Annotated in this window: 51 protein-coding genes, 1 tRNA gene and 1 riboswitch (2 of these 53 running past the window's edge); of the genes, 12 read left to right on the forward strand and 40 right to left on the reverse strand. The window is 53.0% G+C overall.

The window, feature by feature from the left end:
* The 23 genes from COMA1_RS12710 to COMA1_RS12825 form a co-directional block, all read right to left on the reverse strand.
* Positions 1-540, reverse strand: partial view of a lipid II:glycine glycyltransferase FemX gene (locus tag COMA1_RS12710; protein WP_090749103.1) — the 5' portion only. 519 nt of this gene lie to the left of the window's left edge; the window shows 540 of its 1,059 coding nt (coding positions 1-540); its start codon is at positions 538-540; its stop codon lies off the left edge, out of view.
* A gap of 55 nt (positions 541-595) precedes the next feature.
* Complete coding sequence (locus tag COMA1_RS12715) at positions 596-1,501, reverse strand: glycosyltransferase family 2 protein (RefSeq protein WP_090749105.1); 906 nt, start codon at positions 1,499-1,501, stop codon at positions 596-598.
* Between the two features lie 12 nt (positions 1,502-1,513).
* Positions 1,514-3,181 (reverse strand): polysaccharide deacetylase family protein, encoded by a 1,668-nt coding sequence (locus COMA1_RS12720; protein WP_090749107.1) that lies wholly within the window; start codon positions 3,179-3,181, stop codon positions 1,514-1,516.
* Between the two features lie 32 nt (positions 3,182-3,213).
* The gene (locus COMA1_RS12725) at positions 3,214-4,443 is read right to left on the reverse strand and encodes a glycoside hydrolase family protein (RefSeq protein WP_090749109.1); all 1,230 of its coding nucleotides are present in this window, start codon (positions 4,441-4,443) and stop codon (positions 3,214-3,216) included.
* Between the two features lie 15 nt (positions 4,444-4,458).
* A complete protein-coding gene (locus COMA1_RS12730) occupies positions 4,459-5,742 on the reverse strand; it encodes a glycosyltransferase family 4 protein (RefSeq protein ID WP_090749112.1) in 1,284 nt (427 codons plus the stop codon).
* A 44-nt stretch (positions 5,743-5,786) separates the two neighbouring features.
* Positions 5,787-6,521: a Rossmann-fold NAD(P)-binding domain-containing protein gene (locus COMA1_RS12735; RefSeq protein WP_090749114.1), complete on the reverse strand. Its 735-nt coding sequence runs from the start codon at positions 6,519-6,521 to the stop codon at positions 5,787-5,789.
* Between the two features lie 661 nt (positions 6,522-7,182).
* Positions 7,183-8,079: a glycosyltransferase family 2 protein gene (locus tag COMA1_RS12745; protein ID WP_090749119.1), complete on the reverse strand. Its 897-nt coding sequence runs from the start codon at positions 8,077-8,079 to the stop codon at positions 7,183-7,185.
* Positions 8,080-8,231: 152 nt separating this feature from the next.
* A complete protein-coding gene (locus COMA1_RS12750; protein ID WP_176698037.1) occupies positions 8,232-9,755 on the reverse strand; it encodes a lipopolysaccharide biosynthesis protein in 1,524 nt (507 codons plus the stop codon).
* 107 nt (positions 9,756-9,862) lie between these two features.
* Positions 9,863-10,969: a hypothetical protein gene (locus tag COMA1_RS12755; protein ID WP_176698038.1), complete on the reverse strand. Its 1,107-nt coding sequence runs from the start codon at positions 10,967-10,969 to the stop codon at positions 9,863-9,865.
* 59 nt (positions 10,970-11,028) lie between these two features.
* Positions 11,029-12,249 (reverse strand): glycosyltransferase family protein, encoded by a 1,221-nt coding sequence (locus COMA1_RS12760; protein ID WP_090749123.1) that lies wholly within the window; start codon positions 12,247-12,249, stop codon positions 11,029-11,031.
* A gap of 229 nt (positions 12,250-12,478) precedes the next feature.
* Complete coding sequence (locus tag COMA1_RS12765; RefSeq protein ID WP_218055379.1) at positions 12,479-13,153, reverse strand: PIG-L deacetylase family protein; 675 nt, start codon at positions 13,151-13,153, stop codon at positions 12,479-12,481.
* A 3-nt stretch (positions 13,154-13,156) separates the two neighbouring features.
* Complete coding sequence (locus COMA1_RS12770; RefSeq protein WP_090749125.1) at positions 13,157-13,984, reverse strand: sugar phosphate nucleotidyltransferase; 828 nt, start codon at positions 13,982-13,984, stop codon at positions 13,157-13,159.
* A gap of 47 nt (positions 13,985-14,031) precedes the next feature.
* A complete protein-coding gene (locus tag COMA1_RS12775; RefSeq protein ID WP_218055380.1) occupies positions 14,032-15,339 on the reverse strand; it encodes a protoporphyrinogen/coproporphyrinogen oxidase in 1,308 nt (435 codons plus the stop codon).
* An 11-nt stretch (positions 15,340-15,350) separates the two neighbouring features.
* Positions 15,351-16,283 carry an NAD-dependent epimerase/dehydratase family protein gene (locus COMA1_RS12780; protein ID WP_090749127.1) on the reverse strand — a complete coding sequence of 311 codons (933 nt, stop codon included), beginning with the start codon at positions 16,281-16,283 and terminating at the stop codon, positions 15,351-15,353.
* On the reverse strand, positions 16,276-16,827 hold the full coding sequence (gene rfbC, locus COMA1_RS12785) for a dTDP-4-dehydrorhamnose 3,5-epimerase (RefSeq protein WP_090749129.1): 552 nt from the start codon (positions 16,825-16,827) through the stop codon (positions 16,276-16,278). Before rfbC ends, COMA1_RS12780 begins: the two co-directional genes overlap by 8 nt.
* Positions 16,824-18,170: a UDP-glucose dehydrogenase family protein gene (locus COMA1_RS12790; RefSeq protein ID WP_090749130.1), complete on the reverse strand. Its 1,347-nt coding sequence runs from the start codon at positions 18,168-18,170 to the stop codon at positions 16,824-16,826. Before COMA1_RS12790 ends, rfbC begins: the two co-directional genes overlap by 4 nt.
* 23 nt (positions 18,171-18,193) lie before the next feature.
* A complete protein-coding gene (locus COMA1_RS12795; protein ID WP_090749132.1) occupies positions 18,194-19,306 on the reverse strand; it encodes an NAD-dependent epimerase/dehydratase family protein in 1,113 nt (370 codons plus the stop codon).
* Between the two features lie 150 nt (positions 19,307-19,456).
* The gene (locus COMA1_RS12800) at positions 19,457-20,665 is read right to left on the reverse strand and encodes a DegT/DnrJ/EryC1/StrS family aminotransferase (protein WP_090749134.1); all 1,209 of its coding nucleotides are present in this window, start codon (positions 20,663-20,665) and stop codon (positions 19,457-19,459) included.
* Positions 20,662-21,192 carry an LbetaH domain-containing protein gene (locus COMA1_RS21865; RefSeq protein ID WP_090749762.1) on the reverse strand — a complete coding sequence of 177 codons (531 nt, stop codon included), beginning with the start codon at positions 21,190-21,192 and terminating at the stop codon, positions 20,662-20,664. Before COMA1_RS21865 ends, COMA1_RS12800 begins: the two co-directional genes overlap by 4 nt.
* 213 nt (positions 21,193-21,405) lie before the next feature.
* Entirely contained in the window at positions 21,406-23,742 is a 2,337-nt protein-coding gene (locus COMA1_RS12810) for a GumC family protein (RefSeq protein WP_090749136.1), read from the reverse strand.
* Positions 23,743-23,756: 14 nt separating this feature from the next.
* Positions 23,757-25,121 carry a porin family protein gene (locus tag COMA1_RS12815; protein WP_141654336.1) on the reverse strand — a complete coding sequence of 455 codons (1,365 nt, stop codon included), beginning with the start codon at positions 25,119-25,121 and terminating at the stop codon, positions 23,757-23,759.
* Positions 25,122-25,760, reverse strand: coding sequence for a polysaccharide biosynthesis/export family protein (locus COMA1_RS12820; protein ID WP_176698040.1), 639 nt, complete (start codon positions 25,758-25,760; stop codon positions 25,122-25,124).
* Between the two features lie 266 nt (positions 25,761-26,026).
* Entirely contained in the window at positions 26,027-26,584 is a 558-nt protein-coding gene (locus tag COMA1_RS12825; protein WP_090749142.1) for a transcription termination/antitermination NusG family protein, read from the reverse strand.
* 1,117 nt (positions 26,585-27,701) lie between these two features.
* Here COMA1_RS12825 and COMA1_RS12835 point away from each other — a divergent pair.
* On the forward strand, positions 27,702-28,079 hold the full coding sequence (locus tag COMA1_RS12835; RefSeq protein WP_141654337.1) for a surface-adhesin E family protein: 378 nt from the start codon (positions 27,702-27,704) through the stop codon (positions 28,077-28,079).
* Positions 28,080-28,127: 48 nt separating this feature from the next.
* On the opposite strand, the gene mtnA is transcribed toward COMA1_RS12835, so the two are convergent.
* From mtnA to COMA1_RS12905, 14 genes are all read right to left on the reverse strand, one after another.
* On the reverse strand, positions 28,128-29,159 hold the full coding sequence (mtnA, locus tag COMA1_RS12840; RefSeq protein WP_090749149.1) for an S-methyl-5-thioribose-1-phosphate isomerase: 1,032 nt from the start codon (positions 29,157-29,159) through the stop codon (positions 28,128-28,130).
* 97 nt (positions 29,160-29,256) lie between these two features.
* On the reverse strand, positions 29,257-31,764 hold the full coding sequence (locus COMA1_RS12845) for a DNA internalization-related competence protein ComEC/Rec2 (RefSeq protein ID WP_090749151.1): 2,508 nt from the start codon (positions 31,762-31,764) through the stop codon (positions 29,257-29,259).
* A 27-nt stretch (positions 31,765-31,791) separates the two neighbouring features.
* Positions 31,792-33,141 carry a phosphoglucosamine mutase gene (gene glmM / locus COMA1_RS12850; protein ID WP_090749764.1) on the reverse strand — a complete coding sequence of 450 codons (1,350 nt, stop codon included), beginning with the start codon at positions 33,139-33,141 and terminating at the stop codon, positions 31,792-31,794.
* Positions 33,134-34,024, reverse strand: coding sequence for a dihydropteroate synthase (folP, locus tag COMA1_RS12855; RefSeq protein WP_090749153.1), 891 nt, complete (start codon positions 34,022-34,024; stop codon positions 33,134-33,136). The genes glmM and folP overlap by 8 nt, the downstream gene beginning before the upstream one ends.
* Positions 34,025-34,169: 145 nt before the next feature.
* Positions 34,170-35,981, reverse strand: a complete 1,812-nt coding sequence (gene ftsH, locus COMA1_RS12860; protein WP_090749155.1) for an ATP-dependent zinc metalloprotease FtsH — start codon at positions 35,979-35,981, stop codon at positions 34,170-34,172.
* A 310-nt stretch (positions 35,982-36,291) separates the two neighbouring features.
* On the reverse strand, positions 36,292-36,834 hold the full coding sequence (gene hpt, locus COMA1_RS12865; protein WP_090749157.1) for a hypoxanthine phosphoribosyltransferase: 543 nt from the start codon (positions 36,832-36,834) through the stop codon (positions 36,292-36,294).
* A gap of 1 nt (position 36,835) precedes the next feature.
* A complete protein-coding gene (gene tilS / locus COMA1_RS12870; protein ID WP_141654338.1) occupies positions 36,836-38,281 on the reverse strand; it encodes a tRNA lysidine(34) synthetase TilS in 1,446 nt (481 codons plus the stop codon).
* A gap of 31 nt (positions 38,282-38,312) precedes the next feature.
* On the reverse strand, positions 38,313-39,257 hold the full coding sequence (locus tag COMA1_RS12875) for a bifunctional riboflavin kinase/FAD synthetase (RefSeq protein ID WP_090749161.1): 945 nt from the start codon (positions 39,255-39,257) through the stop codon (positions 38,313-38,315).
* Entirely contained in the window at positions 39,254-40,234 is a 981-nt protein-coding gene (gene hemB / locus COMA1_RS12880; RefSeq protein WP_090749165.1) for a porphobilinogen synthase, read from the reverse strand. The genes COMA1_RS12875 and hemB overlap by 4 nt, the downstream gene beginning before the upstream one ends.
* Positions 40,235-40,369: 135 nt before the next feature.
* Entirely contained in the window at positions 40,370-40,762 is a 393-nt protein-coding gene (locus COMA1_RS12885) for a CBS domain-containing protein (protein WP_176698041.1), read from the reverse strand.
* Positions 40,763-40,816: 54 nt separating this feature from the next.
* The gene (cobA, locus tag COMA1_RS12890; RefSeq protein ID WP_090749169.1) at positions 40,817-42,385 is read right to left on the reverse strand and encodes a uroporphyrinogen-III C-methyltransferase; all 1,569 of its coding nucleotides are present in this window, start codon (positions 42,383-42,385) and stop codon (positions 40,817-40,819) included.
* Complete coding sequence (gene hemC, locus COMA1_RS12895) at positions 42,382-43,329, reverse strand: hydroxymethylbilane synthase (protein WP_176698014.1); 948 nt, start codon at positions 43,327-43,329, stop codon at positions 42,382-42,384. The genes cobA and hemC overlap by 4 nt, the downstream gene beginning before the upstream one ends.
* A 28-nt stretch (positions 43,330-43,357) precedes the next feature.
* Positions 43,358-44,749: a glutamyl-tRNA reductase gene (hemA, locus tag COMA1_RS12900; protein WP_090749172.1), complete on the reverse strand. Its 1,392-nt coding sequence runs from the start codon at positions 44,747-44,749 to the stop codon at positions 43,358-43,360.
* A 20-nt stretch (positions 44,750-44,769) separates the two neighbouring features.
* Positions 44,770-45,573, reverse strand: a complete 804-nt coding sequence (locus COMA1_RS12905; protein ID WP_090749174.1) for a cytochrome C assembly family protein — start codon at positions 45,571-45,573, stop codon at positions 44,770-44,772.
* A 62-nt stretch (positions 45,574-45,635) separates the two neighbouring features.
* Between COMA1_RS12905 and COMA1_RS12910 the strand changes: the two genes are divergently transcribed.
* On the forward strand, positions 45,636-46,376 hold the full coding sequence (locus COMA1_RS12910) for an SAM-dependent methyltransferase (protein ID WP_090749175.1): 741 nt from the start codon (positions 45,636-45,638) through the stop codon (positions 46,374-46,376).
* A 64-nt stretch (positions 46,377-46,440) separates the two neighbouring features.
* Here the strand turns inward: COMA1_RS12910 and COMA1_RS12915 are convergent, their stop codons facing one another.
* The 3 genes from COMA1_RS12915 to COMA1_RS12925 form a co-directional block, all read right to left on the reverse strand.
* Positions 46,441-46,707 carry a sulfurtransferase TusA family protein gene (locus COMA1_RS12915; RefSeq protein ID WP_090749177.1) on the reverse strand — a complete coding sequence of 89 codons (267 nt, stop codon included), beginning with the start codon at positions 46,705-46,707 and terminating at the stop codon, positions 46,441-46,443.
* 151 nt (positions 46,708-46,858) lie between these two features.
* Positions 46,859-47,635: a hypothetical protein gene (locus COMA1_RS12920; protein WP_090749179.1), complete on the reverse strand. Its 777-nt coding sequence runs from the start codon at positions 47,633-47,635 to the stop codon at positions 46,859-46,861.
* A 289-nt stretch (positions 47,636-47,924) separates the two neighbouring features.
* Positions 47,925-48,011, reverse strand: a tRNA-Leu gene (locus tag COMA1_RS12925).
* Positions 48,012-48,347: 336 nt separating this feature from the next.
* Here COMA1_RS12925 and COMA1_RS12930 point away from each other — a divergent pair.
* The 10 genes from COMA1_RS12930 to rplM form a co-directional block, all read left to right on the forward strand.
* Entirely contained in the window at positions 48,348-48,917 is a 570-nt protein-coding gene (locus COMA1_RS12930) for a 2OG-Fe(II) oxygenase (protein WP_090749767.1), read from the forward strand.
* A gap of 437 nt (positions 48,918-49,354) precedes the next feature.
* A riboswitch (guanidine-I (ykkC/yxkD leader) is annotated at positions 49,355-49,464 on the forward strand.
* Between the two features lie 128 nt (positions 49,465-49,592).
* Positions 49,593-51,059 carry an APC family permease gene (locus COMA1_RS12935; protein WP_090749181.1) on the forward strand — a complete coding sequence of 489 codons (1,467 nt, stop codon included), beginning with the start codon at positions 49,593-49,595 and terminating at the stop codon, positions 51,057-51,059.
* A 90-nt stretch (positions 51,060-51,149) separates the two neighbouring features.
* The gene (locus COMA1_RS12940; protein ID WP_090749183.1) at positions 51,150-52,298 is read left to right on the forward strand and encodes an agmatinase family protein; all 1,149 of its coding nucleotides are present in this window, start codon (positions 51,150-51,152) and stop codon (positions 52,296-52,298) included.
* 162 nt (positions 52,299-52,460) lie between these two features.
* Complete coding sequence (locus tag COMA1_RS12945) at positions 52,461-52,640, forward strand: hypothetical protein (protein ID WP_141654339.1); 180 nt, start codon at positions 52,461-52,463, stop codon at positions 52,638-52,640.
* A protein-coding gene (locus COMA1_RS12950) for an IS3 family transposase (protein ID WP_090744497.1) occupies positions 52,637-53,763 on the forward strand; the annotation gives its coding sequence in 2 pieces (ribosomal slippage) (positions 52,637-52,892 and positions 52,892-53,763; 1,128 coding nt in all). Before COMA1_RS12945 ends, COMA1_RS12950 begins: the two co-directional genes overlap by 4 nt.
* Positions 53,764-53,952: 189 nt before the next feature.
* Complete coding sequence (locus COMA1_RS12955; RefSeq protein WP_090749187.1) at positions 53,953-55,068, forward strand: zinc-dependent alcohol dehydrogenase; 1,116 nt, start codon at positions 53,953-53,955, stop codon at positions 55,066-55,068.
* 856 nt (positions 55,069-55,924) lie between these two features.
* On the forward strand, positions 55,925-56,206 hold the full coding sequence (locus COMA1_RS12960) for a Fe(2+)-trafficking protein (protein WP_090749189.1): 282 nt from the start codon (positions 55,925-55,927) through the stop codon (positions 56,204-56,206).
* 144 nt (positions 56,207-56,350) lie between these two features.
* The gene (locus COMA1_RS12965; protein ID WP_090749191.1) at positions 56,351-56,806 is read left to right on the forward strand and encodes a bifunctional nuclease family protein; all 456 of its coding nucleotides are present in this window, start codon (positions 56,351-56,353) and stop codon (positions 56,804-56,806) included.
* A 50-nt stretch (positions 56,807-56,856) separates the two neighbouring features.
* Positions 56,857-57,312, forward strand: coding sequence for a bifunctional nuclease family protein (locus COMA1_RS12970; RefSeq protein ID WP_176698042.1), 456 nt, complete (start codon positions 56,857-56,859; stop codon positions 57,310-57,312).
* Between the two features lie 42 nt (positions 57,313-57,354).
* Positions 57,355-57,671: the 5' portion of a 50S ribosomal protein L13 gene (gene rplM, locus COMA1_RS12975; RefSeq protein ID WP_090749195.1), read on the forward strand. It continues 115 nt past the right edge of the window; the window shows 317 of its 432 coding nt (coding positions 1-317); its start codon is at positions 57,355-57,357; its stop codon lies beyond the right edge, outside the window.

Consider the following 57,671-nt stretch of genomic DNA (forward strand, 5'->3'; position numbering starts at 1 on the left):
CTTACCCGCTACTTTCAGCTCCCGCCGCCAGTGAGGGAGCAATCTCTCTTGGAGCTCATCGAGTGAAGGCGTCAGGTCCATAAGAATCGTTCGTGTCCGCCTCTCGTTGCTTGCTCGCACAAACCCTTCTTCCTCCAAAATCGGCAGGACCCATCCATCCTTTTCTTCAAACAGTGTCGGATACAAACGGACCAACAGGCCTCTGGTTCTGGCATACTCATTGCGCAAAGCCCGAATCGCCTGACGAAGCACCGCTGGGTCAGAATGCTCGTCCTTCAATTTCCATATGGGCCCCCACATCACATAGGCAATCCCCGCGCCGACCACCGGAGCCTTCGCGATTCGGCTTTGTGCCATCGCAACCACCCGTCCTTGTCGTTTCAGCAGGAGGTGGCTGATATTGCGATGTCCACTCCTAATCAGTCCGTACGCCCACGTCTGATAGATATTCGCGTCATCGAACTGATCGAGCAGTTGATACCACGTCGCTTCATCAACCTCGTCCACCTCGACGCTGTATCTCGCATCTAGTTCAGGCACGTTGTGTCTCCTCCAACCGATGCGTTTTCGCTCAACCGCGTCAGTGCTTGACGACCTACTCAGTTACATAGGGCTCGGCAACCGGGTTGATTCCGACCGCAGCCAGCAACTTCCCGAGATGGTCGCAGAGCCTTACCAGAAGACCCATGAGACGATCCTGCCCTATAAACAATGCAAACGGTATCGCAAGCACGTATAGAGGAATCGCCACGAGAGACTTCGCAATATCGCGTAACCCAAATGTCGGCATCATTCTTTCACTTGCGCCGCGCAGCAGTGCCCTTCTCAACATAAATGTCCGCTTCCAGCGCATCGGGGGGACTTCTTCATAGGCAACCGCTTCGTTACACCAGACAAAGCTATATCCTCTGCCAATCGCCCGACGAAAGAAGTCCTGGTCCTCTCCGTTCCGTAACAAAGGCTCGAAGGGCTGCTCCAACCCTGAAAACACATGCATCTTTAACAACACATTACCGGTTCTTCCTTTCCTCCAGTCGATCACGAATCCTGTCGGATAGGTCTGTCGTTCGTAAAACTTTCCCTTCACAACCCATCGTGGGGGTGTCTGATCGAAATGCGGCTTCACAGGACCTAAAGCACCGTCGACTTGATACTTTCGACAAGTTGCAAATAGCGTGAGTAGCCAGCATTTGATCGGAAACTCATCATCATCGATAAATGCGAGAAAGTCTCCGCTGGCGTGTCGAACCGCTCTATTCCGTGCACAGGCAATATTCTGTCGAGGCTCCACATGATAAGACAGGGGGAGGGCTGAAGCAGCTGAGAAGTCCTCTACTACCCCTCTTGCCGACTCGGCCTGATCATTATCAACAACCAGGATTGAGAAGGTGAATAATCCTCTAGTATCTTGAGCGTGGAGTTCCCCCAACAATCTCCTCAGTAGAGTGGGCCGTTTGAACGTGCAGACACACACGCAAAGATGTGGTAGAGCTTCAGACATGTCTTGTTATAGTCAGGAGTAGATACACGCAGGGGTGGTAGGTGCGACGCGCATGTGGTCGATCGTCAGTGTTGTATCGACGTATGGTGATCTCAAGCCTTCGGAGGATCCCTGAGGATTGTACACTCTTACTCTCAAGGGAGGGTCGCCATCATTGGTCTTGATGGCGACATTATTAAAGTCTACTTGCATGCCTCGGTCGCTCTTTCTGAACACAACGGAGCGACGATTCTGAAACCAGGTCACCGCACGAGTTGCGCTTGTACACCACGCTCCCTCCCCTTTGAGCGTATCGAGGAGCCTGGCATAAAACTCTCCCCACAGTCGTTCCGGGGCAAGGCTTCGATCGTGCCAATTGATCGTGATAGTTCCGCCATGCATATGCGCATGATCGATCAAAGCCTGTATTTGGCTCTCAGCCTCTCTCTCGCTCAAATTTAGATAATCGGGATAGAACAGTGCCGTATCCATGATGTGGAGCGGAAGTTCTAACAGAGTGGTCGCGCCTAATGGCTTGAACACTTGCGTAGTCCCGGCACGATACCCAATCGTATGGTTATAGCCAACGGTCGAATCATAGGCGAATCCCGCACGCTCAAGCTTCTCAGGAGAGTCGGCTGCAAAGTAGAGCCAGTGCATCCGTACTCCGACATGTGAAGAACCCGTCACGTGAACCACCTGTTCACGCTCCTGTATTCCTCTCGCGCTGTCGATCCACGCGTCGAGGCCATGAAGCCCGACTTCAGACCCTCGAGACACCAGAGTTCGTAGCTGGTCGACAAGCTCAATTCCCGCATAACTTGATGCTCGCTTTTGAGGAGCTAGGCCTTGGACCGTGCGTCCTGGATCATTCTTGAACGGCAAGACAAAGAAAGTGGATTCCGCTTCCTTTTCGATATCGCGATAGCGATCGAAGCGATGCCATAGATCTTCAACTATCTCCAAATACATGAGCGGGACTTTTGCCACCGCTGCCCAATTCGCCAGGAGATGACGAACAGGCATCCTACCTGTGAACGTCCTGCTCAAGGATCCAAAGATGGCTCGGTACAGAAAGCCGAACATGGTATGGTCCCAGCGGTGCCGTCTCATGAGCGGATGATCGACGTCGTGGGTCAAGCAGGCGATGAACCGGTAACCGGAGGGAACGGGCGGAATCTCCATGAGCGTCACCCCCGCACCGATGATGAGATCCCGGAGCACGGCAATGTGTGTCTCGAGTGTGGGAACACTCGCATGCTCGGTCGGCTGTCCGTCCAGGAACAAGGCCTTCACTTCTTGAAAGAGATCGTATCCTACCCGCGCTAGGGTTTGGTTCCCTGCCTGACTGAGAACTCCGACCATCTGATGCGAATTCTTGTCTTGTAAAAAACTCATCCCTTCAGCCTGAAGGGTACAGCTCTTGCCGTATAAGGGGAGACAACCGTTACGGTATAAAAGAACAGTCGGATGATGAGATGTCGTGCATTTGATCGAGAATTGCGTGTCAAGTCCGATTTCCTGACCGCCATATAGAACAAGTAGGTGCGTCTGATAGACTCGCCGGCTGGCATCCTCCCCCGCGACCAATACGACGTCATATTGTTCGTCAGGCCTGTACCACTCCCAGGGCGTCTTGAATAACTCAAAAAACTCTCGTGCTAATTCAAATTCACCTGCCTGAGCCACGACGCCAATCATGGTCGATGAAGAGCTTTCGATGGGGTTCAACTCTACTGAATCGTCGATGCTCGTCGGCAGAGCAATTGTGCAAGCGCTTTGAACATCGTGGCCTGTCCCCAATGAAGCATCGGGGTTCTTGCCATCATCAATGGGTACTGTCTGTAGTAAAAGTACCCTCGTCTATCCTGCATGTGATGGATCGTCCAGGATGCCACGAGCTGACTGAGCGACAAAGACTCCTGATCCTGATCCGATACGAATGCGAGCGTATCGATGGCTTGTGCGGCGCATTGAATATCGATGGGATAGGCTCGAGAATGATAGTATTTAGGTCTTCCGTTCAGCTCGAAGAAATTGGCTTTATAATAAGTCAGTCCCTGCTCGAAATTCCTCAGATAGGATCGGTCTCCTGTGGAATCGGCATAGTGCTTGAGCCCGTCCAAGTTATACCCAGTATGAAAATTGTCGATCCAGTGGTGCTCCGGAGTCTCCGCATACCACCACGATCCGTCAGGCCGCTGGCGAGAGCAACTATACTCCATAGCTTGACGCGCTACTCGTCTACATTCTTCACTCCCCGTATGCTTGGCCGTTCTGGCCAAAATCCCTCCCCCGAGCATATTGGCATTGTGGATGGAGCTCTGAACATGCGCCATGTAACTGATACAGTCTCCGGTCGCTGTCTGTTCTCGCGGAAGCTCTAGAATCCAATTACATGCGCTATCCGCCACTCGCAGGAGCCAGTCATGCCCGGTTACCTCAAATGCGTCGAGATATGCATGACCGATTAAGGCCGTCCATACGATAATGGGGTCCTCGTGCGTATATCGACCGGATCGCGATGCAAAGGAAAAATGATTGCTCCAGCTGTGATATGTGAACCGCTCGACTTTGTGCTGATCAAGCCACTCCAAGCAGTCGATCGCTTTGTCAAGATACTCTTGCCGCTTCGTCAACTGATAGAGCAGCACATACCCTGACGCCATATATCCACGCCCTTTGGTCGAGTCTTTTGGCTTCACTCCAAGCAGAGGACGCAGATTCATCGGAGACTGACGAATCAGTTGTTGGAGAAACCTGTCGCCCAAAAGCGACTTACATGTCAATGGTCGAAGCCAGGACGAGAGGCCGTCAAAGGGCTCATACCCACAATACCCTTGCCCCTCGACCCATTCCTGGACCGCAGACACGCTTTGCGTAATTTCCTCGAAAGAGATTGAATCCCTCTCACTGAAGCGGGTCAACGCCGTGTTAGAAGGTTTATCCACACGATCAATCATGGCGATTTCTCTCTCCTACCGACTCCGGACCAGTGCTGCCGTGAGGTTAAGTAACTTCTCTTTCTCTCTACTCCATACATGCTGCTGATAGATCGCTTGTCCACGTTTCGTGGTCTCGAGGGCTTCCATTGGGTGGGTAGCCACCCAGCTAAGTTTCATAGCGAGATCATTGGCATTACCTAACTCGAACAGCACCAACGAATCCTTATCAAAATACGCCTCGATGCCGTTTGCACGCGGAGCCACAACGGGCTTCCCCAACGCCAGATATTCAAAGATCCTCGTCGGAGTGTTGATTTCCGTAAACATGCTCCGCTTATTTGGGATAACTCCCACATCACATTGTGCAATAGCTTGCGCAAGCTCTTCCAACGTTCGAGGTCCCAGATATACAACGGCTTCCTCCAGCCCCTTCGCAGAAAGACTGTGCAATACGTCGTCCAAATATAAAGTCCGAGGACCGTATACCCTCAATTCCGCCTCTGGAACAGACTGCCTGACTTGCGCCAGCGCTTCTACGGCAAGATCGAGACCATTCCGCTCAACCAGGGTTCCGTGATACATGATTACGAACGGCTTCCCTATTCTTGAGACTGCCGCGTCATCGAGTTTCACAGGGGAATATCGGAAGATTTGTTCATTGGGGGTATTCATCACAACGGAGATCTTCGATGCCCCACCGCTTCTCAAAGCAAATAATTCCTCACAGGTCCGATTTACCGTGAGCACCATATCTGCGAAGGTGATACTCTGCTTCTCCAAGAATGCCATTAATCTCACTGCCCAGCTTTCTTTTCTCGTATTGAAGATTGTCATCATGAGCTCTGGCATAGGATCATGCAGATCCAGTATCACCTTGGTTCCGAACAATTTGGGGATCAGCGCCGCGAAGACCAACACATCAGGCATGTTGTGGATGTGGATGACGTCGTAGCGTCTGATTGGAAAGCGTAGCGTCAGCATGACGAATACGATGAGGATAAAAAGGCAATATTGAAACACGTAGCCAAACTTCGAATTTCTGGATTTTGCAATCTCTATTCGATCGATTCGTATCCCCTTGAATGTATCTTTCTTGGCAGCCTCCGCTTCTTTTAGGCAGATCACCTCGACGCTCATGCCAGCCTCGGCAAAGGCTTCGGCCGCTCTTCGAGGGCGAGGATCCCCAGGAAAAGCCGAAAACGACACAACCGCCATCCGTTTTCCGACTAGACCGGAGAATTCGGAATCGCTAAGTTTCTGAGCATCCACTCGCTCAGAAGGTGAGACCCGCTGTTTGGTTGATCCGAGGATGGCCATGTGGAGACTTCGTTACCGCATTCGACGGAACGCACAGACCGCGATCACTTGTTCCTATTCTCGCGATCAATTTTTTGTTGATTGGATGACTCGATCGCCTTCAAGAGATCCGACCGTTTTAGCTGGCTCAAGATTTCGATGTTGCTCATGACGCAATGTCCGCCAATGATACCTGGAAAATACTTTACGCGTGGGAAGAACGAGACTTCTTCATAGATCGAAACAATTTCGTCATACTTCAAACCGAATTGATCGCAATCTCTCTCGATTTCCTGCGCCCACGCGATGAGTAATCCAAAATAGGTGGTTTCTGTGAGCTTGGCCAGTTCGGTTGCCTCCGGTGAGCTGAGCACTCTCGTCTTCATCCCTGCTCCATGGAAATGTTCTGCAATGACGCGCGCGCTTTCGGCGTCGAGACCCCCTACGAACTTGTCATAATGTAAGAGATCCGCTGCCATGCGTATATGCTTGCCACGCACAGGGCTGTTGACGACCTTTGCACCGGCTCGATCTGCGATAGATCGTGTCGTGCCAATGGCGACCGTACTATTGAGAACGGTAACTTTGGGGTTGAATCGTTGAATGTACCGGATTGTTTCTCCCTCAAAATCCTGGATCCTAAATGGATAACAGACGTGCATAACATCAACATGGTCCGGCAAGTCAGGTGGAGGCGTGATGTCAATGCCCACTGTCTCATAGTGTTTCGACAGCACTTCAAGGAGAGGCTTGCCGATCTCGCCTAATCCTACGACCATCACCTTTCCGTTACTACTCATACCCCGTACTCCTCTCCTGATGAGTTGTTGATCACTGCACACGTTCCACGAATACAAGCCACCAGTGACAGGGGACCTGCAAATTCCGAAATTGTCCTGTTATGACAAACCACAAGGCAGTTCGCGTCGGAAGGTAGGCTCTCCTGAGAAAATATCCAGGCAACGGCACACGACTGTCACCTTCCTCATTTTCAGGACTGCCTGCAGAGAATTCGGCATCAATCCCTTCTATCCTCAACCGTACAGCGTAGAGTCGATGATATTTAAACCGATCAGGAATAACGAACAGCCCGTAGACATGGTGACGTCCTTTCCACGGCTGTATGACTACGTCCACTGCTTGAAATCTTGATTCTTGACCATGTCCCGGATCGACAGGGCTACAAGCAGTCAACGGTGGGTTCATCGGCCACATCATGGTCATGGCCATGACAGCGAACACCGGGGTACCACTGGCCCAGATTAATCTGCGCAGTACGCGGCTCATTACGCCGTGTTACACCAATCCGGCTAGGATTATCCTGTTATCGTCATAGAACTCTTCTACAATGCCTGTGCTGTATCCAACCTTGAACGTTTTGATCCGATGAGGCCTGAGCCGGTATCATATTCAGAGTTTAAAAACGGTGGCTTCGCTGATACAACAGGCTCCTCCTTCTCCTCACTTCGAAGGTAGCATGGTTATTCGAGTGAATAGCTTGCGAAACATATCACGCAGCCTTTGCATCTGCTCCCGTTGATGAAAGGCGATGAGGTCGCGGCCGATCGGTCTGTTGGCTCTGGTGACGACCCCCCAGATGAAACCTGCGAGTAAGGCTACACCTCCCAGCACATACGGCTTACTTCTCATCTGGAGGCAGGACCGGAACACTTGCCAAAGCAGATGGCCACCAAGGTAGTAGTCCTGCTTGCCTAAGTTATACCAAGCTCCCAGTTTACCGCTGGAGGCCGTACCCATAGCCCTGTGGTGTCTGCACACCCGCTCAGTGAAAGTTCTTGTCTTCCATCCCTTCATTCTTGCCGTAGTTACAGCAACCCAATCGATTCCACCACCTTGAATCGCTTGGTAGCCACCGATGTCTTCAAAGCAATCCCGACGAAAGAGTTGACAGGCTCCGGAAACATGATGCCTGCTCGTAAATCGATAATCATACGATTCCGCCCCTTCCACAAAGGGAGTGCCGGCTACTCCCAACCGCCAGTCATCGGCAAACTTTGTGAGAAGGAATTCCACGTAGTCTGGCTCAAACGTAATATCGGCATCCAAGTTCCCAATCACATCGTACGTAACCCCGGCGAGCCGTTGATAACCTGCATTGAAACAATGAACCTTGCCGGCAAAATGCCGCTCCCTCCTTTCAGGCATTCGTACAAGTTCGATCCATGATTCTATCTGGATATACCGTTTGACAATTTCGTCGGTACCGTCTGTTGAGCCGTCACTCACAATGACCCATTTGGCCGGCCGGATGGTCTGAGTTATAAGTGAATTGATTACCTGCTCGATAAATTGGGCTTCGTTCCTTGCAGGTGTAATCAATACATATTGAAGCATCATCTCTTAGTCTTCCACAATGGCGGACGGTTCAGCCTAACGTCCCGCTCATTCTCTTTCCAGAATTAGGAACAGGCCAGTGTACATGGCAATACATAGCTTGATAACCAATGAATTTCAGCTTTACGAATGTGTAAACCAAGAGGCATGACTTCTTAATGGGCAGTGCTCAACCCCAACATCCGTGACAGCCGATTGGGTAAAAGATCCGAGAGCAGTCGCTTTGCTACGTCCATCGGTTTGGTCATTCTGAACATTCCCACCGTGATCAAGGCGTAGGCGGTGACACAGACTACAATAAGTGCCGCCATGCGCTGGATAGAGGAAAGGTCGGACAAATAAAATGTCCGAAGTGTAAATCCTACTCCTTCGGCGATCAGTGCTCCGATCAATGGAGGGACAATGGCAGGCATCAACTCCCGCAGGCCTATTTGAAGCGGCTGCCCGGCATAGACAATGGCCGGTACAAACAGAATATACGTACAAATACCGTAGGAAAGCGCAACTCCCATCGCACCGAATGGAATCCCACATAAGACGGCTACGATTTGAACAAGACAACTGAGAAGTCCCCACCGCATCCAGCGATCCGGTCGGCCCGCTGCCACATGCAGCCAACCCAGCGTACGTTCAATGACTTGTGCGGGACCGCGAAGTGCAAAGAGGACGAGAAGTGTGCTGGCACCGACCCATTTATTGCCCAACAGCAACACGATCAGATCCTGACCGATTACGGCCAAAATGACGAATGCCAGTGTGGCGAAAAACGTCAAGGACGAGAGTGCCGTTGCCCAAGCTCGTCTCAGCTCCTCCACATTGTCTCTCAACCTGCTGAGAGTTGCGACGGCAACGGAATGCAGTGGAAGGGTCACGACAGTCAGAGCATTCTCATATACCGTCGCGGCGTTATGATACAAACCCAGTTCTCGTGCTCCGACTGTATAACCAAGACCGACGCGGTCCGCCGCTTTCGCCAAATAGTCCGTGGTTGTGAACCCGGTAATGTTGAGGCCGAACTTCACCGTCTCTTTGACTCCCTTTGAGAGCACCGGCCATCCAGGAAGCCACCGACAGGTGGACCAGATCAGGATGAGCATCACGCAAGCGGTGACGAGCGGCCGAAGAACGAGTGCCCAATAGCCACTGCCGGAGAGGCCCATTCCGATCGCTACGGCTGCCCCAAGAATGTTGGCTGCCACTTCGATCAACGCGACCTTTTGAAACATCAACTGTCTGCGAAGTAATGCCGCATGCTGACAAGAGAGCGCGGTGATAACAAACGTCAGGCCCCAGAACTGAGCAATTCTTATCAATCGTTCTTCGTGATAGAACTCGCCGATCAGCGGAGCTGCAGCTAGTACCACAGCGGTAAACAAGGCGCCTAGTCCCGTCGTCAACCAGAACAAGGTGCTCAATTCTTCCTGGGTAATCTGAGGTCTTTGTACCGCAGCATCCCTTGTTCCCAGGTCCATCAATACATTGGCGAATCCCGTCAGAGCGGATACCATCGCAACGAGTCCAAAATCTTCTGGTACGAGAAGACGAGCCAAACATATCGTGGTTCCTATCTGCACGGCCGTGTTCGTAGCCTGTGCCAGGATGGAAATTGCCCCACTGTGTAATGATTTCTTGGAAAACTCGCTCTTCTCCAGCTTCTCTTCCTGTAGGTGCGCCGACAAATCCAACCTCGCGGGGGAGATACTTTCTCCGCGTCATGAGTACCGTGACTGAACCGACAAAAGCGGGACTACACACCCGCCAACATCAAGATGTATCGTTGAAAGACTTAGGTGTTGCTTCCGTTACAGTCGTGAGTGGAGTGACAGCTCAATGCTCCGGTCGACCTGGCTGTGGGTACCTGAGTTGGTTCCCGTTCGAGCCAGATCTCCCGCCACCATGAATAAATACTCCTTGGGCAGTACATTCTGCAGTCGCTATATCGCGATCCGCACCACACGTCTTCAAGAATGACGGCCGGAGTTTTCATGTTAATCAGCATTCCTGTTTTTTCATCAACAAATCGGGACAGTCGTGTTTTAACACGGTACATCCCATCGCAAAACGGAACCATATCCCTGTCCCACATCAACCCTCGATTTCTGGCATCCGTATCCAATGTCGCCAGGATCTCCTTGTAGGACTTCACCCGAACCAGTTCACCTGGTTGGAGATTTAGGATCTTGGTTGGAGTGGGTTGACCGGCCTGAATGGTTCCGGATCTTCGAGGCCATGGGATGCCCCCCCACAACTTCTGCACAACGTCATAGAGCCAGCTAAGGAGTGGGCCAAGACCGATTCCGGCCTGCACAAGGCTTGCATACGTTGCAAAGAGTCCTCCTCGTAACATCTGCAGAAGATCAACATTTCCCGACCGATAGTCTTCTATATACTGTCTTGTGTCCCACCAGGGTAATGCCTCGCCGTAATATGGAACTTGGGTGGCTTGACACTGGTACCTGATTGCGGTGTCTGCATCCATCAAATCTTTTCGGGTCCCCCTCCAGACATTCTCTTCGGTGCAGTCTCCATGCTCGCAATTTCCATGTGTTTTGCCGGCTATAGTGGAGTTTCGGGAAGTCGCCGAATGGTTCTCTTCTACAGGCTTTAACCACGCAGTCTTCCAAAAGATCAGACAAGCCGCTTGACAACCTCCGTACGCTTCTCCATCACAACGCAACTCAAGGTGAATGGCATCAGTCACGCGAAGACTTCTGATAGGATTCACCGTGTCACATGTCTTGTGGGCACTCTTGTACACCTTGAACCGTTTTCCGCAATATTTGAACATTTGGGGCATAAAGGGCACGTGCTCGAGTTGTCCCTGGCTGTCTAGAGTCCCCAAGATTTCTTCCTTGCTTCTGACCTCGACCCAATCTCCGGCTTTCAATCGCATCGCCTATTTGTCCCTTGATGGATTTATGAAACAGTTCTAGACCTGCGGCGCTTCCTCCCTCACCTTGAAGATCTTCCTGGGTGAGAGGAAATCACACTCGCCAGCTCTGGCATAGGGAGGGAACATTGCTTCGACCAATAACGACCCCTGACGGCTTGGAGCTGTGCCTGACGATCGTTGAGGCGCGGTGATACAGAGAGACCGGCAAGTTCAAGTATCGTCTGCCACCGATAGAGCCAGTCATGGCGACTCACCGAATGGAAGACGTTTCGGGCGCTAATCTCATGCTGTAATCGTGGGTTCGCCAGAAGCTCACGGATGATGTCGGCAATGTCTGATCCATCTGTCCGCACTGAAACCACGGCTTGCGGCCAATCAAATAGAGCATGAAATGTGTCACCCTCGGGAGCCTGACCCAGCAATACAGCACCAGCTGCCGCTCCTTCGTAATAGCGCATCCCCACTTCCATCTGGCCCTTTGTTTCGTGAAAATCGAGGATTTTCCCGGGGGCGACCATGAAAAATTTGCTGCGCTTGAGCATGTTGGCAAACATTGTGCGATGTTGCGCGACATCCTGCATAATGAGGTTGCCGCCTTCGGTGAATGTGTCGTGTAGATAAAACAGCCCATCCTCTTTGGCCAGTTCCAATAAACCAGAATGGATCTTCGGCAATCGTTTCCCAACGCTCAGCACATCGATCACCCTGTCTGGAAACGGCGTAAATCGGAGGGTATCAACCGCGCGAGGCACAACGTGACAGGGACGATCCAAGAGACGGGTGAGTGCGTCAGCCGTGCTTTTGTAGGGGACGAGAATGTGATCAAAGTGATTCAGCGCGTTGAGCCAATAGCGAGAAGCAGGGAGATCTGCCGTATAGACTTCATCAAGCCAGCAGACCGCAGTTCGGCATCGATCTCTCCATCCCTGCACAGCGTTGAGATACAGTAGTTCGTACCACTGCTGGCAAAGGACGACGAGCAAGTCATAATCTTGGCGGAGCGTAACGGGCTGCAGCCCCGGGTTGACATAGATCAGCTGTCTTGAAATATCTCGCCACAGAAACTGCCGAAGCCACTTCTCCCGGCCTGGCCACGACGCACTGGCTTCGAGGCATAACAGATCTACGTCATCGATTTCGGTGAAGACATCTTGAGCTTCAAACAAGCCTCCGCGAAACGCGGGCGAAGAAAACCGTCGCCAAGTCGGCATCAAGACGCGCGTCGTCAAACCGGTGCTTGTCGACTGTTCCTTATGTTCTCTCCCCTCTGCGGACTTCATTCGTCTGACCCTATGCTGTCTTTAGTGCCGTCTATCTTCCCGGTTCAACTAGGAAACGACTGGAGCGCATCTTTATGTGGCTCGATTGTCCTGAACCCGCTTTGCAAACGGTTTGGGCTATGTGTTTGATTGAAGCCGTGCATTTGTATTTTTAGGTCGATCGAGTGGAGGTCGCTTCAAGAGGGAAGGGGTGATCTAGAATAACCGTACCGACCTAGTTGTCTTGGCATCAGCCGGCTAAAATCACTTTCCTGGCGTAGAAAGCCTCAGCATGTTTTTCAGACGAGTTAGCTTCGACCCCACGTAGGCGCATCAGCGAGAAAAACGTGTCCTCAGAAAACCAAGGCCGAATCTGTTGGGTAGCGAATACGCGCATGAGCACCGCAACTTTCTCCTGCGCATAGTTGGTCGTCAGTGGAACGTAGAAATTTGGCCGACCCAAATCCCCATCGTACTTGGGAACTTCATATTCCAGAATCTGGTGTTTTCGAAAAGTGTTCCAGGTTAGCTCACTGATAATGCGATGGTCTTGATGTAAGTCCTCGCGATAGTGTGTGAAAATCAGATCCGGAGAAACGGTTGCTTTTAAATCCTCAAAGCATTTCTTGATGGTTTCGCCGTGATAAGGAAAAAAACTTTCTTTATATGTTTTTGTGATAATACGAATGGTGCCTGCATTGTGGAGCAGAGTACGGGCGCTCTTCAGTGCTTCCTGCTTTCGTGGTCCGCGCGCACTGAAGACGACCCACACCACCGTGCTCTCAGGATGATCTTGCAGCAGTCTCAGCAGCGTGCCTCCACAGCCAATCTCAATATCGTCGGAATGAGCGCCGAGACATAGCACCGTCAGTTGCTTATGACGGATCTTGATCAAACCGAGAGATGACTTAGCTTGGGATTTCACCGGTCACCTAGTTGTACGCTGACATTCCAACTCTTGCTCTTGCAAGCGGTGTTGGGGATGTTTCCACAGTTCCCAGGGCGCTTCTCCACGCGCATACATCTCATCCAGGCGTTGTTTGTCCTTGAACGTATCCATACACTCCCAATATCCATCGTGCCGATAGCCGATCAGTTGGTTCTCCTTGATGAGTCGTTGGAATGGCTCAACGACGAGTTCTTCTCCAGGCTGGATGTAGCGGAAGATATCCTTCTTAAAAATGAAGTAGCCGCCGTTTACCTTCATGGTGCCGCGGTTCATGCACTCAATCTTGTCCACGTGATCATCGTGCCTCAACGAGATGACATGATAGCTGAGTGGTGGAGTGATACAGATGCAACTGGCTATCTTGTCGTGGGCGCGGAAATGCTCAATATAGGATGCGAGTGGTAAGTCCGTGAGGCCGTCGCTGTAGTTGGCAAGAAACATGTCCTCGCCTTCCAGATACTTTTCCACGGCCTTTAAGCGCTGCCCGATGTTCGAAATGACTCCGGTATCGGCAAAAGTAATATTCCAGTCTTGTATGTCTGAACTGACCAAATCGACATGCCTACCGCCTTGCGAAAGCGTAAAATCGTTCGACTGGCATTCATCGTACTGCAAGAAGTAGCGTTTCACGACATCCGCCCCGTGTCCCAGGCAAAGAATGAAGTCCTTATGTCCGAAGTATGCGTAGTACTTCATCACGTGCCACATGATGGGACGATACCCGATTGGAACCATCGGCTTAGGAATGGATTCTGAATATTCCCGTAGCCGCATACCCAAGCCTCCGCAAAACAATACAACTTTCATGTGTGCCTCACGTGTGGGATAACCAGGTGTCAGAGGTTGGCCATGCCTCACCCCAAGCGGTCCAGTACTTTTTGCGCGGCATGTTCTCCGCTCATGAAGGATTCGTCCGTCCAGATATACGCCCAATCACCGTAGCGCCCACAGTATGCGATTCCCATGTCGTCTAAGTAGCCATGAATGAGCTTGAGTGCGGGTGCACGTTCCAAATCGAAAATGACATTCCCGTAAGGCACAAGCATCGAATGTTTGAAGAGAATGGTGTCTTCCTCTCGAAGGATCCCACAGCGTTTCAGGTCATTGATCACCGGTTCAATACACGCATCCGGTGTTCGATCGAGCGGACGATATTTGGCAGAATAGTAACACTCCGCTTGAAGACTTCCGCACCCTGGCGGTACGTTATGTCGTGACTGTAAATGTGGAGTGCTTAATCGAGTGAAGAAATAGTCACGGTCATAGAAGTAGGTCCAATGAGCATCGATGAGATCTGCTCGATCGACTCCTATGCTTACGATGACAACCGTGCTGCAAGAGAGCTTGTGAGACGCTTCAAGCACGTCGGTAGGTACACCGGCGATCATCCTGATCAAATCAGGAAGTGGCACGGATGAGACCAGATGGTCGTAGGACGCGACCTTTCCATTCTTGAACCGAAGTTCTTTTCTGGCGGGATGAATCTCCAGCAACTCATGATCCGTTTGAAGATCTGCCTGCTTCAAGAACATCTGAAGATACGAGACAAAGCCTCCGTGTGACGGATAGCGAAATTGGTCGATGTAATGGACGTCAGGGGTTGACGGTGAGAGGGCGCCACGCAACACTTCTTCGATGTTGGCCCGATACAAACGCGGGCCGACCCAGTCGGTACTCATATTGTCAGCCGTTGTCGTGTGATACTTGACCGTGTACTCCATGGGAAACGTTTCGGCGAATGTCTTGCCAAAACTTGCATGAAGCCAGTCTCGATAGTTCTTAATTTCGCCGTACTCATGGTGCTGCGCGTGGATAAAATCCTTCAAGATGTTGATGGTCAGGTCCTGTGGAAGTCCGTAGAGATTGCACTGAGCTGGGTGCTTAATCCAATGTCCTTTCCAATGATTATTGACTTTGGTGCGCAGCCGCTCAAATTTCTGATCCACGCTGTCTGCCAGCAGTTTCTGCATTCGTTCGACTTTGGTGAAGGACACATGGGGGCCCTCATCTATCGTAAAGCCGTTCTCGAATGCGTAGGACGCCGTATGTCCACCATAGTGTGAACGTTTTTCATAGATCGTCGCACGATGGCCTTCACTATGGAACCGATGCGCTGCACCGAAACCGGCCATCCCGGATCCGAGAATCGCAATATTCTCCACGATTGCTCCTCTTAGTTACCCTGCGCCTGCCGTTCACGCCACCACTCGATGGTATGCGCGAGGCCTGCTTCCATGGAATATTGAGGTTGCCACTGTATTGCAGTGGTCAGGCGTTCGATGTCTGCTACCACCATCGGCGCATCGTTCGCCCGACTTGGGATGGCACCGAGTCGAATCAAATCTTCTCGGCCCAGCGTGCGACCGATCGTGACAATCATGTCGCGTAACGGCACCGCTGTTCCAGAGCCGACATTAATCGGACCCTCGATCGTGCTATCGAGTACTGCCACAATGGCATCCGCAACATCCTGCACATGCAGATAATCCCGAATCTGCCTTCCATGCGAACAGCGGGCTTCTCGGCCTTGCAACACCGAGCGAATCACGGACGACACGAGCCGATCGGGATGTTCATTCGGCCCATAGAGGAAGAATATACGTGGCCACGCATAGCTCAGCCCATGCGTTCGACATAGTGCCTGTGCCATCAGATCCAGCGCATGTTTGCACGCGCCATAGGTCGTATTGGGAACAGTCGGTGTTCTCGTCTCATGGCAGTATCCATAACTCCAGTCATATTCATAACTGGACCCTGGCATCACAATGCGCTTCCCTCCTTCCCGCTGAAAGGACTTCAATAATTCCATGCTGGAACGGACCCAATCGAAATTCAATTCAGACGAAATCAGTTTTCCAGGGACGACATACCAAGCTGAATGGAGCAGATGTGTGGGTTGCACGTTCTCTAAGAGGCGTGCGCTGCAGGCATTGTCAAAGAGGTCAGCCTGATGCCAGATGACGGGCGTATCGGAGGCAGGCGCGGGTTTGGAAGACACGGCGTGCACCTCGTACCCCCGTTGAAGCAAGGGACGTACGGTGTGAGAACCGATGAATCCGGTCGCTCCTGTCACCAAGACTCGTTTCTGACTTGCCAATTCACCCATGTGCCTTGTGTGCCTCCTTTTGGTAATCAGCCCAGCTTTGATCTCCGCTGGAGACCGTGCTCACCGGTAAAGGCCATATAATGCCAAAGGCGGGATCGTTGAATCTCACGCCTGTGGCCGATTCCTTGGCATAAAATTGTGAGGTCTGATAGACAAGGTCGGTCTCATCCTCCAACGTTTGGTACCCATGTGCGAATCCTTCCGGCACATACAGCATACGAGCGTTCTCGGCCGTCAGCTCAGCCCCGATCCACTGTCCGTGGGTCGGAGATCCTTCACGCAGGTCAATGATAACGTCATACAGTGACCCTCTTGAGCAGTAGACAAGTTTGACCTCGCTGTTTGGATCGATCTGGAAATGCATGCCACGCACTGTGCCTTTTTTTGTATTGTGGCCGATATTGACTTGAACAACGGCTGGGTTCAGCCCATGTCGCGCAAATTCCTTGGTACACCAACGGCGTGAGAAAAACCCGCGCTCATCAGCGATTCTGTCTAGATCGATGAGGTAGGCGCCTTTGAGCTTGGTTTCGTGAAAGATCATGTTGTCTCCAATCCAATTCCTGCGTATCCTGGAATTGATGCTTTACTCAGCAGACGGCGTCCATCGACAAACAGAGGCCGTGGGGTGAGATGCTTGAGCAGATCCGGAACCTTGAGAAATTCCTCCCATCGGGTGACCAGCACAACCGCATCGGCTTGTGTCAATCCTTCAGCCAGTGTCTGGCTTAGTTCGAGTTCCTGAGGAGAAAACAGCTTGCGAGCCTCATCTGCGGCGACCGGATCATAACCTTTTACTCTCGCCCCTTCTCGCAACAACGCTCGTATGATCGGAATGGCAGGAGATTCCCGCATATCATTCGTGTCAGGTCGAAATGACAGACCGAGGATGCTGATACGGACACCATGCAAGGAAGGAAACTGCTTCTTGAGAATACGAATGACCTGTTGCGGCTGCCGCTCATTAATCGTGAGCACGGCGTTCAGCAGATCCATCGGCACGTGATGCTTCTGTCCATGGGCCGCAAGCGCTTTCACGTCTTTGGGGAAACAACTGCCTCCAAATCCACACCCGGCGGCAAGAAATGATGAAACCGGCGGCTGAATACGTGTGTGATCGGGCAATTGAACGCTTAAATAGCGACTAACATGCACACCATGCATCACATCAACCACATCGACATCTTTGATGGCAGCACAGAGATTGGCAATCTCATTGGAGAATGAGATGCAGGTTGCCAATAAGCTATTGGCCGCGTACTTGATCATTTCAGCCGTTTTGTTGTTGGTACGTAGCACTTCCACATCAGGGAACCCTTGGTACAAGGCGGCCTGCCGTTCAATCGTTCGTTGGTCTATGCCCCCCAGGACAATGCGGTCCGGATACATGAATTCGTTGACCGCCTCACCTTCTGTAAGAAACTCCGGGTTCATGCCCACTCCGAAGTCAGCACCAGCTTTTTTCCCGGACGCTTGCTCAAGAATCGGTAAGACCACGTCATCTGTTGTCCCTGGAACGACTGTGCTCTTCACGAGCACCACATGGTAGCCAGGTTTGGCCTTCAAGGCATAGCCAAGTTGCTTGGACACATTCTTGATGTATGTCAGGTCGATTTCATTTCCGTCGAAAGGTGTCCCTACGGCTATCATCGACAGGTCAGTCTGTTGAACGGCATCGGCCAGATCAGTTGTGGCGCGCAGCCTGTCTCCGGCATGGCGTTTCAGTAAATCATCAAGGCCCCGTTCATAGATTGGGGCAGTTCCATTGTTGATCAAGTCAACCTTGTCCTGATCGATATCGACACACAGCACATGGTGGCCTTTTTCCGCGAAACAAGCCCCTGTCACAATTCCAACATAGCCCGTTCCGATGATTGAGATCTTCATGCCAATTTCTCCCGGATCTTCAACTAGGCATCCTGTGCATCAGGATTGCCTTGATACCAGATGAGTGACCGTTTCAAGCCTTCGTCGAGAGCGACACTGGGGTGATAGCCTAGATGGTTACGCGCTTTGGTGATGACGGGACAGCGTCGATTTGGGTTATCGATAAGATAGCTCGCATCTTCACTTGCCCGACGAATGACTCTTCCCTTGTACCCGAAAAGATCTTTGGCAAACGCCGTCAACTTTTCTGCTAACTCACCCATTGAAATTTCAGGTGTTTCGACACCGATGTTGTACGCTTCACCGTGATGTCCTTTGACAAGAGCCTTGTAGTACCCGGTCACGGCATCCGACGAATAACAAAATGTTCGTTTTGGTGATCCATCTGAGAGCATTACAATGTCTCGATCACTCATAATGTCCCGCGCAAAGTCAGGAATGACACGACGATCACTAATCTTCAGGCCAGGACCGTAGTTGTTGAATGGTCTTGCGACCTTCACAGGGATTCCATACTGATGTGCAAAATTGACGCACAATGTTTCACCATACCGCTTTGCCTCGTCATAGCAGGCACGCGGGCCGGTACATGACACGAACCCACGATAGGTTTCCGGGGTCGGAATATTGTCCGGCGTCGGATCTCCATAAATTTCACTGCTTGAAAAAAATAGGAACCCTTCGACTGGGGTCTTCGTGGATTGTTGATTGCGGGCGTACTCGAGCAACATGCGCAGGCCGTTGACGTTCGCATCCATGGTCCCGATAGGATCTCGTTTATAGTATGTCGGCGATGCGATCGAGGCTGCATGGATGACAAACTGAATATCACCCACATTGGCCGGAAGCGGACTACGAATATCGTGCCGTACCAGCAACAGATTGCGATCCTTTTCCAACTCCGAAAGCCACCCAGGCATACCTCGACTAAAGTTATCGAATACCACGACTTGGATTGGAGACTCGCCCAGATCGTTATGGGCGTTCCAGTGCAGCACGGCCTGAACAAAGTAATGTCCAAGGAAACCGGCTCCACCCGTAATCAAGATGCGCTTTCCTGAGAGTGCCGTGAACTCTTCCTTCAGGTCTCTACACATCCGATCAAGATCACCCTGTACGACGTCATTGGAATTCATCTTGACGATCCTCTTCCTTGTTAACCAAGTGTGAAATAGTCATCGCGTTCATAGGAGGCCAAACTGCGGAGCATTACCTGGTTGGTCTCACCACTTCAATGTGAGTGCTCAGGTAGGAAGCAATCTAAACGTCGTTGGATATGTCGAGGGTCAATTCGCGGAGGACGCTTCGACCGAGAGGGCACGCAACACCTCGGACACCACCCTGTCTTGTTGGATGGTGGTGAGTCCAGGGAACATCGGAAGCGACAGAATATGTCCCACTGACCGCTCGGTGACCGGAAAGTCGCCGACTCGAAACCCGAGTTCTTTGTACGCTTTTGTGAGGTGCAGTGCGACAGGATAATGAATCCCTGTCCCGATACCAACGTCGTTCAGATTTTGTTGGAGTCGCGCACGGTCGTCAACCTGCACAACATAGAGATGATAGACCGACCGTGCCCAGCTTGGCTGATGTGGTAACGTGACGAGCCCCTCAGCTCCTGCGAACAACTTGGCGTATCGCTCTGCCGCTTGACGGCGTTGTTCGTTCCATGTTGCAAGATGTTTTAGTTTGACCTGCAGGAATCCTGCCTGGATCGCATCAAGCCGACCATTATAGCCTTCGATGTCATGGAAGTACTTTTTGGATTGTCCGTGGTCCCGCAAGAGTCGGCAAGTATGGGTGAGCTGTTCATCATTGGTCGTCATTGCTCCGGCCTCACCGCAGGCTCCCAGATTCTTGCCAGGATAAAAGCTGAATGCAGCGGCATGTCCCATTGACCCGGCCTTGCACCAGCGATTCTCCTTCTGTGAAAAGTACTCCGCTCCCTGTGCTTGGCAGGCATCCTCAACCACTTTGAGGTTGTACTGGGTCGCCAACTCAAGAATGGGGTCCATGTCAGCCATCTGGCCATAGAGATGGACTGGAACAATGGCCGTGATCGGTCTGCCGGTTGCATTGTGTGAGACTTGTCGTGTCTTTGGATTCCACCTGCATTTGCGTTCCAGATACTCGCGCAATTGCTCAGGATCCATGGTGTAGGTTTTCGAATCGACATCGACGAAATCTGGACGGGCGCCTGCTTGAGAGATGGCTTCGGTCGTGGCAATAAATGTATTAGGAACGGTAATGACGATGTCTCCGGACTTCACACCGGCCGCGATGAGGGCGAACCGAAGGGCGTCAGTGCCACTTCCCAGGCCAACACAGAATCTTGCCTCGCAGAATCTGGCAAACTCTTCTTCAAAGCCTTGCACCATCGGACCGCCAATAAACCCAGCGCTCTTGAGAGCGGTTTTCAGTACGTCAACCAGCTCGTCCTGTAACTGACGATGAACTGAGACCAGATCCAAAAACGGGATGTTTTCGTTACTCATTGCTGCCCCCTTGATTCAAAATATCGCATTACCCTACCTGGATTCCCTGATACGACGGCATGGGCCGGCACGTCTTTCGTCACGACTGCACCGGCTCCGATGAGCGCATATTCTCCGATCACCACGTTGGCAAGAATCGTCACTCCTGACCCGATCGATGCTCCCCGTTTCACCAGCGTTGTTTCGACTCTCCAATCGGCTTCAGTCTGGAGAGCCCCGTTGGTGGTGGCGCGAGGAAACATATCATTGACGAATGTGACGTTGTGTCCGATAAAGACCTCGTCTTCAATCGTCACCCCCTCGCAAATGAACGTATGGCTCGATATCTTGCATCGTTTCCCGACTTTGGCGTTTTTTTGAATCTCCACAAATGCTCCGATTTTGGTGTCGTCGCCCACTTCACACCCATAAAGATTGATGAATTTTGAGAATTTCACATTCTTCCCAAGCCTGACATCTGGTGCAATGCAGGTAAACGCGTTAGAGGCTGTCGTACTCGTCTTCGAATCCTCAGTCGAACTCGGCATAGACGGCTCTACCGTACCGTCCTGCACAGTATCAAGGTCAGCACAGACGAGTAAGCGTTTCGGTGCATGTTCCATAGAGTTCGTCCTTATGATGCTGCCACCTGCCACAAGCCAACTATGGTGAGCAGATGTACGAGATGTCGTGATAGCAACCGAGAAATTAGGACTGTGGCAAGAAATGAGGCGAACTGTGCTGACGATTCGTACGCCCTACTACTTCACTTTCTCAATTAAACGCTCCGAGGCATAGGGCATGGCATACCCGTATATATGGTGAGCCATGCTCTGCGCATCGACTCTGTTAAGAATCACTTGCTGACGCGTCGCCAAGCTCAACATTGTGAAAGCTTTTCGCACAAGATTCCGTGGCGTAGATCCTGCCCGGATCACCCACACAATCTCGTCGGCTAGACTCGCCAAGATACCTACGCTTGCGCTGGATAAGACCGGTGGCGTATTCAGGAAGATATACTGAAATTGTTCCCGCAGTGTCGGCAAAATCGATTTCAACTGTTGGATTCTCCAAAGCTCATTATATTCACCTGTCAGTCCCCCAGCCGCCAAGATTGAGCATGCTGACTCATCGATCACTGATAAACAGTTCTCGAGTGACGTCTGACCATCCAAGAGCTCCGTCAATCCTGCTCGAGCTGGAATCCTGGCATAGTGATGAAGAGCCGGCCGTTGAAAGTCACAATCGATCAGCAGAGTCCTTTTTCCAAGATCTCGTGCCATCGTATAGCCAAGATTGACCACCGTCGTCGTTTTCCCTTCGCCCATGAGCGCACTGGCGATTTCTACCACCGTAGAATGGCGTCCTTCACTCGAGAGCGCCAGTTTGGTTGCCGCCATTCGATATTGTTCGGCAGCAATTGAACGGGGTTGCCACTTGGTCACTAGGCTTAGGTTTTCCGATGTGAGCGCATGTCGACTACCGTTTGGTTTGCTTGTCGCTAAGGCATGGGGGCTGTCTTTCGTAGCAGGAAGACCAATTTGTGACGGTATCTTGATCTGAGGGCTTACGGTTAGGAATTCAGGTATGCTTGCCAACACCTGGATGCCGGGTAAGAGTTCCACTTCTTCTCTTCGCTTAAACGTTGGATTCAATTGATCGATTCCTAGCGCTAGGGCAATGCCGAGACCACCTCCTCCTATGAAGCCAAATATCATGATCGCCAATCGATTGGGTTTCTCGGCTTTTTGAGGAAGATTAGCTGGGTCCATGACACGAATCTGTTCACCTTGCTGACGTTTCTCAAGATTTTCAGCTACGCGAGCGTTCAAGCGTTTATCCAGCAAGGCTTGGTAGTTCTTCTGCATGTTGTCGTAGTCGCGGACCAGAATCATTAATTGCTGTTCATGCGACGGTGTTCGCTCGACTCTGTTCTCTAATTCTCTCATGTCTCGCTTGATTCGGGCTTCCTTTGCCTTGAGATTCGTGATGTCCAGTCTGACCTCGTCCATTTGAGACGCAAGCTTCTGCGCTGATGAGTCAACTACTCTTCCCACTTCCACGTGGCGATCCAGTGGGGATTCTTTGGACTGCACAAAGTGTCTGTTCTCTGCAATACGGCTTTGGAGTTCTGCGATCTCTTCTTTGAGAGCGGCGACATCCGGGTAGGTGTCCTTGTACATCGCCATCAATGTCGCCAGCTGCTTTTGCAACTCACTCAAGCGAACGATCAGTGGATCTTGAACCGACTGACTTCTCACAGAAGGCATCAGTGGGCTGGACGCACGGTCTTTCATTTCATACTGCTCATATTGCGTCAGCGTCTTTTCAAAAAGGCTCTGTCGCGCAGTGAGGCTGTGGATGGTCTCAGTGGTTGTGTTGAGTTCTGTCTGTAGTCGATCTAATGTCCTGAGGTTCGCCTCCTTCTGCTCTGGAAGCTCAGTGACATAGCGCGTCTTGAATTCGCTGATGGCACGTTCCTTCACCTCCAAGAGCCGTTGTGCATCCTGCAACTCTTGCTCTAGAAAGGATGAGACGCTCGTCACAAGCTGCTCACGAACTCTGGAGTTTTCCTCAACAAATAATGCAGCGAGTTTTTCCGTCACCTTCATGGCCGTCATGGGATCTTCGTGGGCGAATGAAATAGAGATGGCTTCGACACTCTTGCCCCAGGTGCTGGGGGTGCCAACGGTCTCTACCTTAATCATTCTACGCAAGGTCTCAATCGCTGACTCAATCCCTTCGCGCCGGATTTGTGCCTCATAGGGTTTGTACTCTTCTAGAATGCGACTAAGAAATGTCCGACTCAGTACTTGCTGCTGAATGGTCGTGAGCCGCTGTTCAATATTGGCTCCTCCGATGCCCTTGACGTAGTCTTCAGGGATCTTCTGATTTTCGATCAAGATCAGGGTGCTGGAGCGATAACTTTTTGGCAGGGCAACACACAAAAAGGCAGCAATGCCGACCCCTGCCACAAGCGAGCCCAGCACGACCCATTTCCGACGGATGATGTTACGCCAATATCCTTGGATCAGCACCGGCAAAGGATCTGACGGTGGGTCGTAAAGAGGAGAAAGCTCGATGTCGCTCGTAGTCATATCTTCTTCACTACTTAGTAGAATGCCTTCGCGAGTGCGAGTTGTCCCACGTGTCTGTCGAAAGCAAAATGGACTCCTCTGAATACATTATCAACATTCTGGTAACTGTAGGTTAGCGTGAGAAACGTGTCCTGGGTCACGCGGTAGAGCACCCCCCCCGTTCCCCCCACAGTCGTCCAGGAGAGGCTGCTTCCAGAATTAGACCCGTACTCGTTGGCAACGCTAAAGTTCCCCCCAAACAGAACGATCACATCGTCAATCGGGGTACTCTGAGTGATATTACACGATACCATGTGATTGAGTAGTGCCACGCTTTGGAACTGAAACGATGGGGCTATGCCGGTTCGATATGCGAGGGTTAGCGATGTTGTCGGGTTCTTCCAGAGAATGGCGAGACTGCCGATTGGTGCGATCACTGGGGAGAAGGGCACCCCATTCAACTCACCTGACAGGAGCTGCACGCCACCAGTGGTATCAACGCTCACGGTAGGGGAAAACTTGTGAGTCCACCCCAAGATACCGCCTCGCGCGCTAAACGAGCCCAGTCGACCTTGGTCAAATTCATTCGCAGTAAAATCCACTCTCAAAGCGTCGTACAGAGAGACCTGCGTTAGGAGACCGGCAGTGTAGGTGGAAACGTTTTGGCTGATCAGGCTCGTGGCCTGCTGAACCTCCGATGCTCCATAATGGATAAAGCTATTTGTGAAGCTTCCAGTCAATTTGATCTTTCCGGTGAGCGGAAGCTCGAGAACAGTGTTGACGCTGTTGGAACTTGTATTGGCACGGGTTGCCTGGAAGCCTGCGACGAAAGGGTTTGCCTGTATGCCTGATTGGTCGCCCAGAAGAAACGCTGGGGGCTGGGGACTATAAAAATACGTATCGGATACGGTGAGCCTCGCCCCTGGTCTCCATCGGCTTAAGAGATTGCTCAGGTCCAGCGTCGCACCGGCGTTGGCTCCCACATAACTGAGTCCTGTATTGATCGCGTAATACCCACCGACTGCTCCCACAACAGCATTTAACTTCACCAGATTTTCTTGAGAGGTATATAATGCTCTCACTTGCGGCACGATTGTCGTGACGAAATCCTCCGGCGTCAGACCACGAAGCTGGCTCTTTGGTGCAAAAAATACATTACTGTCGTATCGCTCAGAAACTTGAATCGACGGAACCAGACGTAACCCATCACCGGTCCGCCTTAAACTGGGATCGGTCGCCCCGCCGAACGCTGTTCCTGGAATAATCGGCATTCCTCCACCCATCCCACCACCAGTTGCTCCACCGATTTCACCTATCTGCGCGTGACTGAGCGAGGACCACCCCACACCTATCCCAAGGATGAGGCCTGCGATATGCACACGAAACCATCTTTTGCTCACCTAGGGCACCACGATGACGTCGCCGCTTAGGAGTATGAAGTTTCCTGGTACAGCGACGCCTTTGACAATGTCGTCATACCGTACCGGAATTTCGATCTGGTGCTTCTCTTCATGCCCTACCGCCCCGGTGCTCACATTCCGTAGTACCTTGATCTTGTTCTTGTTTGCAAAGGGTGCGAAGCCGCCCCCCAATGCAACGCCCTGCATGACATTGGCATACGATTTCAGCGGGTACTTCCCGGGCTTCAAAACTTCTCCCAAGACATAAATGAAGTAGCTGTTCACTTCTTTGACTTGAACCGTGACGATCGGTGATGACACGTATTCTGTGAGTCGCTCGCTGATGCGCTTGGCCAACATATTTGCCGTCAGGCCGGCAGCCGGCACGTCCCCAATAAGCGGCAGGGTGATCGTGCCATCTGGACGAATCGCCACCTCACCTGAGAGGTCGGGACTCTTCCAGACCGTCACTTTGAGTATGTCTTCTGGTCCAAGGAAGAAGTCAGATGGTTCGGTCAGGTGGACTTTATAATCCTCCCGTTTTTCTGCACATGCGATCACGCCAACCGCTATGGTAATGACAAGTATCACATCACGTAAGGCGCAGAGCCTCTGCATATTCCTGGCAATGGCCACCATGTTTTGTCCTTGCGCTCTGATGTTTAGGTGCATCGCTCGGCTACCAAAAAGATCAGGGTAACCATCAGTGACTGATGCGGGCTCAGGACTTGAAGGTCAAGTCAAAGGTCCGGATGAGAGAGATTTTCAGAGGTATCTCACAAATCAACCAGTGTTCTATTTCGTTCGTGCTGGGCCCGCGACCCTTCCCGTAACACTGGTTTGGCCCACTACGTTCGTGACATCAGCGCCATGAATATGTGTAAACGGGATTCAGGCTGGAAGATTTACTGCAAGGAGACAACCTCATCAGCCTCGATGTGGACTAGAGCGGCCTGCTGAATGAGGTGGGCACGGATGACAATGGCATGGTGATTGGATCTCCGCACGAGTTGCCCACGAAGTCCGGTCAGCGGACCTCGTATCACTTCAACCCAAGAGCCTTCTACCAAGTAATCGCAAGGTTCGATCATACGGTTGACGGAACAGATCTGCTGAATTGCAGCAATTTCTTCTGCCGGAATCGGTTCAGGTTTCGGGGTGCCGACGATGCGGATCACGCCCGGTGTTCGAAGAACGGCAAGGCTGTTGTCCAACACGAGCCTCGCAAAGCAATAGCCGGCAAAGAGCGGGAGATTCATCCACACCTTGCGGTCGGACCACTGGCGGCATTGTTTACCCAATGGAAGTAAGGGTTCGAGTCCTACTGCCAACAGCCGATCTCGTACCAGCTTCTCGTGGCGAAAATGTGTCTGGACAGCGTACCATTCACCTGGAGTTGTCAGTGCATGTGACTGGCCTTGCTCTAGTATAATTTCTTGATCTTGCCCTAGAAGTATTCCCATGTTTGGTCCTATGAATAGGGTTTCCTTTTATGGTGCAGACACGAGATACAGCTTCGCCACGCAAGTCACAATCCCACTCCATCCAGAGCCATTCAGCAGTACTATATAGTGAGGTCATATGGAAGGATGATATAGTCCAAAAGATGGTGTTCTGCCTTGTCTTAAGCAAGAAGAATAGGAATGACCCCCTACTTCCGAGGGGTGCCTATTCTTGGCGTGTTCTGTTTTATAAAATTTTTCTCTACAGGGTTGAGAAGAGAGGCTGGCAGCTTGTACATCGGGCTGAGTTCGCCTAGCTTGTTTCCTCAACCAGTGCGTGAATTCAAAATTAGCGACGAGCTGATCTAGGGGTAGGTCAAAGCAAACAGATCACCGATTAGTTCTGAAATAAGTTGCTGTGTGAGTGTGTCAAGCCTCTCCATTACACCTTGGAGATAACTGGTATTTTAATGGTAACGTGTCTATAAGTAAGTATAAATAGCTGTCATCACTCGCGTATCTCGTCACGAAACTTGTTCTCAAGGGTTGTTCTGTGAATGCAGATATTTGTTTGAGGTGTAGGCACGGGGGGCTCATGTCTGGACCATCTCGAGCCAGAGCCGTGGGGCTGTTCAGAACGATAAACGAAGCATAAAGGCGGACTCTTTCTGGTTCTATGGAATGAAAGCGAGACAGATACCCTACCTATGAGGGGGGGATGGGCCTTTCAGAGGGGGGATCCGCCAGGGTTGGACAGTGGCTGACCAACTCTCAATGCTTCATGGCTGTTCAATAAGACCGCAACGATTGAAGGGGCGAGCCGGACACGACCTCTGCAGTGCGCGAGAATGCCGTTGGCGGTTTTGTCAATCAGTCTGCGAGAAACAGCTTCGCCAATACCCATCTGAAATGGAACTGGATGCGATGTGAAGCCTCGACTGCTTCCTCCAGGTGTTTTTAAAACCGACATGAAGTCCCTCTGTTCCGTCGACGAAGAGGTAAGCTCACGATTCTGTCTCATGATTGTTCAACGATGTTGAACCACACGCGATCCAAGATCCGATGCCGGTGGACAGAGGTAGAACAATGGCTTACGCCCAGGTGTTGGTTTAAATTCTTGCTTGCCGCTACATTCCTGATGCTCATTGACAGCCCCGTCCAGGCTGAGTGGGTGGTCCTCGGGAATTGGTATCAGTCCCACCCGTTGCAGGTTGTGTATGTCGACCCCAGTACGATCCGTCGAGATGGAAACGTCGTCACATTCTCGGCCCTGATCGATTGGAAAACGATGCAGGGAGGACGAACCCCTACCCGCTTCTACTCCACCACACTCACCAAGCAAGTCGATTGTATGGGGAAACTTCTTAGAACGATCTCTTCCACGGACTATTACGGGCATATGGGAACCGGTGAGGTAATAAGTACTGGCAAACACGCGAGAGGAGATCTGTGGGTGCCTGTTGAAGCAGGAACGACCAACCAAGGGTTATGGGAAACAGTGTGTAGGAAAGAATAAAAACCATGTGCAGCGAGGATAATTGCATGCTCGCTGCCACAGCCGTAGTCAGCTTAGAAAGTGACTTTTGATTTCCTGAGGCTTAAACACGCCTCGCTCGGTAATGATGCCTGTAATGAGCTCGGCAGGCGTGACATCAAAGGCTGGATTGTAGACGGCTACATCTTTGGGAGCGACGGGATGGCTACCGTGGATGGTTGTAACTTCAAGCGGATTTCGCTGTTCGATGGGAATGTCTTCCCCGGTTTTCGTCTTGAGATCAATGGTCGAGTAGGGAGCCGCGACATAGAAGGGAATGTTGTGAGCCCTGGCTAGGACTGCCACTGAGTACGTACCTATTTTGTTGGCGACGTCCCCATTGGCTGCAATGCGATCCGCTCCGACGACGCAGAGTTGAATCCTCCCCTGTTTCATGAGAGACCCGGCCATATTGTCTGTAATCAGTGTGACAGGGATATGATCTTGCATGAGCTCCCAAGCTGTGAGGCGAGCTCCTTGAAGGACTGGGCGAGTCTCATCTGCGATCACCTGGATTTTCTTCCCCTGCTCCCATGCCGCGCGAATGACGCCCAGCGCTGTTCCATACCCTGCCGTCGCGAGCGACCCTGCATTACAGTGCGTGAGGATCGTCTGCCCGTCTTGGATGAGTCCTGCTCCATGACGCCCCATGGTTTTGCACAAGGCAATATCTTCTTCCAGTATTGCTTGCGATTCTGAGATGAGCACCTGTTTGATTGTTGAGACCGACTGTCCTTGCAAAGACTCCAGCTTTCTCCTCATACGGTCAATCGCCCAAAAGAGATTGACCGCAGTCGGTCTGGTCGCTGCCAGTTCATCACAAATGGCGCCCACGGCTTGTGCAAAGGATGGGTAATCCGTTGTGGCGATCGCCTGTGCCCCTAAGGCCACCCCCATGGCTGCAGTCACTCCGATGGCGGGCGCCCCGCGAACTTTTAAGGTTCGAATGGCATCGGCGACTGTTTTATAGTCATTGCAGTCAATGAACTCAACCGTCTCGGGAAGCCGACTTTGGTCCAAGAGACGGACGCCCTCATTTTTCCATTCAACTGTTGGAACCATGACGTTATCTTGTAGCGAGAATGGGATCGAAGTGCAAGCCCTCTTTCATAGGACTGTCGCCACAACAGTCCAAGCCAATCTGCCATGTGGCCTTTAATTATCCGATCTGAGCGAATAACCGTCGCCAGTTCTGTATCTCACAACGCCAGGGGCAGGTGAACACATCGATGGGTTGGATCATGAGTTCACGCATACTGGTTACCGTGAGGTCACTGCTTGATACCTGACCTTGTACCCAGACGGCTCCATCATGATCGGTGCGATAGACCCTCGTCGCCTGTTCTTCATATGTCTTGATCACAGCGGGAGCAGGATGTCCATAGGGATTGGTCGCCCCGACAGAAATAATGGCATATTGAGGATGAAGCTGCCGAATCCATTTTTGGTCCAACGAGCTCCGCGCCCCATGGTGCGGCACCTTCAGGACCGTGACAGGCTCGTGTCCGCTCTCCGGCAACTGGCGTAACCCGCCGATCTCAATATCAGCGGCAAAGAGAATTGAACTGGCGCCACAGTCCAATCGAGATACGACCGAGCGGTTGTTCAATTCAGTCCCTGTATGAAACGAAGTGGACACGGCTGGTTCCACATCTTGCTGTGGATTGAGAATCATCAGCCGACAAGGACCTCCGTTCAGGACATTCTGTCCTTGCATGGCCGCTCGCTTCGGAATGCCATTCGACTGAATGGCTGAGGTCAGGTCTGTGACGAACTGTTCCGGTCGCTCCACACCTTGGTCCCAGAACTGTCCTACAGACAAATGGTGGAAGATCCAGATCAACCCGCCCACATGGTCCATTTGTTGATGCGTGCCAATGACATGGTCGATATGCGCTATGCCTCTGTTCCATAGAAATGGCGCGACCACGCTTCGTCCCATGTCGAATCGATCGTGACGTCCTCCTCCGTCGATCAACACCGTTTGTCCATCCGGGAGTTCAAGGAAAGCACTATCCCCCTGTCCCACATCCAGAAAAGTCACACGCCAGTGATCGCCGTCGCTGCGATGGCCCAGAGGCCACACCCACCATACGATCAGTGCAAGCGCTAAACCGGTTCCTGCCAGTCGCCATCGTTTTGAGACCATCGGCATACTTGCGGCAAAGGCGCCTGCATAGAACAGTATCATAGTTGGAATGGATGGCGCGGCAATAGGCCATTGAGCTCCTTGAATCGTGGCGAACCAGTGAACACCTTCGACCAACCACGTGAACGCAGAATCCAATCCTGATCCCCAGACCAACACGTCGGCACCGGTCAGTATGGTCCAGATCGCCAGAGAGAGTCCAAAGGGAACCAGAATGAAGCCGGTTAAGGGGATGGCTGCAAGATTCGTGAGTATGCCAAGCCACGGTACTTGATTGAAATAGAATGCGACGACAGGGAACGTGGTGATGGTGAGGACTGCGCTGAAGATCAGAGCCTTGACGCCATGGCTGGTGGCACGAGAAATCCATCCATACTCATTTCGGGTGAACTCCTGGTCCGATGAGGCGATGAGGCCGATCATCTGAATCATCACGAATACCGAGAGAAATGAAAGCTGAAAGGAAATGTCAAAGATAGCATGGGGATCATGCCCCACAATCAGAAGCAAGGCGACGGCCATGGAATGGTTCAGATGCCGATCGTGACCAAACCAAACAGCCACCATCCCCATCGTAATCATGACAAGCGATCGGACGGTAGCTAATTCGGCCCCAGCAAGCAGCGTGTAGAGTGCGACAGCGGGCCAGCTGAACAGTATCGCCAGTTGTGAAATGGTCAGGCGTCTGGTGATGGTGAGTAATGACATGGTCGGTATCCGTACAATCAAGAATCGCACGACCCAATAAACGACCGCAGCAACCAGCCCAAGATGTGATCCGGAAATCGACAATAAGTGAACCGTGCCTGTAGCCATGAACCAATCTTGAAGCTCTTGCTCAAGATAGCCGCGTTCACCAATGATCATGCCAAGCACCAGTCCCAGTGCCGGTTGCCGAACGCTACGGATCGCAGCCTCTCGGATCCTGGTTCGCCAATGATCGATCTGATTCCATCCACGCCATCGAAGACTTACGGCTCCTGACTCCAGCAAGGTGACGGCCTGAGCTCCCACAATGGTCCCGACCAGAGTGATTCCTTGATGTTCAAGATAGGTGGCATAGTCGAATCCACCAGGATTCAACCCTCCTCGGGGAGTATGGTAACGACCGTGGACAGCCACGCGGTCACCATGATGCAAGGTGAATTCTGGATTGCGCCATACCAGGCGTAGTCGCATGGTTCCATCATCTGTCTGCAGTACAAGTGTCTGACGACTAGCGCCATGCTGAACCGGGACGATCACGCGACCCGTCACAACAGTCTCCTCAACACTGAGGACCTCTGGCGATGGGTGATGAGACGGGGGCTTGGTGGTGATGGACCAATAGATGAGTCCAGACAGGACGCCGAGGTAGAGAGCGAGTGCGGATCCTGTCGTCAGATAGCCGGTTCGCTCGAGCAGTGTAAGTGCGACGGCTATCGTCAGGAGGGCAGTGAGAACCGAGAGGGGGAAAAACGGAACCTGTGCCCCACACAGAAGTCCGATGAGAACGGCAACGGTAAGGGATGGAAGCATGAGCGTTCCTCATGCAGGTTGGAACGCTCAGCCGATATGGGCTTGTACTACTCGTGCGAGATCGTCAGCGACTTCCTTGACAACCGACGCGTGCTCGCCTTCGACCATGATTCGCAACAACGGTTCGGTGCCGGAGTAACGGATGAGCACACGACCGCTTCCATTGAGACGGCGGTTGTTGTCTTGAATAGCCTGCTCAATTTCAGGAATCGATTCTAACACCGGCTTCTGTTTGACGCGGATGTTGAGCAGGATCTGCGGCACTGCGGTCATTGCCTTAGCCAGTTCAGACAATGGCTTGTTGCTGCGTTTCATCAATGACAAGATTTGCAGGGCTGAAATCAGCCCATCTCCGGTCGTGTTGTGGTCGAGAAAGATGAAATGTCCCGACTGCTCTCCGCCGAAGTTATAGCCCTCCGCCAACATACGTTCGAGGAGGTATCGATCCCCGACCGGCGTACGAATCAGTTTGATCCCGGCCTTGGCCATCGACAATTCCAGACCGAAATTACTCATGACGGTACCAACCAACGTACGGTTGGCCAGAAGACCCTGGTGGTGGAGGTCGAGGCTGAGCGCCGCCATCACATGGTCTCCGTCGATCACGGTTCCTTGTTCGCACACAAAAATAGCTCGGTCTGCATCTCCGTCCAGCGCGATTCCCAGATCGGCCTTCTGCAGTCGGACGGTCTCTTGCAAGAGTTCGGGGTGGACAGCCCCACATCCCTTATTGATATTCATGCCGTCGGGTTTGTTCCCGATCACCTCAACGGTCGCGCCCAATTCTCTTAAGACGGTGGGAGCAACTTTGTATCCTGCCCCATTGGCACAGTCCACGACCAGCTTGATCCCCTGGAAATCCAATTCCCTCGGCAGTGACCGTTTGGCAAATTCAATGTATCGCCCGTCAGCATCGTCGATCCGATAGGCTTTCCCAATCAGGTCGGCAGTCGGTCTCAGGTGATTGATCTCATCGGAGACAATGAGCTCTTCAATACGGGCCTCGACCTCGTCGGGAAGTTTGAACCCATCACCTGAGAAAAACTTAATGCCGTTATCCTGATAGGGATTGTGCGATGCAGAAATGACGACGCCCGCATCAGCACGTAGACTCCTAGTCAAGAAGGCAATAGCCGGTGTGGGCATCGGCCCTACCAAGAGGACATCGACGCCCATGGAGCAGATGCCTGCCGTGAGAGCAGATTCCAGCATATACCCAGAAATTCTCGTGTCCTTGCCGATGACGATCTGATGACGTCCCGCTCGTCGCATAAAAATATGGGCGGCGGCTCGCCCCAGCTGCATGGCGGTCTCACTCGTCATTGGATCAAGATTCGCGACGCCACGCACACCATCTGTTCCAAATAATCTACGCATCATTCCCCTCTCCATGCGATGACCAACTGCGGCTTGCTGCTGCGGCCATCTTCACAACATCCATCATCATGGCGACATCATGCACACGAATAATCCGAGCGCCCCGGTCCACGGCTAATGCAATGGCAGCTGCCGTCCCCCATTCCCGATGTTCAACCGATTTGTCGATGATTGTTCCGATAAACGCCTTCCGTGACAGCCCGACCAGCAGCGGGCGATTCAGGGTCAACAACGATGATAACCTTCGAAGGAGTTCGAGATTATGAAACATCAGCTTACCAAAACCAAATCCTGGATCAAGCACGATATTCGTTCGTGCGATCCCAGCACGGATGGCATCCTGAACCCGCGCGTCCAGAAATTGTATCACCTCGCCGACTACATCCGCGTAGCTCGGTGCGAGCTGCATGGTTTGAGGCGTGCCTTGTATATGCATGAGAACGACGGCGGCGCCTGACCGTGCAACCACTGAGGCCATGGCCGGATCCTGTGTCATCGCACTCACATCATTAATGATTGAGGCCCCATACTCTAAGGCGCATTGAGCGACTCGCGATTTTGTGGTGTCGACGGATATCGGAATGGATATCCGGCGGGCCAGTTCCTCAACGACTGGTAGTACACGGTCTAGTTCGTCCTGCTCACTGATGAATTGGGACCCGGGTCTGGTCGATTCCCCGCCGATATCGATCAGATCGGCGCCTTGTCCGACGAGTTCCATTGCGTGCGCAATAGCTCGGTCAGGTTTGAGATAGTGTCCACCATCGTAAAACGAATCAGCCGTAATGTTGACGACGCCCATGATGAGAGGACGAGTCCGGCAATCAATCTTTTGACCTTTCGCAAAAAACCACTGTTCGGAGGAAGCTGGGTGTCCTGACATCTCTTGCATCGAGACCGTGACCAAGTATGACCCTAACCATGCCCGTGGTCCGAATGAAGGTATCCTCACCGGAGCAGAAGCTTAGCATCTATGTGTTGGCAAGACCATCACGGCTCCCCAAGAGGAGAGCCGTGATACGAATAGATTAGGCTGGAACAGTTTGAGAGGAAGACTGCAATAAAATTTGATCGATTTCTTGGCCGTCCAGTACTTCTTTTTCAAGCAAGGCCTCTGCTAAGGCCTTGAGACCGGACATCTGTTCAGTCAGTACACGGCGCGCACGTTCATAGTTATCCGTGACGAAACGTTTGATCTCAAGATCAATTTCGAGTGCGACTTGATCGCTGACATCTCGTTTGGTTGCGAAGTCCCGTCCAAGAAATACGGAGTCTTCCTTCTGCCCAAATGTCAACGGCCCTAACTTTTCACTCATACCCCATTCACAAACCATCTTACGTGCCAGATCGGTAGCACGTTCCAGATCGTTGCCTGCTCCAGTGGTGACATGCTGAAAGACAAGCTCCTCGGCCACACGTCCACCCATGAGAATCGCCAGCGTATTATAGAGAAACTCCTTGGAATAATTATGCCGGTCGTCGGTCGGCAATTGCATGGTCACACCGAGCGCACGGCCTCTCGGGATAATCGTGACTTTATGAACCGGATCGGTGCCAGGGAGGAGCTTGGCCATCAAGGCATGGCCGGCTTCATGATAGGCCGTAATACGCTTTTCCTCATCGGTGAGAATCATGCTCTTCCGTTCCGCACCCATCATGACTTTGTCTTTCGCCATCTCGAAGTCGATGTTCTCGACTTCTTTTTTATTTTGACGGGCGGCCCACAAGGCGGCCTCATTCACAAGGTTTTCAAGGTCTGCACCGGAAAACCCTGGAGTTCCCCGAGCAATCTTTTCCAACTCGACGTTCCCGGAGATGGGAACCTTTTTGGTATGGACTTTCAGGATTTCAGAACGGCCTTTGAGATCCGGACGATTCACGACAACCTGGCGATCGAAACGCCCGGGTCGCAGCAAGGCAGGATCAAGCACATCGGGACGATTGGTGGCTGCAACCAAGATGACTCCCTCAGTCGTATCAAATCCGTCCATTTCAACGAGTAATTGATTGAGCGTTTGCTCCCGCTCATCATGTCCCCCGCCAAGACCCGCGCCACGCAGACGACCGACAGCATCAATCTCATCGATGAAAATAATGCAGGGGGCGTGTTTTTTCCCTTGCTCAAAGAGGTCACGTACGCGTGAAGCCCCTACGCCGACAAACATCTCAACGAAATCTGATCCACTGATGCTGAAGAACGGCACACCAGCTTCTCCGGCGATCGCTTTGGCCAGGAGAGTCTTGCCAGTTCCTGGAGGGCCAACGACCAACACCCCTTTAGGAATACGCCCCCCAAGTTTCTGAAACTTTCTGGGATCCTTCAGGAATTCGATAATCTCAAGGACTTCTTCTTTGGCCTCATCGACGCCGGCCACATCGGAAAATGTGATTTTTTTTCGTTCTTCCGTCAGCATCCGTGCCCGACTCTTACCAAACGAAAGTGCTTTATTTCCCCCGATCTGCATCTGCCGCATGAGAAAAAACCAGAGACCGAGGAATAGAATAAACGGTCCCCATGTGACGAGAAATGTGATGTACCAGGGACTCTCGTCAGGCGGTTTGACCTCGATCTGCACCTCTCTCTCCCGAAGCACCTTTACAAAATCGGGATAGTCGGCCGAATAGGTGCGGATGCGAGTTTTGTCTTTTAACACTCCACTGATGTGGTTGCCCTTGATGATGACTTTTTCAAAATCACCTTTATCGAGCTTCGACATAAAGTCGCTGAAGATAACTTCTTCTTCCGGCGCATGCGTCGGAACACTGAATAAGTTGAATAGGAGAATCATGAACAAGCCGACGACGACCCAGAAAAGCAGGTTCTTGACCCGGGAATTCATCCAGTTCTCCTTGGCGATAACGTTGGATGGAAAGTGATTAGGAATTGAAGTGATGTTAACACAGGCTTCCGCATATTGACAACAGCTCGTGAGAAAATGCTAGCCCGTACTTTTCATGACGGCTCGTGCCCCTTCGGCGATCTCGGAGTCAACCCTGAGCCATGTCGCGTGGCCGAGGGACGAAACCGCAAAGACGCATTGAGAGACAGGCACGCATGACCTCGATAGCCTAGCTGCAGCGAGCCCGTGGCCAGGTTTGTCGCAGCGGTGTATGGACAGGTGTGGAAGAAGCGCTCATGACTACTGCGGGCTAGGCGTCTTGCTCACTCGATTGATCGAGCACCGCGAGATAGGGAAGGTTACGATACTTCTGTTGATAATCGAGACCGTATCCAATGACATACTGATCAGGAATTTTGAAGCCGATGTATTGAACGTGTACATCAACGACACGACGCTCCGGTTTACTTAATAATGTACAGACATTGATGCTTTTCGGTTTGCGCCTCGCCAAGGCCTTCATGAGATATTGAACCGTCAATCCAGAATCGACAATGTCCTCAACAAGGAGCACGTCTTTGTTCTTAATCTGTTCGGTCAACTCGGTCACCAGCTTCACTTTCCCCGATGTCTTGGCTCCTGTCCCGTAACTCGTCACCACGATGAAATCAACTCGCACGGGAATTCGAATGGCTCGAGCCAGGTCGGCAAAGAACGCATACGCTCCCTTTAAGACACCGACCAGCACCAGGTCCTTGCCGGCATAGTCGGTACTGATCTGCCGTCCTAACTCGCGGATCCGATTCCGCATCTGTTCCTGGGTGATAATCGGGCGTCCAAACATGCGTTCCATCTCAGTCGGTTCCTTCTGTGAGAGGTGGAGGATGTACTGTGATAAGCAGGCAGCGTGCTGTTGAGGACGTCGGCACCCAGCGTTCATCTTGCCGATACCCAACGACCAAGAGAATGCCCTCGGGCGCTACGACCAGAGGGATACGATCTCGCCGTGCCATCGGAATCTTCAAATCCATAAAAAAGTCCTGCAGTTTTTTCGACTGTCCACCCATGCCACGAGGACAAAAACGATCGCCCGGCAACCAGCTTCGGATGGTCAGCGAGTGAGTGACTCGATCGGCATCCACCAGGATCCGTTCCTGCCCCGGTACGGGTTCTCTCCCATCGTGCTTCTGCAGTTGTACCTGAAGTCGTTGTCCTGTTCCAGACCATATCAGTTCTCCAGGAACCGGGAAGGAAGCGCGAGGCACGTCATCATCCCAGGGCCGTCTCTCACACTCATGCCCTACCGAAAATGGAAGAAAGCGGAGCGCATGCGGCGTGACGACAATACGCCCGGCCTTCATGTCCAGTCGAGAGACCAACTTTGGGGTTGATACGAGACGCAGTACTCGCTCGATTCTATGAAGGCTGGGGGGACGCTGTTGAGGGTCACAGCGGCGAAGCAGCAGTCGAAGGCAGCGCCGTTGCAGAGGCAGCGGAAGGTCTACCAGAGTCCGTCGATCGAGAGTCCACTCTCCTGTTGAGTCCCACTTCACGGCAGCAGTCGTGCGGGCAGCAACTTCTTGATCCAGCTGCTGATCATCGGCCCGGCAGAGGTCGGCGAGTCTGCAGAGGACCTTGATGCTTGAGGGAACCAACTGTGCGAGCAGTGGAATGACTTCTCGTCTGATTCGGTTTCGGAGGTAGAGCGGTTTAGCATTGCTCGAATCTTCCCGATAGGATAGACCGGTCGTACGCAGGTATGTCAGGATCTCCTTCCGACTGGTCTCGTACAACGGTCGGACAACCGCATCGTCCCGAACTGCCGGCATGCCGGAAAGACCAGTCAATCCTGCCCCTCGAAGCATCCATAGTAAGACGGTCTCGGCTTGGTCATCTGCCGTGTGGCCAACAGCGATGCGGTCGGCTCCGCACAGCGTTCTGATCTCCTGCATCAGACGATATCGAATGTCACGAGCTTCCGCTTGTACAGAGACGGTACGACGGCGAGATTGAATCTGTGCCCTGCGCACATGGAGGGGAATGGCTAGCCCGTGGCACAACGTTTCCACAAACCGCTGATCTTCCTCGGATTCATCGCCCCGCAATCCATAGTTGCAATGGATGGCCGTCAGAGTCAGTGTCCAACGAGACCGGAGTCGATGCAGGAGCGACAACAACGCGACAGAGTCCGGTCCGCCAGAGACGGCGACCAATAGATGCTGCCCTGGTTGAAAGAGCTGTCGAGATCGAACGGTTCGAACGACGTGATGCAAGAGAGGAGGCCAAGCCGTCCTGTTCATGGGGTTGGCTGAGGCTGGTTCAAAGAACCCATCACGTGCCAAATGTGTCGTGATAGCGGCGGAGGGCGCCTCTCGCTGATTCCCTGTCGATTGCGATTTGTCGACTCAAGGCTTCTTCACCAGTGAATTGTGCGTCGCCGCGGAGATGATCAATCAATTCGACCTTGATCACGTGCCCATAGAGGTCATATTGGCCATCGAGGATGGAGACTTCCAATCCTCGTACTCCTCCATGAAAGGTCGGCTTGTTCCCGATATAGGTGACAGAATCATGTCGATCTGTACCCACGGTCGTGATCGAGGCATAAATTCCATCAGCCGGGGTAACGCGGTCCGGAGGAAGCGGCAGATTGGCGGTCGGACATCCTAATGTTCGTCCCCTGCCCTCCCCGTGAGCAACGATCCCGCTCAGCGCATAGGGTCGGCCCAGCAACTCGGTCGCTTGAGCAACCTGTCCTGCCATGATGAGCTGTCTGATTCGTGTTGAGCTGACGACTCCTTCATTGAAGGTCACGGGAGCTGTGGGATGAACGATGAAGCCAAATTGATCGCCAAGCCGTCCGAGATCCTCAATCTTGCCGGCTCGCTTGTGGCCAAACGCAAAATGTTGCCCGACGAATAGTTCTTTGAGTCCCAGTCCTTTGGACAGCACCTGTCCCGCAAATTGCTCGGGAGTCAGTGACGCGAACGCCGGACTGAATTCCACGAGCACCACCTCATCGATACCTGCCTGCTCGAAGCGAGCGAGCTTTTCATCCTCGTCAGTCAGAAATCGAAAGTCGGCTTGAGGCGCCAGAATTTTCACCGGATGGGGATCGAAGGTGAGCACAACCGAGGTTCCGTCCTTCTTGCGTGCCGCCTCGATCACTCGCTGTAACAACGTCTGGTGACCACGATGATGCCCGTCAAAGTTCCCGATGGTGCCCACGGGATAGGGTCGCCGGTTCTGGCCAGAATATCCGCGGGTCACTTTCATTGTGGTGAACGAAGCAACTGAGCGGCGTCTTTGGCAAAGTAGGTCAGAATCAGGTCGGCCCCTGCCCGCTTGATGGCCAACAGCGATTCCATCATCGCACGCGACTCATCGAGCCAGCCTGCCTGTGCCGCAGCCTTGATCATGCTGTACTCCCCGCTGACTTGATAGGCCGCCAAGGGAAGAAGGATGCGGCGACGAGCAGTCGCAATGATATCGAGGTACGGTAATGCCGGCTTCACCATGATGATGTCGGCCCCTTCCTTGATATCGAGGTCGATTTCGCGCAACGCTTCCCGCGCGTTGGCCGGGTCCATTTGATAGGATTGCCGGTCGCCGAAGTGAGGCATGGAGTGGGCTGCGTCCCGAAATGGTGCGTAGAAGCAGGACGAAAACTTGGCGGCGTATGCCATGATGGGCAGATCGGCGAATCCGGCTCGATCCAGCTCCCTCCGAATCGCGGCCACACGTCCGTCCATCATATCGGACGGTGCCACCATGTCGGCTCCTGCCTCGGCGTGGGTGAGGGCCATAGCCGTCAGGCAGTCAAGCGTTTCATCGTTGAGGATCTTTCCGTCCCGGACGATGCCGCAATGGCCGTGGCTGGTATATTCATCGATACACACATCCGTAATCACCATCAAATCAGGCACCTGCTGTTTGACGGCCTTGACCGCCCGCTGCACGATACCGTTTGGGTCTAAACCCGAACTGCCGCGTTCATCCTTGGACGCTGGGATGCCGAATAAAATGATAGCTGGAATCCCGAATGTGCGAAGCTCGGCCGCCTCTTTGACAAGCAGATCGATGGACAGTCTGTATTGCCCAGGCATCGACCCGATGGCTTCACGACGATCATGCCCTTCGATCACGAACAGTGGAGCGATAAAATCCGCCGGCGAGAGATGTGTCTCTCGCACCATCCGGCGTAACGGTTCCTGCTGTCTGAGTCGACGAAGGCGATGGATTGGAAAGCCCATAGCAAGGGTCCTTATTTCTGTAGACGATCAGCCAAGAAGGCCATTTGATCTGGGACCCAGATCATTTCCATCAGCTGACCGTCCCTTGTTACACCTGCACAACGATGAGTCAAAAAACCCCACAGCAAGAGACCTCTATTTCCGTGGGAGATTGGTCAGAAAGACCACAAGATCTCGGACCGAGATGACTCCGACCAACTGGCCGTCACGTGTCACCCCCAAATGACGAAGGTGTGACTGTGCCATGAGATCATTGGCATCCAGCAACGTCTTGTTTTCTTCAATTGTCACGATGGGAGCCGACATGATTTGTTCAACCGTGGTTTTTGTCGCCTCAGCCCCGGCTGCAACGACACGGCGCATCATGTCCGTGTCCGTGATGATGCCGATGATCTCACGGTCGTTCGTCACGAATAAACTGCCGATCCCGCGATCGCGCATGATCCGGGCCGCTGTCTGGGAATCAGTATCGCGTGGCACAGTCACAAACTTGTCTCGGGGAATCATGAATGACTTCACAGGAACCATAGTACGCTCCCTCCTTACAGTATAGGACTGGCCCATAAGGCATGGGCCGTTAGGTTACTGCACAACACCCGCAGCACACGGCTCGCGGCTCTCATAATGGTGGGCGATGGCATCCACCAATGCAGGAATGGTATTTTCCCTCGGCATGATTGACACCGTCAGGCCGAATTCCTCTGCGGTCTTGGCTGTGATTGGTCCGATGCAGGCAATGGTCACAGACCGCAAGAGCGGACGCACAGCTTCCATCCCCCCTAGCATAGCAACAAAGTTTCGAACCGTGGAAGAACTTGTGAAAGTGACGACATCAAGGCGATGGTCTCGGAGTTCCTGCCACCAGCCCTCCGCATTCAGGTCTGGGATCACCGTTCGGTACACTGACATCACGTCAACGTGAGCCCCACGGGCACGAAGCTCATTCGGCAAGATCTCCCGCGCCACTTCGGCTCGAGGAATCAGGATACGAGAGTTTCGGATCTCCTGCTGGTTCAGTGCGGCTAAGACTCCCTCTGCTTGATACTCAGCCGGAACCAGATCGGCTCGAACGCCGAACCGCTCCAACTCTTGAGCGGTCCTTGGTCCGATGCAGCATAGCCGTCGGCCTGCAATACAACGTGCATCCAGTCCCTTTGCCCAGAGCCGCGTCATGAAACGGTCAACTCCGTTCACGCTGGTGAAGATGATCCAATTATATGTGTCGATCTGGGAAATGGCCTGATCTACCGCGGTCCAATCAAGAGGGGGAACGATGCTGATTGTCGGACCCTCGACCGGGTCAGCCCCATAACCGGCGAGGAGCGCGGCCAGCTCATGCGCCTGCTCTTTGGCTCGTGTCATCAGTACACGTTTGCCGAACAGCGGACGTCGCTCGAACCAGTTGAGCGTTGACCTGAGTCGAACAACCTCACCCACAACGATCACGGTAGGGGGTTCCATACCGATGGCCTGAGCCTTTGACACGATGTCCGACAATGTCCCTACCAACGTCTGTTGACAGGCCCTGGTTCCCCAGCGGGTAATCGCGACTGGTGTGGAGGGAGACAACCCTTCTTGCATGAGCTGGGCCGTGATCGTGGAGAGATGTTTCATGCCCATCAGAAAGACGAGTGTCCCACGGGTTGCCGCGAGTCGTGGCCAGTCCAACGAGGTCGCAGCTTTGGTGGGATCTTCATGTCCAGTGACGATCGTCACGGTGGAGGCCAAAGTCCGGTGGGTAATGGGAATTCCCGCATAAGCCGGTACCGCGACAGCGGCAGAGACACCGGGGACCACTTCAAAGGCGATTCCAGCAGTGGCGAGTGCCTCTGCTTCCTCGCCACCACGACCAAACACAAATGGATCTCCGCCTTTTAGGCGCACCACCACGTTCCCAGCTTGTGCACGCTCGATCAGCAGCTGATTGATGGACGCTTGTTCCGGGTATTTCCCCGTTCCGCGTCGTCCGACATACAGGCGTTCTGCATGCTCCGGAGCATGGGCAAGCAGGGCAGGATTGGCGAGGTAGTCGTAGAGGACGACATCTGCCTGCTCAAGACAGTCTCGGCCACGAAGCGTCAAGAGACCCGGATCCCCGGGGCCGGCTCCAACGAGATAGACCTTTCCTGTGCGTTGCTCCGTTCTACTCATGCCGATCCGTAAATCTCGCGAAGAATCTTGTCTCCTCCTCTGCTCAACAGCCGTTCAGCTAACTGTACACCAAGAGCATGGGCTTGCTGACCTGGGCCTGCAATCTGATCACGAATGATAGTTTTCCCGTCGATGCTCGCTACGAGTCCTTCTAAAACCACCCGGTCACCGGACAAGGTAGCATGCGCGGCAATCGGCACCTGACAGCCCCCCTCTAGCCGTTGCAAAAATGCACGTTCTGCTGTGACCGTCGTCTGGGTGTCTTGGTGGTTGAGCCGTAACAGGATTGCGCGGACAAACTCGTCGTTGGCTCGGCCTTCAATACCCAGCGCGCCTTGCCCAATGGCAGGAAGACTGAGGACGGGAGAAAGATATTCGGTGATGGTCTCAGCCCAAGCCAACCGGTGCAACCCCGCTGCGGCCAGGACAATCGCGTCGAACTGGCCTTCCTTGAGCTTTCGCAGTCTGGTATCAAGATTTCCGCGCAGCATGGTGATCGTGAGGTCTGGTCTGGCCTGTAACAGTTGCGCCTGACGGCGAAGACTGGCCGTCCCGATAGTTGCGTTCACGGGAAGTTCCTGGAACGAACAGCCGGTTCGGCTGATGAAGGCATCGCGGGCATCCTCTCGTGGAGGAATGCAGAGGATATCGAGCCCTGTCGGCAGTTGCGCAGGCACGTCTTTCATACTGTGAACGGCAAAATCAATATCACCGGCAAGTAAGGCATCTTCAATCTCTTTGACGAAGAGCCCTTTCCCTCCGATTTTGGCCAGCGGGACGTCAACGATCTTGTCTCCTGACGTCTGAATCTTTTTAAGCGTGACACGAACCTCGGGTGCAACCTCGTGGACTTTTGATTGAAACCATTCACTCTGACAGAGCGCCAACTTACTCCCCCTTGTCCCAAGTACCAGAGTTGAGCGTTGACCGTTCGGTGTCGACACAGGGTGATCCTTTCTCTGTACCTTTAGGCTAGCGGGCTCGTTTGGGAACGGAGGGTTCCGGGGTCGACACGTTGGCTTCCGATTGCCGGCGACTGTCCGTGAGGTAACGAGATGACCCGGTATAGGGCTCCGTCTGTTGAGTAGACGGAGCTGGTTGATCGAGGGCATAGAATTGCCGGGCTGCCTCGACGAACGCCGGCCCACTCGACGAATTCACCTCGCTCTTCAACGTCACCATTGTCCGATGTATCAATTTATTGACGATCGATGAGGCGAGACCCTCGACGAGTTCACGATCCTGTGCGGAGAGGTGTCCCAATCGTCCCAGCACTTTCTCGACCTCCGCCCGCTTAATGTCTTCTACTCGGTTGCGAAGCGCCACGATGGTCGGCGTGACTTCCAACGATTTCATCCAGTCGAGGATCATCGTCACTTCTTCAATCACCATGCGCTCGGCTTTCTCAGCCTCTTGCACCCGTTCGGCGCGGTTCTGCTCAACTCGATGCTTGAGATCGTCGATATCAAAGAGGAACGCGTTGTCGACGTGGCGAACTGCGGGGTCGATATTTCTCGGCACGGAAATATCGATCAGGAACATCGGACGATTCATTCGTTCCTGGACGGCTCGATGCACATCTTCAGCCCCGATCAGGTAATGGGCCGCGCCGGTAGACACCAACACGATGTCGGCCGAGGCCATGTCATCCTTGAACTGATCGAACGGGACGGCTGTCCCTCCAAACATCTCGGCGAGATCAACTGCGTGTTGCGGAGTCCTGGTGGTGATCCGCACATGCCCTACGCCATTCGCGATCAAATGTTTCGCCGCCAGCTTGGCCATTTCACCGGCCCCGACCAGCAACACCGTTTTTTCGTGCAAATTCGAAAAGATTTTCTTTGCAAGCTCAACGGCGGCATAACTCACGGAGACTGCCATCTCGGCAATCTTGGTCTCGGTGCGCACGCGTTTGGCCACGGAGATCGCCTTCTTCACCACTTTATTCATGATCACACCGGTGGTTTTGTGTGCCAGTGCGACCTCGAAGGCGTCTTTCAGTTGTCCCAAGATTTGAGACTCACCGATGATCATGGAGTCCAAACTGGACGCCACGCGAAACAGGTGGGCAATCGCTCGATCCCCGGTATGCCAATATAAATGTGGAGTCAATTGTTCGGACGACAGCGAGAGATGGGTGTCGGCCAGAAATTCCTGGATGCGGCCATACCCGGTATCGATGTCATCAACCACGGAGTAGACTTCGACTCGGTTGCAGGTCGACAGTAAAATCCCTTCCTTCACACCCGGATAAGAACAGAGACGAATAAGCGCTTCGCCTAGACGGCTTTCGGGAACGGCCAGACGCTCTCGGATTTCTACAGGAGCCGTCTTATGGCTCAAACCTACGACGATCAGATGCATGACACGACCACTTTCATAGACTACGACAAGGCGTTATGCCCTTTGAGCAATACGCCGACCAATGTCAGGATGACACAGGCAAACCCGACGACTGTGAGATAGGCCGCCCGCTTGGCTCTCCAGCCGATGGTCAGTCTTCCCAGGAGCACGACGAAATAAAAGAGCCAGGTCACGAGAGCCCATGTTTGCTCTGGATTCCAGCTGACGTACGACCCGCGAGCGAGCTCGGCTGAGATGGCACCTGTCACGATTCCCAACGTCAGCAATGGGAACCCCAAGACGATCGATTGCTGATTCAGGTGATCGAGAAAATCGAGTGCCGGCAGCTTGCTATAGAGTACGTTGAATTGTTTCGACTTGAGGAGCCGATCTTGAATGAGATACATCACTCCCGCGACAAATGCGACGGCGAATCCTACCGTGCCCAGCATGCTGAGGGTGACATGAAACCACAAGGTTTTGAAGACGGGTTGAAGCGTCGGCTCGCTTTCCGGCAGGGCTGCCGCCGAGATGAGCGAGACAATTGCCAAGGGAACCATGAAGGATCCCAGCACATGAATGCGATGACGGAATTCAACGATGAGCAGCACCAGGATGATCATCCAGGAGAAAAACGACAAGGCATCTGAAAAACTTGGTGGAGCGGAAGATGACGCTCCCGTCATTCTCATGATAAGGGTGATCGTATGGAACGCGAAGCCGGCCGCAGTGATGCCCAGCGACACGTTAGAAAGGGCTTCAGAACGTCGTAGCGAGTAAGACAGAAACGACACGGTGGCCGCGATGTACAGGATGAGGGCGATCATGAAACAGACGGCTGCCATTGGGAATGTCCCCGCTGAATCTCCGGCGCAACGTTCGAACAGGTTGAAAGGAAATTATATCGGTGCCGCCTAAACAGAGTCAAGAAAACGCTGGCCAGTCAATGGCTTCGGCTACCTCACCGGACGAAAGCGGGTCGCTGTATGTGGTGGCCGTCCCCATCGGACATCCTGATGATCTGAGCCTGCGGGCACAGGCGATTCTGAAGTCTGTTGATCTCGTGGCCTCCGAAGATCCGAAGATGACACAGCAACTACTCACGCATCATCGGATTTCAGCAACGGTGACCAGTTATGGCCCGGTGAATGTGAGGGAAAAGGTCGCGGTACTTCTCCAGCGGCTACGGCAAGGAGCCAGGATCGCCATTGTGGCTGATACGGGCTCTCCCCTGATCGTAGATCCCGGTGTACTGCTCGTAGCCGGAGCACATGCTCAGGGCACTCGGATCATCGCGATCCCAGGACCTTCGGCCGCCATCGCTGCGCTGACGGTTGCCGGTTTCCCTTGCGAGGCGTTCTATGTTCTGGGGCAGCTACCGAGTACCGGCCCACATCTCTCTCGACGCGTGGCTGATGCAGTGGAAAGAGAGGTCCCAACCATTGCCTATGGCACCCAGATCACAGCCACACGTGCACTCAGCACCCTTGTTCGGCTCGCACCGAGACGGCTGATTGTAGCGGCCTGCAACCTGACCAAACCGAATGAGGTGATTCTTCGTGGGACCGCGCGTCAGGTAAGCCGACAACTATGCGGGGTACAAAGAGAAGACATTACGATTGTTGTGTCTGGTGGGAAACGACGGTAGACGGGACGACGACCTCACGGAATCTAATGATGAAGAAGGATGCTTTCGGGCTGTTCAACACCACTCAGTCACTATCCTCCCGTCGAATCAATACTCGATAGGCTTGATCCACACGTTCTTGGCCCAGGACCGTGTGGCCTTCATTTGCCACACTGCGCGGGACATTCCGAATGGGGTCACCATCATCCAGGAGGACAGACAGGACCTCTCCCTCTTTCATGGTCTCAAGCTTGAGCTTCGTCTTCACGAAGTTATAAGGACAAATCACTCCACGAAGATCCAGCTCAGAGGTGGGGGTAGCGGTAGCAGCCGACTTCTCTTGTTCACTCATGGTCACAGACTCATTCATCATGAAAACAGACTGCGCTAGCCAGCTCGTCGATACCAGGACCATGTGAGCAAGCAGTGCCTAGTTGGAATTTTTAAAAAAAAGGGGGCAGCACAAGCTGCCCCCAATCACAAAGCTCAGATTCCAAAACGTCTCAATTGAAGCCTTTGATCAAATTTGGCTTCGACGTGTCCGCACCGTAATCAGACTTATTAGGAATCTTTGTTTCCGGTGCGACGGTTTGATAGCCCCAGCCTGGCTGAGGTTCACAGTTCCAACAGGGAGCAGCACCGGTAAATTCACCGATTGTGGTATCGATAGTCCCTGTGATCTTACCTGGCAACACGGATCCTGCCACTCCACCCGTGGTGCTCCCACTACTTGTTTCGATAGCGCGCTCAGTTGACGGATTCGGACGTTGCCCCAACCCCCCAAATCCGGCGAGCCGTTCATTGCCACGCAGTAAATAGACTTCTCGAACGATCTTGCGCCCAACCCCATATTGCTGATTAGGAGTGACCGCTTCAATGACTTGGAGAGAAATGTCATCTCCACTGTTCAACACTTTAATCTGGTCCAGGCTGGTTCTTTCATCAAAATAGACGGTCATGGAACTCATGGCTCCAGTCCCCGCACGGCCTTCATCATGAGAGCTCCCACCTGTTTCTAAAAGCATTTTGCTGGCTGGAAAATCAATAGCCAACACACGACCGTAGATCGTCTCAGGAAGAGAAAGTCGGTCGAGGAACGCATTGCGATCAAAGGCCTGAACGCGATTCGAGTTACCAGACACGTCTCCTACCCCTGTCCCCACGCCCATAGCAGATCCCCCGGATGATTGCTGAAGTCGCTCTTGTGCCACTGCAACATTCATCGCGCCCATAGAGCCGACACAAAGTAGGGCGGCTCCCAGTGCCAACACGTTACGCATGTGCTGCCTCCTTAGAAAATAAGTGGACGGGTCGTCCTTAGAGTAAGAACTCACACCGTGATTATTGAAGCTGTTCAGTCGGTTCCACGTTGACTGTTTCAGAATTGAAGGAGTCACTCTGTACGTCCTTGAGAAATATGACAGAAACTAGGCTAATAGTGCGACGCTGTCAAGAGGGTACTTGATGTTGGGTGACGGCCCCCCCCCACGTTCTCAGTGATTCGTTTGTCACGAAATCGGGTGAGAGCCGCACATCACAACAACGAACTCGGCTTTTCTGCTTTATAAATGGTGCCCAGAGGGAGGGTCGAACTCCCACTCTCTTGCGAGAACCGGATTTTGAGTCCGGCGCGTCTGCCAGTTCCGCCATCCGGGCGTACCCACACTCACTGCATCATCAAGCGGATCTGTTTTTAACATGCCACCGTTCAAGGGTCAATCGGCAACTCTCTCCCCTCCTCACACTATCACGTTCTTGAAACAGATTTCAGGCCATGATCCCATTCAATCTCTTCATCATCATAATAATAGGCCTCGTGGCATCTCCCCAACCTGTTTGTTTCAATCTGGTGTGATGCAGAAACCTGATCTAGCCATCCGTTTCACCATGAGCCAGAGAGATAGTGTCTATTTGACGATTCGACAATCTGCGGTACGGTTGTCAGCGACAGTAGGTACGTCGCATTCGTGGAATAGATCGCGAGAATCAGTCATGACCAAGGAAGAATTGGATCCCGGGAAGATATTCCTTTTGCGCGATTTTCTGTCCAACGACGAATGTGCCGCACTGATCCGACGGAGCGAAGGGCTGACGTACGAGGTGGGAACGGTCGGTGGTATGGTGGCCGAGGGAATCAGAAACAATGAGCGCGTCTTAGTTGACGACACACCGTTGGCCGACGCCTTGTTTCGCCGGGCCGTGCACTGCCTTCCCCAGGTAGTCGACCATCGCCGCTTGGTCCGGTTCAACGAACGGTGGCGGTTTTACCGTTATCGCCCAGGACAAACCTTCCGACCCCATCGGGACGGCTCATACATGACGCTGGAGACTTACGAAAAGAGCGAGGTGACGTTCCTGATCTACCTGAACGACAACCTGACGGGTGGAGAAACACGGTTCTTTGAAGATATGGACCAGGTCGCGCGACGATCTCCCTATCTGACCGTGACCCCGACGACCGGAGCGGCACTGGTCTTTCTGCACGCGATTTGGCATGAGGGAGCGGTGGTGGAGAGTGGAGAGAAATATGTACTGCGCACCGATGTGATGTACAAGCTCTAGAATGCCTAGATAGCCGAGCGATGGCTGCTCTCCTCCTCATCGATGGTCGTCCTTCTTACACCTCGACAGACTCCCTAACCTTCTCATAGGATCCGATAAAGAGAGCTGCCCTCAATACATCACATCACGGTCAAAAACTCATTTTCAGATCCAGATCCCATATCTCGTGCCTTCGAGATGCAAGGACGCACACTTCGAAGTCGTCCCCTTGTGACTACTGACATTTCTAACAGTCTGCTGAAAAACTTAACCTGTGTGCTTCGAGAAGCTTAGTACGAACGGGAAACCCTCATAGTTTCAATGCTCTTCTCGCTCATCCTGAGGCTCTCGAAGGATGAGTAGAGGGTTTTTCAGCAGGCTGCTACAGTGGATTGATGGACTCAAGACGCAACCTTGACATTAGTAGGACAAGGGAATAGTCTCCGAAAACAATGTTCCAAAAGGAAAACTAGGGTTCCGGCTTCCTTCCTTATCGGATGGAGCGACTGGTCCAAGAGTTTTCGGCCTCGCTAACGAGGCTCCACGGAGGGATAAAAGCCCGGGAGATCATGTACGCAGGTACGTGGCCTTTTGGGAATCACACCCTTCACGAGGAGGCTTCGTTATGCAACTTCATCCCAACTTCCATTCCGTAACGGATCAGTCAGACCTGCTGCCGAGCCGTGGCAGTTTGTCATGGTAAATCACGAAATTCCGGATAACGATTCTTCTGCGACGGCGACCAGTACCTCCGAGACGCTTCAGCGCAGTCTGACGCTCTGGAACAGTTTGACCATCGGCTTCGCCACGGTCTCACCAGTGGCAGGGCTTTATGCCATCATCGGCGTACAGACAGTTGTAACGGGGGGCGGTTGGTTTCCCGCACTGGCACTCTGCTTGGTGATGCAGTTGTTGGTCGCCACGGTGTATGCGGAGTTGTCCTCGCAAATTCCTATCGCAGGAGGTGCCTACAAATGGGCACGACAGCTCGGAGGCACCATCACCGGCACCTATGCCGGAGCCATCTACGTCAGTTCCACGATCGCCATGCTCACCACGACCGCCTATACCGGCGGGGTCTGGCTGGCGATTTTCTTCGGATCGGGAGGCGGAACAACAGGTGTGTCTCTGGTCATCTGGGGCGCGGTGTTCCTGTTGGTCTGCACCATCCTCAACCTCATCCACGTCTCGGTCTTCAAGTTCCTCATCTCCCTAGGCGTCTATGCGGAAATCATCGGTTCATTCGGCGTCGCACTCTTGCTGTTCTTCTTTTTCCGGCAGCACGACTTTTCCGAACTGTACGCCCATCTGGGGACAGGAACGGCTCCAAGTCAGACCGCGGCGTTTCTGGCTGCGCTTGCCATTTCCGGTTGGGCCTTCATCGGGTTCGATGCCTGCTCGACCATTGCCGAAGAAACGCACGAACCGAAACGGATGGTGCCACGGGCGATCTTTCTCTCGCTCTGTATGGTGGGGAGCGTCGTGCTCTTCAACTCTGCCGCCCTGACCCTCAGCTTCAACCGTGAGACGTTACAGCAGACAAGTGCGGTATCCGATCCTGTCACGCCAGTGATCGTCGCCAACTTTGGAGCGTGGGCGGAGACGCCTTTTCTGGCGATCGTCATGATCGCATTCCTGGCCTGCGGATCTTCGATGGTGCAGTACACCTCCAGGATTGTGTTCTCCATGGCGCGCGAAGGGAGTATGCCGGCCGTCCTCAGTCGGGTCACCTCAGCCGGAGCTCCGCATAATGCCGTGCTGTCCACGGTTCTCCTGGCCACGCTGGGATTGCTCTTCGGACTGAATGATGAAGCGGTCGCCACGGTCTTGGCATTTGGGACCGGCGGGTTGTACGCCATGTTTGCGATGACGACCGGCGTGGGACTCTACACCCGCGTCACAGGACGCTGGGATCCCTCATTGGGCGAATTGAAACTGGGTACATGGGGATTACTGATCAATATCGCCGCGTTCCTCTGGTCGCTGTTTGAATTCCTGAACATCGCCTGGCCACGTCCCTATGCCACCTCGCCCAATGCCCCTTGGTGGCAACTCTGGGCGGTCCCGCTCGTCCTGGGCAGCATACTCACAGTGACGACGCTCTATATCTTTATTGGTAGGAACGAGGCATCAGCCCATCCAGAAAAGGCCAAGCCCGGGTAAGAATGACGGAAGGCACTGTATCCAGACCTGTGTTGTAAGGAACGATTCACAGAGAGTCAGAATCTATTGATCCGATAGAAAGGAGCATTCATGGCAAAGAAGAAAACGTATCAAGGCAAGGTTCCTCTCCATGACAACTACGGGCCGGAGGCGAAGTTCGCCGTGGAAGCGGAGGCACTGCTGCCGACCACGAAATATGAAGAAGAAGTCGCCCGAGGTCTTGAATTAGGCCTGCCCGGGGCTGATTCCATCAAAGATCGCCGCATTCCCACTTTCAGTCGCGGAGAGCTTCCCCACTTTGCCGGCATCAATACCTTCACCAAAGCGCCCTATGTCGAGGATGTCCGCAAGTGCGGGGGCTACGATGTCGCCATTCTTGGAGCGCCGTTCGACGGTGGAACCACCTATCGGGCAGGCACCCGATTCGGCCCCCAAGGCATCCGCAAAATCTCGGCCTTATACGGTACCTATAGCTTCGAGCTTGGGGTGGATCTCCGGGAGTCGATCTCCATGTGCGATCTCGGCGATGTGTTTACCATTCCCGGCAATATCGAGAAGACCTTCGACCAAGTCAGTAAGGGCGTGGGGCATGTCTATGCCAGTGGGGCCTTTCCCGTAGTGTTGGGTGGAGACCATTCTCTGGGATTCGCGACCGTGCGAGGCGTGGCGCAGAATATGGGCGGCAAGAAACTCGGTATCCTTCACTTCGATCGGCACGTCGATACCCAGGAGACCGATCTCGACGAGCGGATGCACACCACCCCCTGGTTTCATGCGACGAATATTCCCAACGTGCCGGCGAAGAATCTCGTCCAGATCGGCATCGGCGGCTGGCAAGCGCCACGGCCCGGCGTGAAGTCCGGCCGTGAACGTCAAACGAGCATCATGACCGTGACCGACTGTGTGGAAATGGGCATCGAGAATGCCGCAAAGCAGGCCCTCGAAGTCGCGTTTAATGGTGTTGATGCGGTGTGGTTGAGTTTCGATGTCGATTGCTTGGACGCCGCCTTTGTGCCCGGCACCGGTTGGCCGGAGCCGGGCGGCTTTCTCCCGCGTGAAGTGTTGAAGTTTCTCCAGATCATCGCCGACACGAAACCCCTGGCGGGGATGGAAATCGTGGAATGCTCCCCGCCTTACGACGCGGCAGAGATTACGAGCCTCATGGCCACCAGGGTGATTTGTGATGTCTTGGCTTGCCAAGTGCGATCAGGCCATCTGGCTAATCGCAAGAAGCGTTAAGAAATACCGAATCGTTGGATGGGCAAAGATGGAGATTGACGGGCCTGCATCCCTGCAGGCCCGTCAATGATGTCTCAGTGAGGAGATAAAGGCATCCGCCCCTAAAGTATCGAATCAGTGGACCAGTTTTACCCCGTGCTGGTTGTTGGGTGGACTCTCAATATGGAAATGTATTTTTACGCCATGTTCACCGTAGCGATCGCCATCAATCGCAAGCTGGCCCCAATCCTTGTCGTACTGACGATCAAGAGAGGGCTTCGGAAATTCGGACAGTGTGATAAGTGGGAGCCTGGCTTCACCAACGCCACCGGAAGGTGGCGACACAAAGGAGCGAGGCAATGAAACGCACGAGACGGAATCACGGAGCCACCTTTAAAGCACAGGTGGCGTTGGCCGCGGTCAAAGGGGATAAGACCCTGGCCGAATTGGCCGAGCAATTCAGCGTCCACCCCACCCAGATCACAGAATGGAAACAGCAGTTGCTGGCGCGAGCCTCGGACGTATTTGGTGGGACGAAACCATCAGCGGAGGCTCCGGATCTCAAGACCCTGCACGCGAAGATCGGGCAACTGACCTTGGAGAATGATTTTTTAGAAGGCGCGCTCACCAAGGCCGGCTTGCTGAGCGCAAAGCGATGATCGATCGCACGCATCCCTTGCCGGTTGTGCGGCAATGCCAACTCCTGCAGCTGGCCCGCTCGACCGCCTATTACCAGCTGACGCCGACCTCCGAGACGACGCTGGCGTTGATGCGGCGGATTGACGAGCTGCATCTGAACTATCCCTTTGCCGGGGCTCGGATGCTGCGCGATCTGTTACAGCAGGAGGGCCATGCCATTGGGCGACGCCAGGTGGTCACCCTCATGCGCAGGATGGGGATTGAGGCGCTGTATCGGAAACCGCATCTGAGTCGGCGGCATCCGGCCCACACCATCTACCCGTATCTCCTCCGTGATCTCACGATCTGTCGTCCCAATCATGTCTGGGCGGCCGATATCACCTATATTCCGATGCGACGCGGCTTCGTGTATCTCTTCGCTATCTTGGACTGGGCCAGTCGCCGAGTGTTGGCTTGGCGGCTCTCCAATACGTTGACCACGGACTTCTGTCTCGACGCCGTGCGAGAGGCGATCACGCAGCATGGCTGCCCCGAGATCTTCAACACGGATCAAGGGTGCCAGTTCACCAGCCAGGAGTTCACGGGACTCTTGAAAGACCACGGCATTCAGATCAGCATGGACGGCAAAGGCTGCTGGCGGGATAACGTCTTCGTGGAACGGTTGTGGAGAAGCCTGAAATATGAGGAGGTCTATTTGCACGCGTATGACACGGTCAGCACTGCCTATCAGGGGCTGGAGCGCTATCTGCTGTTCTACAACCAGACCCGACCGCATCAGGCGCTTGATGGCCAGACGCCCGACCAGGTCTATTATGACAATCTGACCACACGACGGACTGCCGCGTAGTCAGCAATCCGCCAGGCGCCACTTATGAACTGGTAAAAACTGTCCAACCAACCGGAGCCACCTCTCTCGAGATCCGCGTCATCGGTCACGGCTTGCGCCTCCTGATCCCGTCCTGTGGCATACACCATTACAAAGTGGAACTGAACACCTAATAGAACGTGTTAACATCGAGCCAGTGAGTTTTTAGCCATGAAACAATTGTTTTTTGTAAAGAAGGGCAAGTTGGAATGGAGAGATGTTGCATTGCCCCAACTGACGCATGCTCACGAGGCATTGGTAAGACCATTTGCCGTCGCCAAATGCGATCTCGATGATTTGTACCTTTTCGACCACATAGTCCCCAAACTTACAATCGGTAAGTTCTTCGGTATCGTTGATCCCTTGTTTAACCAGTATTTCGGGAAGATGATCTCCGGACCTTTCGCCTTTGGTCATGAATGTGTAGCGGAAGTCCTGGAAGTAGGCGATCATGTCACACACGTGAAAGCAGGAGATGTGGTCTCCGTTCCTTTTCAGCTGTCTTGCGGATCTTGTATGAATTGTGCAAACGGCATAACAAGTTCCTGCCAGCGCTTTCCTAAGTTGTCAACCTATGGCTTAGGGTTACATCTGCAATTCGGAGGCGCCATGTCGGATGTCATCAAAGTACCCTATGCAGACGCGATGTTGTTGAACATCCCTGCTCACATTGATCCAGTTCACCTCGCCAGTCTGAGCGACAATGTGCCGGATGCCTACAGAGCCATCGTTCCCTATTTGGAAAAGGACGCCAATCAATCGGTGCTCATCATCGGAGGAAGGCCGAGGAGCATCGGCTTGTATTGCATACTCCTGGCGAAAGCCATGGGTGCCAGGGAAATTGCATACGTGGATGAGATCAATGATGATCTGGCATTGGCAAAGACTATAGGCGCTGATACGTGTCATGCTTCCGTGACAGAAGTGAAAGATAGATATGACATCGTGGTAGAAGCGACCTCCAGCGGTAAAGGATTGAACGTTGCGCTGAGCAGTGTGAAGAACTATGGTGTCTGTACAAGCGTTGGCATTTATCCCAAGAAATTTGCACTACCATTGGTAGACATGTACATCACCGGCATTACGCATAAAACAGGCTTAGCCAATGCAAGAACGGATGCGGAAAAAGTGTTAAACCTGATCCGGACCAATAAACTCGATCTCAGTCAGGTGACAACAAAACTGGACACCTGGAATAATGCCGTCGATGCGTTCTTAAGTAAAACCTCGAAAGTGATCGTCACGCGCGACCGATTGTTTGACGATTCTGTTGCAACGTGCGTGTGAAGAGAACAGTCTCCTCACTCAGCACTGCGCCCACACCCCCTGTGTCAGAATAGTTGTCGCGTCACTCAGGGGAATTCTTAGAAACCACCAGGAGACGAAACGAGGACCTGGATGAAGTATTCAGTGGAACGCAAAGACGAGGTGCTGAAGAAGATGTTGCCGCCGCACAGGGAAATGCAATAGGGTCGGATACCTTTGCTATCAGGCTGTCGACAAAGTCTACCAGCGGCGCTCTCGCCTTACTCAGAAGCTCAACGTACGGCAGAGAGTACGACTCGCCCATTCGTTCGCTGCGGCCTTGCTGGAAGGCCTTTCCGAATTGCCTGCGCGGTATTCTCCAGACGTTCGTGACCTCAGGCAGGGCTCGCTTCCCGAGCTCGTTCTTGGGTTTGTCAAGACACTGCTGACCGTCTCGCGCCTCAAAATCGCTGACTTTTTGGTGCGGGATCTTGCACCGTGCACTGTGCGGGAATCCAGATTCCAGCTTTGCCGGTCACCTTCCCCAGTAGCCGTTCTATTTTCCACTCTTACCTGACGCGTGATGAGTTGATAAGGTGTCTTGTCTCTACCCTGCTCGCGTCAACCGACGCTTTCCTGATCCATCAGTCGGCCTCGCGATGCGCACTACTTTATGCACATGCAATCGGGCAAGGCCGGAAATGAACCTTGTCTGGTTTTATCAGACTCCATTTCTACAGTTGGGGTGTTCTTACGGTTTAGGGGAGGTTGACCATTGGACAACGTGAGAAGAAGCCTCGCTCATCTTTTCTTCATCTAAACATCTCTGCTAGAATAGCGCCACCTTACATGAGAGATTATTTACCGGATACGGTACGAATAAAGGAGCGTTCTTGATATGGCTGAAGTTGCGTGTGTGACATGCGGGCAAACGGGTGAAGCCATCACGGCCAATTTGTTTCTGGGTAAACTTGAATCAGAAATCAAAAGCAAGGTCTGCGTCGAGTGCTGGAAAAAGTGGGAAGGCATGCGCGTGATGGTCATCAATGAGTATCAAGTCAATCTGGGCGATGAGAGCGGCCGCGAGCTGGTGCGCAAACAGATGAAGGCGTTCTTGAAGCTCGGCGAGGCGGTTGATTCCTCAAAGGTCGCGGAGAACTATCGGCCGGCTAGTAGCTGACGGTCACGTTCTGTCCTTGGTTGCGTAGGAACCAGACTCAGCTTTTCCCCTGCGTTGTCGCCGACTTCGTTGACACGGCCATTCTGAAAGTGGTACGGTGCAGAGTCATGTGCTTTGTTCCGTTTCATTCAATAAGGGATACTGATGATTACGCAGATGCAGGTCAAGGGGTTGATGTTCGACCCCTACAACAATGCGTATATCGTCATTCTGCGGGACGATGATCAAGTTGAGATGCTCCCTATCTGGGTCGGTAAAGCGGAAGCCAGTTCAATCAGTTTGGCGCTCGAAAAAGTGGCTCCACCCCGCCCGATGACCCACGACTTCATGAAATCTTATTTGGATGCGTTTGATGCCAAAGTGATTAGCGTGGTCATCACTGATCTGAACGAGAATACCTACTTCGCCAAGATCCATCTGATGTACGGTGACTCCGAGTATGCCGTGGATTCGCGCCCGAGTGATGCCATTGCGCTTGCGCTACGCACCGAGGCGCCGATTTTTGCGAGTGAGTCGGTGATTCGCAAGCAAAGTTCCGAAGAGCTCGGCCAGTGGTTGGAAAATCTGAAGCCGGAAGATTTCGGTAAGCTCGATTCCTGAGCGAGGTCGATCTGATAATGGACGGTGGCTCACCACAAGGATCTGGCCCTTTGATTCAGCTTCTGGTTGATCGTGTGGTCGAGGACCCTGCGACGGATACGAGGATCGTGGTGTTGGCTCGAAAGGACGGCGACCTCGAGCACTTTATGGTGTGGGTCGGAGCATCGGAGGGTGAAGCGATTAAGCGCGCCTTGGATACGTCGGTCACTGCACGGCCGATGAGCCATGATCTGATCAAGAGTTGCGGCGAGCATCTTGGGATTACCACTGCACGTGTGGTCCTGACCGACGTGAAGAGTAGTACGTACTATGCGACGGTCTTCCTTGAAAACAAGGGAGTGACTCGTACGCTTGATGCGCGTCCCAGCGATGCCATTGCCTTGGCCCTTCGCTGTCAGGCCCCAATCTATGTTACGCCGGATGTCTGGCAGCGGCGAAGCGGGCAACAGTTGGACGCATGGCTATCGAAGTTGGAAACGAAGAATATCGGTGCACAGGAAGTTTAAGTCCTTTAACGTCGGCTGGAAGAGCCGCAGTGGAGAAAGAAGATGATGACGACGTACTTTGAGAATCCGGTTCATGTGAAGGAAACCTGGCATCTGGTGGATGCCGACGGCAAGACTCTTGGGCGTTTGGCTGCGAGAGTCGCCGGTGTCCTGCGTGGAAAGCATCGTCCGACGTTCACCCCGAACGTGGACATCGGCGACCATGTCGTCATCATCAATGCGGAGAAGATTCACTTGACCGGCGGAAAGCTTGACAAGAAGCTCTATCATCGTCATACCGGTTATCCGGGTGGCTTGAAAACCGCTTCGGCCAAACATGTCTTCCAAAAGGATCCGGCACAGCTCTTGATCACCGCGAT

The organism is Candidatus Nitrospira nitrosa (genome assembly GCF_001458735.1).
Taxonomy (GTDB): Bacteria; Nitrospirota; Nitrospiria; order Nitrospirales; family Nitrospiraceae; genus Nitrospira_D; species Nitrospira_D nitrosa.

Bases quoted from the DNA above. Each gene is read 5' to 3' on its own strand.
- COMA1_RS12715 (WP_090749105.1), bottom strand. From the start codon at position 1,501: ATGTCTGAAGCTCTACCACATCTTTGCGTGTGTGTCTGCACGTTCAAA.
- COMA1_RS12720 (WP_090749107.1), bottom strand. From the start codon at position 3,181: ATGATTGGCGTCGTGGCTCAGGCAGGTGAATTTGAATTAGCACGAGAG.
- COMA1_RS12725 (WP_090749109.1), bottom strand. From the start codon at position 4,443: ATGATTGATCGTGTGGATAAACCTTCTAACACGGCGTTGACCCGCTTC.
- COMA1_RS12730 (WP_090749112.1), bottom strand. From the start codon at position 5,742: ATGGCCATCCTCGGATCAACCAAACAGCGGGTCTCACCTTCTGAGCGA.
- COMA1_RS12735 (WP_090749114.1), bottom strand. From the start codon at position 6,521: ATGAGTAGTAACGGAAAGGTGATGGTCGTAGGATTAGGCGAGATCGGC.
- COMA1_RS12745 (WP_090749119.1), bottom strand. From the start codon at position 8,079: ATGATGCTTCAATATGTATTGATTACACCTGCAAGGAACGAAGCCCAA.
- COMA1_RS12755 (WP_176698038.1), bottom strand. From the start codon at position 10,969: ATGCGATTGAAAGCCGGAGATTGGGTCGAGGTCAGAAGCAAGGAAGAA.
- COMA1_RS12760 (WP_090749123.1), bottom strand. From the start codon at position 12,249: ATGAAGTCCGCAGAGGGGAGAGAACATAAGGAACAGTCGACAAGCACC.
- COMA1_RS12770 (WP_090749125.1), bottom strand. From the start codon at position 13,984: ATGAAAGTTGTATTGTTTTGCGGAGGCTTGGGTATGCGGCTACGGGAA.
- COMA1_RS12780 (WP_090749127.1), bottom strand. From the start codon at position 16,283: ATGGGTGAATTGGCAAGTCAGAAACGAGTCTTGGTGACAGGAGCGACC.
- rfbC (WP_090749129.1), bottom strand. From the start codon at position 16,827: ATGATCTTTCACGAAACCAAGCTCAAAGGCGCCTACCTCATCGATCTA.
- COMA1_RS12790 (WP_090749130.1), bottom strand. From the start codon at position 18,170: ATGAAGATCTCAATCATCGGAACGGGCTATGTTGGAATTGTGACAGGG.
- COMA1_RS12795 (WP_090749132.1), bottom strand. From the start codon at position 19,306: ATGAATTCCAATGACGTCGTACAGGGTGATCTTGATCGGATGTGTAGA.
- COMA1_RS12800 (WP_090749134.1), bottom strand. From the start codon at position 20,665: ATGAGTAACGAAAACATCCCGTTTTTGGATCTGGTCTCAGTTCATCGT.
- COMA1_RS21865 (WP_090749762.1), bottom strand. From the start codon at position 21,192: ATGCCGAGTTCGACTGAGGATTCGAAGACGAGTACGACAGCCTCTAAC.
- COMA1_RS12810 (WP_090749136.1), bottom strand. From the start codon at position 23,742: ATGACTACGAGCGACATCGAGCTTTCTCCTCTTTACGACCCACCGTCA.
- COMA1_RS12820 (WP_176698040.1), bottom strand. From the start codon at position 25,760: ATGGTGGCCATTGCCAGGAATATGCAGAGGCTCTGCGCCTTACGTGAT.
- COMA1_RS12825 (WP_090749142.1), bottom strand. From the start codon at position 26,584: ATGGGAATACTTCTAGGGCAAGATCAAGAAATTATACTAGAGCAAGGC.
- COMA1_RS12835 (WP_141654337.1), top strand. From the start codon at position 27,702: ATGCTCATTGACAGCCCCGTCCAGGCTGAGTGGGTGGTCCTCGGGAAT.
- mtnA (WP_090749149.1), bottom strand. From the start codon at position 29,159: ATGGTTCCAACAGTTGAATGGAAAAATGAGGGCGTCCGTCTCTTGGAC.
- COMA1_RS12845 (WP_090749151.1), bottom strand. From the start codon at position 31,764: ATGCTTCCATCCCTTACCGTTGCCGTTCTCATCGGACTTCTGTGTGGG.
- glmM (WP_090749764.1), bottom strand. From the start codon at position 33,141: ATGCGTAGATTATTTGGAACAGATGGTGTGCGTGGCGTCGCGAATCTT.
- folP (WP_090749153.1), bottom strand. From the start codon at position 34,024: ATGTCAGGACACCCAGCTTCCTCCGAACAGTGGTTTTTTGCGAAAGGT.
- ftsH (WP_090749155.1), bottom strand. From the start codon at position 35,981: ATGAATTCCCGGGTCAAGAACCTGCTTTTCTGGGTCGTCGTCGGCTTG.
- hpt (WP_090749157.1), bottom strand. From the start codon at position 36,834: ATGGAACGCATGTTTGGACGCCCGATTATCACCCAGGAACAGATGCGG.
- tilS (WP_141654338.1), bottom strand. From the start codon at position 38,281: ATGAACAGGACGGCTTGGCCTCCTCTCTTGCATCACGTCGTTCGAACC.
- COMA1_RS12875 (WP_090749161.1), bottom strand. From the start codon at position 39,257: ATGAAAGTGACCCGCGGATATTCTGGCCAGAACCGGCGACCCTATCCC.
- hemB (WP_090749165.1), bottom strand. From the start codon at position 40,234: ATGGGCTTTCCAATCCATCGCCTTCGTCGACTCAGACAGCAGGAACCG.
- COMA1_RS12885 (WP_176698041.1), bottom strand. From the start codon at position 40,762: ATGGTTCCTGTGAAGTCATTCATGATTCCCCGAGACAAGTTTGTGACT.
- cobA (WP_090749169.1), bottom strand. From the start codon at position 42,385: ATGAGTAGAACGGAGCAACGCACAGGAAAGGTCTATCTCGTTGGAGCC.
- hemA (WP_090749172.1), bottom strand. From the start codon at position 44,749: ATGCATCTGATCGTCGTAGGTTTGAGCCATAAGACGGCTCCTGTAGAA.
- COMA1_RS12905 (WP_090749174.1), bottom strand. From the start codon at position 45,573: ATGGCAGCCGTCTGTTTCATGATCGCCCTCATCCTGTACATCGCGGCC.
- COMA1_RS12915 (WP_090749177.1), bottom strand. From the start codon at position 46,707: ATGAGTGAACAAGAGAAGTCGGCTGCTACCGCTACCCCCACCTCTGAG.
- COMA1_RS12920 (WP_090749179.1), bottom strand. From the start codon at position 47,635: ATGCGTAACGTGTTGGCACTGGGAGCCGCCCTACTTTGTGTCGGCTCT.
- COMA1_RS12930 (WP_090749767.1), top strand. From the start codon at position 48,348: ATGACCAAGGAAGAATTGGATCCCGGGAAGATATTCCTTTTGCGCGAT.
- COMA1_RS12935 (WP_090749181.1), top strand. From the start codon at position 49,593: ATGGTAAATCACGAAATTCCGGATAACGATTCTTCTGCGACGGCGACC.
- COMA1_RS12940 (WP_090749183.1), top strand. From the start codon at position 51,150: ATGGCAAAGAAGAAAACGTATCAAGGCAAGGTTCCTCTCCATGACAAC.
- COMA1_RS12945 (WP_141654339.1), top strand. From the start codon at position 52,461: ATGGAAATGTATTTTTACGCCATGTTCACCGTAGCGATCGCCATCAAT.
- COMA1_RS12955 (WP_090749187.1), top strand. From the start codon at position 53,953: ATGAAACAATTGTTTTTTGTAAAGAAGGGCAAGTTGGAATGGAGAGAT.
- COMA1_RS12960 (WP_090749189.1), top strand. From the start codon at position 55,925: ATGGCTGAAGTTGCGTGTGTGACATGCGGGCAAACGGGTGAAGCCATC.
- COMA1_RS12965 (WP_090749191.1), top strand. From the start codon at position 56,351: ATGATTACGCAGATGCAGGTCAAGGGGTTGATGTTCGACCCCTACAAC.